This window comes from Nitratireductor sp. ZSWI3, from assembly GCF_024655565.1.
Lineage (GTDB): Bacteria > Pseudomonadota > Alphaproteobacteria > Rhizobiales > Rhizobiaceae > Nitratireductor.
In genome coordinates this window covers 1-53,396 of record NZ_JANKOF010000026.1, presented here as the reverse complement: position 1 = coordinate 53,396, position 53,396 = coordinate 1, and the positions used below count along the sequence as shown (strand labels likewise).

General features: G+C 63.2%; 56 protein-coding genes, 1 tRNA gene and 2 pseudogenes. 24 read left to right on the top strand and 35 right to left on the bottom strand.

The genetic code is table 11. From position 1 onward, the window contains the following. From NUU27_RS10765 to NUU27_RS10755, 3 genes are all read left to right on the top strand, one after another. On the top strand, window positions 1-503 hold a 503-nt coding region (locus NUU27_RS10765; protein ID WP_257762096.1), incomplete at its 5' end, for a TrbG/VirB9 family P-type conjugative transfer protein. 35 nt (window positions 504-538) lie between these two features. Continuing rightward, window positions 539-1,642 (top strand): TrbI/VirB10 family protein, encoded by a 1,104-nt coding sequence (locus tag NUU27_RS10760; protein ID WP_257762101.1) that lies wholly within the window; start codon window positions 539-541, stop codon window positions 1,640-1,642. 2 nt (window positions 1,643-1,644) lie between these two features. Next, a complete protein-coding gene (locus tag NUU27_RS10755) occupies window positions 1,645-1,881 on the top strand; it encodes a DUF2274 domain-containing protein (protein WP_257762095.1) in 237 nt (78 codons plus the stop codon). 285 nt (window positions 1,882-2,166) lie between these two features. On the opposite strand, the gene NUU27_RS10750 is transcribed toward NUU27_RS10755, so the two are convergent. The 6 genes from NUU27_RS10750 to NUU27_RS10725 form a co-directional block, all read right to left on the bottom strand. Next, window positions 2,167-3,225, bottom strand: coding sequence for an alpha/beta fold hydrolase (locus NUU27_RS10750; RefSeq protein ID WP_257762094.1), 1,059 nt, complete (start codon window positions 3,223-3,225; stop codon window positions 2,167-2,169). A 132-nt stretch (window positions 3,226-3,357) separates the two neighbouring features. Next, complete coding sequence (locus NUU27_RS10745; protein ID WP_257762093.1) at window positions 3,358-3,768, bottom strand: PaaI family thioesterase; 411 nt, start codon at window positions 3,766-3,768, stop codon at window positions 3,358-3,360. Between the two features lie 209 nt (window positions 3,769-3,977). Continuing rightward, complete coding sequence (locus tag NUU27_RS10740) at window positions 3,978-4,451, bottom strand: DUF1772 domain-containing protein (RefSeq protein WP_257762092.1); 474 nt, start codon at window positions 4,449-4,451, stop codon at window positions 3,978-3,980. Beyond that, a complete protein-coding gene (locus NUU27_RS10735) occupies window positions 4,451-5,281 on the bottom strand; it encodes an NmrA family transcriptional regulator (RefSeq protein ID WP_257762091.1) in 831 nt (276 codons plus the stop codon). The genes NUU27_RS10740 and NUU27_RS10735 overlap by 1 nt, the downstream gene beginning before the upstream one ends. Window positions 5,282-5,426: 145 nt before the next feature. Continuing rightward, window positions 5,427-6,116, bottom strand: coding sequence for a flavin reductase family protein (locus NUU27_RS10730; RefSeq protein WP_257762090.1), 690 nt, complete (start codon window positions 6,114-6,116; stop codon window positions 5,427-5,429). Window positions 6,117-6,135: 19 nt separating this feature from the next. Then, window positions 6,136-6,522: a nuclear transport factor 2 family protein gene (locus NUU27_RS10725; RefSeq protein WP_257762089.1), complete on the bottom strand. Its 387-nt coding sequence runs from the start codon at window positions 6,520-6,522 to the stop codon at window positions 6,136-6,138. A 66-nt stretch (window positions 6,523-6,588) separates the two neighbouring features. Between NUU27_RS10725 and NUU27_RS10720 the strand changes: the two genes are divergently transcribed. Both NUU27_RS10720 and NUU27_RS10715 read left to right on the top strand, forming a co-directional pair. Further along, entirely contained in the window at window positions 6,589-7,581 is a 993-nt protein-coding gene (locus tag NUU27_RS10720; protein WP_257762088.1) for a GlxA family transcriptional regulator, read from the top strand. 443 nt (window positions 7,582-8,024) lie between these two features. Further along, window positions 8,025-9,239 (top strand): MFS transporter, encoded by a 1,215-nt coding sequence (locus NUU27_RS10715; RefSeq protein WP_257762087.1) that lies wholly within the window; start codon window positions 8,025-8,027, stop codon window positions 9,237-9,239. Between the two features lie 121 nt (window positions 9,240-9,360). Here NUU27_RS10715 and NUU27_RS10710 read toward each other — a convergent pair. From NUU27_RS10710 to NUU27_RS10660, 11 genes and pseudogenes are all read right to left on the bottom strand, one after another. Continuing rightward, window positions 9,361-9,444: pseudogene (locus NUU27_RS10710) on the bottom strand (ATP-binding protein); the annotation flags it as partial. A 49-nt stretch (window positions 9,445-9,493) separates the two neighbouring features. After that, window positions 9,494-9,958, bottom strand: a complete 465-nt coding sequence (locus tag NUU27_RS10705) for a DUF3830 family protein (RefSeq protein ID WP_257762086.1) — start codon at window positions 9,956-9,958, stop codon at window positions 9,494-9,496. Window positions 9,959-9,991: 33 nt separating this feature from the next. Beyond that, window positions 9,992-10,309, bottom strand: coding sequence for a DUF4286 family protein (locus tag NUU27_RS10700; protein ID WP_257762085.1), 318 nt, complete (start codon window positions 10,307-10,309; stop codon window positions 9,992-9,994). Window positions 10,310-10,330: 21 nt separating this feature from the next. Then, window positions 10,331-11,032: an ABC transporter ATP-binding protein gene (locus NUU27_RS10695; RefSeq protein WP_257762084.1), complete on the bottom strand. Its 702-nt coding sequence runs from the start codon at window positions 11,030-11,032 to the stop codon at window positions 10,331-10,333. Then, window positions 11,029-11,835, bottom strand: a complete 807-nt coding sequence (locus NUU27_RS10690; protein ID WP_257762083.1) for an ABC transporter ATP-binding protein — start codon at window positions 11,833-11,835, stop codon at window positions 11,029-11,031. The genes NUU27_RS10695 and NUU27_RS10690 overlap by 4 nt, the downstream gene beginning before the upstream one ends. Then, on the bottom strand, window positions 11,832-12,776 hold the full coding sequence (locus tag NUU27_RS10685) for a branched-chain amino acid ABC transporter permease (RefSeq protein ID WP_257762082.1): 945 nt from the start codon (window positions 12,774-12,776) through the stop codon (window positions 11,832-11,834). The genes NUU27_RS10690 and NUU27_RS10685 overlap by 4 nt, the downstream gene beginning before the upstream one ends. After that, window positions 12,776-13,648, bottom strand: coding sequence for a branched-chain amino acid ABC transporter permease (locus NUU27_RS10680; RefSeq protein ID WP_257762099.1), 873 nt, complete (start codon window positions 13,646-13,648; stop codon window positions 12,776-12,778). The genes NUU27_RS10685 and NUU27_RS10680 overlap by 1 nt, the downstream gene beginning before the upstream one ends. A 66-nt stretch (window positions 13,649-13,714) precedes the next feature. Continuing rightward, window positions 13,715-14,863, bottom strand: a complete 1,149-nt coding sequence (locus NUU27_RS10675; RefSeq protein ID WP_257762081.1) for an ABC transporter substrate-binding protein — start codon at window positions 14,861-14,863, stop codon at window positions 13,715-13,717. A 20-nt stretch (window positions 14,864-14,883) separates the two neighbouring features. Then, complete coding sequence (locus NUU27_RS10670) at window positions 14,884-15,417, bottom strand: flavin reductase family protein (protein WP_257762080.1); 534 nt, start codon at window positions 15,415-15,417, stop codon at window positions 14,884-14,886. 15 nt (window positions 15,418-15,432) lie between these two features. Then, window positions 15,433-16,911 carry a 4-hydroxyphenylacetate 3-hydroxylase family protein gene (locus NUU27_RS10665; protein WP_257762079.1) on the bottom strand — a complete coding sequence of 493 codons (1,479 nt, stop codon included), beginning with the start codon at window positions 16,909-16,911 and terminating at the stop codon, window positions 15,433-15,435. A gap of 252 nt (window positions 16,912-17,163) precedes the next feature. Beyond that, window positions 17,164-18,516: an amidase gene (locus tag NUU27_RS10660; protein ID WP_257762078.1), complete on the bottom strand. Its 1,353-nt coding sequence runs from the start codon at window positions 18,514-18,516 to the stop codon at window positions 17,164-17,166. 144 nt (window positions 18,517-18,660) lie between these two features. Here NUU27_RS10660 and NUU27_RS10655 point away from each other — a divergent pair, with 144 nt between their 5' ends. The 3 genes from NUU27_RS10655 (at window position 18,661) to NUU27_RS10645 (ending at window position 21,545) form a co-directional block, all read left to right on the top strand. Beyond that, complete coding sequence (locus NUU27_RS10655) at window positions 18,661-19,200, top strand: MarR family winged helix-turn-helix transcriptional regulator (protein ID WP_257762077.1); 540 nt, start codon at window positions 18,661-18,663, stop codon at window positions 19,198-19,200. Between the two features lie 279 nt (window positions 19,201-19,479). Next, window positions 19,480-20,331: an aminoglycoside 3-N-acetyltransferase gene (gene aac(3) / locus NUU27_RS10650; RefSeq protein ID WP_257762076.1), complete on the top strand. Its 852-nt coding sequence runs from the start codon at window positions 19,480-19,482 to the stop codon at window positions 20,329-20,331. Further along, entirely contained in the window at window positions 20,328-21,545 is a 1,218-nt protein-coding gene (locus NUU27_RS10645) for a serine hydrolase (protein WP_257762075.1), read from the top strand. The genes aac(3) and NUU27_RS10645 overlap by 4 nt, the downstream gene beginning before the upstream one ends. 78 nt (window positions 21,546-21,623) lie before the next feature. On the opposite strand, the gene NUU27_RS10640 is transcribed toward NUU27_RS10645, so the two are convergent. Further along, window positions 21,624-22,274, bottom strand: a complete 651-nt coding sequence (locus tag NUU27_RS10640; RefSeq protein ID WP_257762074.1) for a LysE family translocator — start codon at window positions 22,272-22,274, stop codon at window positions 21,624-21,626. Between the two features lie 224 nt (window positions 22,275-22,498). Beyond that, complete coding sequence (locus NUU27_RS10635) at window positions 22,499-22,951, bottom strand: helix-turn-helix transcriptional regulator (protein WP_257762073.1); 453 nt, start codon at window positions 22,949-22,951, stop codon at window positions 22,499-22,501. Window positions 22,952-23,343: 392 nt separating this feature from the next. Between NUU27_RS10635 and NUU27_RS10630 the strand changes: the two genes are divergently transcribed. Continuing rightward, window positions 23,344-23,808, top strand: a complete 465-nt coding sequence (locus tag NUU27_RS10630; protein ID WP_257762072.1) for a DUF1579 domain-containing protein — start codon at window positions 23,344-23,346, stop codon at window positions 23,806-23,808. 114 nt (window positions 23,809-23,922) lie between these two features. Here NUU27_RS10630 and NUU27_RS10625 read toward each other — a convergent pair whose 3' ends face one another. Both NUU27_RS10625 and NUU27_RS10620 read right to left on the bottom strand, forming a co-directional pair. After that, window positions 23,923-24,396 (bottom strand): OsmC family protein, encoded by a 474-nt coding sequence (locus NUU27_RS10625; protein ID WP_257762071.1) that lies wholly within the window; start codon window positions 24,394-24,396, stop codon window positions 23,923-23,925. Window positions 24,397-24,653: 257 nt separating this feature from the next. Further along, window positions 24,654-26,207, bottom strand: a complete 1,554-nt coding sequence (locus NUU27_RS10620; RefSeq protein ID WP_257762070.1) for an amidase — start codon at window positions 26,205-26,207, stop codon at window positions 24,654-24,656. On the opposite strand from NUU27_RS10620, the gene NUU27_RS10615 reads away from it, so the two are divergent. From NUU27_RS10615 to NUU27_RS25495, 4 genes and pseudogenes are all read left to right on the top strand, one after another. Then, window positions 26,176-27,015: an AraC family transcriptional regulator gene (locus NUU27_RS10615; RefSeq protein ID WP_257762069.1), complete on the top strand. Its 840-nt coding sequence runs from the start codon at window positions 26,176-26,178 to the stop codon at window positions 27,013-27,015. The genes NUU27_RS10620 and NUU27_RS10615 overlap by 32 nt on opposite strands. A 44-nt stretch (window positions 27,016-27,059) precedes the next feature. Beyond that, window positions 27,060-27,980, top strand: a complete 921-nt coding sequence (locus NUU27_RS10610; protein ID WP_257762068.1) for a LysR family transcriptional regulator — start codon at window positions 27,060-27,062, stop codon at window positions 27,978-27,980. A 263-nt stretch (window positions 27,981-28,243) separates the two neighbouring features. Continuing rightward, window positions 28,244-28,558 (top strand): hypothetical protein, encoded by a 315-nt coding sequence (locus NUU27_RS10605; protein WP_257762067.1) that lies wholly within the window; start codon window positions 28,244-28,246, stop codon window positions 28,556-28,558. Beyond that, window positions 28,476-29,564 (top strand): annotated as a pseudogene (locus NUU27_RS25495) (recombinase family protein); the annotation flags it as partial. The gene NUU27_RS10605 and the pseudogene NUU27_RS25495, both read left to right, overlap by 83 nt. A 78-nt stretch (window positions 29,565-29,642) precedes the next feature. Here NUU27_RS25495 and NUU27_RS25490 read toward each other — a convergent pair. After that, complete coding sequence (locus tag NUU27_RS25490; RefSeq protein WP_308219962.1) at window positions 29,643-29,855, bottom strand: hypothetical protein; 213 nt, start codon at window positions 29,853-29,855, stop codon at window positions 29,643-29,645. A gap of 238 nt (window positions 29,856-30,093) precedes the next feature. After that, window positions 30,094-30,170: transfer RNA gene (locus NUU27_RS10595), tRNA-Met, on the bottom strand. A 214-nt stretch (window positions 30,171-30,384) separates the two neighbouring features. Between NUU27_RS10595 and NUU27_RS10590 the strand changes: the two genes are divergently transcribed. Further along, window positions 30,385-31,338: a Gfo/Idh/MocA family protein gene (locus NUU27_RS10590; protein ID WP_257762066.1), complete on the top strand. Its 954-nt coding sequence runs from the start codon at window positions 30,385-30,387 to the stop codon at window positions 31,336-31,338. Between the two features lie 49 nt (window positions 31,339-31,387). On the opposite strand, the gene mnmA is transcribed toward NUU27_RS10590, so the two are convergent. Then, window positions 31,388-32,572: a tRNA 2-thiouridine(34) synthase MnmA gene (gene mnmA / locus NUU27_RS10585; protein WP_257762065.1), complete on the bottom strand. Its 1,185-nt coding sequence runs from the start codon at window positions 32,570-32,572 to the stop codon at window positions 31,388-31,390. A gap of 288 nt (window positions 32,573-32,860) precedes the next feature. On the opposite strand from mnmA, the gene NUU27_RS10580 reads away from it, so the two are divergent. Then, complete coding sequence (locus tag NUU27_RS10580; protein ID WP_007009631.1) at window positions 32,861-33,136, top strand: DUF1153 domain-containing protein; 276 nt, start codon at window positions 32,861-32,863, stop codon at window positions 33,134-33,136. 199 nt (window positions 33,137-33,335) lie between these two features. Here NUU27_RS10580 and NUU27_RS10575 read toward each other — a convergent pair whose 3' ends face one another. Further along, window positions 33,336-33,710 carry a flagellar export protein FliJ gene (locus NUU27_RS10575; protein WP_257762064.1) on the bottom strand — a complete coding sequence of 125 codons (375 nt, stop codon included), beginning with the start codon at window positions 33,708-33,710 and terminating at the stop codon, window positions 33,336-33,338. 444 nt (window positions 33,711-34,154) lie between these two features. Here NUU27_RS10575 and ctrA point away from each other — a divergent pair, with 444 nt between their 5' ends. Then, entirely contained in the window at window positions 34,155-34,850 is a 696-nt protein-coding gene (gene ctrA, locus NUU27_RS10570) for a response regulator transcription factor CtrA (RefSeq protein ID WP_008598602.1), read from the top strand. Between the two features lie 91 nt (window positions 34,851-34,941). On the opposite strand, the gene NUU27_RS10565 is transcribed toward ctrA, so the two are convergent. Together NUU27_RS10565 and chpT are read right to left on the bottom strand one after the other, a co-directional pair. Then, window positions 34,942-35,310: a PleD family two-component system response regulator gene (locus tag NUU27_RS10565; protein ID WP_257762063.1), complete on the bottom strand. Its 369-nt coding sequence runs from the start codon at window positions 35,308-35,310 to the stop codon at window positions 34,942-34,944. Between the two features lie 190 nt (window positions 35,311-35,500). After that, on the bottom strand, window positions 35,501-36,133 hold the full coding sequence (gene chpT / locus NUU27_RS10560) for a histidine phosphotransferase ChpT (protein WP_257762062.1): 633 nt from the start codon (window positions 36,131-36,133) through the stop codon (window positions 35,501-35,503). Window positions 36,134-36,516: 383 nt separating this feature from the next. On the opposite strand from chpT, the gene NUU27_RS10555 reads away from it, so the two are divergent. Beyond that, entirely contained in the window at window positions 36,517-37,101 is a 585-nt protein-coding gene (locus NUU27_RS10555; RefSeq protein ID WP_374566388.1) for a DUF1134 domain-containing protein, read from the top strand. Window positions 37,102-37,242: 141 nt separating this feature from the next. Continuing rightward, complete coding sequence (locus NUU27_RS10550) at window positions 37,243-38,484, top strand: hypothetical protein (protein WP_257762061.1); 1,242 nt, start codon at window positions 37,243-37,245, stop codon at window positions 38,482-38,484. A 98-nt stretch (window positions 38,485-38,582) separates the two neighbouring features. On the opposite strand, the gene NUU27_RS10545 is transcribed toward NUU27_RS10550, so the two are convergent. The 7 genes from NUU27_RS10545 to NUU27_RS10515 all read right to left on the bottom strand — a co-directional run bounded on the left by NUU27_RS10545 (window position 38,583) and on the right by NUU27_RS10515 (window position 45,462). Next, window positions 38,583-39,419, bottom strand: coding sequence for an RNA methyltransferase (locus NUU27_RS10545; protein ID WP_257762060.1), 837 nt, complete (start codon window positions 39,417-39,419; stop codon window positions 38,583-38,585). Then, a complete protein-coding gene (locus NUU27_RS10540; RefSeq protein WP_257762059.1) occupies window positions 39,416-40,183 on the bottom strand; it encodes a HugZ family protein in 768 nt (255 codons plus the stop codon). Before NUU27_RS10540 ends, NUU27_RS10545 begins: the two co-directional genes overlap by 4 nt. Window positions 40,184-40,190: 7 nt before the next feature. Then, window positions 40,191-41,354, bottom strand: coding sequence for a CaiB/BaiF CoA-transferase family protein (locus tag NUU27_RS10535; protein WP_257762058.1), 1,164 nt, complete (start codon window positions 41,352-41,354; stop codon window positions 40,191-40,193). A gap of 6 nt (window positions 41,355-41,360) precedes the next feature. Then, the gene (locus tag NUU27_RS10530; protein WP_257762057.1) at window positions 41,361-42,122 is read right to left on the bottom strand and encodes a 3-hydroxyacyl-CoA dehydrogenase; all 762 of its coding nucleotides are present in this window, start codon (window positions 42,120-42,122) and stop codon (window positions 41,361-41,363) included. A gap of 193 nt (window positions 42,123-42,315) precedes the next feature. Then, window positions 42,316-43,503 carry a choline ABC transporter ATP-binding protein gene (gene choV, locus NUU27_RS10525; protein ID WP_257762056.1) on the bottom strand — a complete coding sequence of 396 codons (1,188 nt, stop codon included), beginning with the start codon at window positions 43,501-43,503 and terminating at the stop codon, window positions 42,316-42,318. Beyond that, window positions 43,500-44,354 carry a choline ABC transporter permease subunit gene (choW, locus tag NUU27_RS10520; RefSeq protein WP_257762055.1) on the bottom strand — a complete coding sequence of 285 codons (855 nt, stop codon included), beginning with the start codon at window positions 44,352-44,354 and terminating at the stop codon, window positions 43,500-43,502. Before choW ends, choV begins: the two co-directional genes overlap by 4 nt. A gap of 160 nt (window positions 44,355-44,514) precedes the next feature. Continuing rightward, the gene (locus NUU27_RS10515) at window positions 44,515-45,462 is read right to left on the bottom strand and encodes a choline ABC transporter substrate-binding protein (RefSeq protein WP_257762054.1); all 948 of its coding nucleotides are present in this window, start codon (window positions 45,460-45,462) and stop codon (window positions 44,515-44,517) included. 227 nt (window positions 45,463-45,689) lie between these two features. Between NUU27_RS10515 and NUU27_RS10510 the strand changes: the two genes are divergently transcribed. Continuing rightward, window positions 45,690-46,316, top strand: a complete 627-nt coding sequence (locus NUU27_RS10510) for a thymidine kinase (protein ID WP_257762053.1) — start codon at window positions 45,690-45,692, stop codon at window positions 46,314-46,316. Between the two features lie 6 nt (window positions 46,317-46,322). Here the strand turns inward: NUU27_RS10510 and NUU27_RS10505 are convergent, their stop codons facing one another. Then, the gene (locus tag NUU27_RS10505; protein WP_257762052.1) at window positions 46,323-47,333 is read right to left on the bottom strand and encodes a YeiH family protein; all 1,011 of its coding nucleotides are present in this window, start codon (window positions 47,331-47,333) and stop codon (window positions 46,323-46,325) included. Window positions 47,334-47,433: 100 nt separating this feature from the next. Between NUU27_RS10505 and NUU27_RS10500 the strand changes: the two genes are divergently transcribed. The 5 genes from NUU27_RS10500 (at window position 47,434) to NUU27_RS10480 (ending at window position 53,228) form a co-directional block, all read left to right on the top strand. Continuing rightward, on the top strand, window positions 47,434-48,366 hold the full coding sequence (locus NUU27_RS10500; RefSeq protein ID WP_257762051.1) for a LysR substrate-binding domain-containing protein: 933 nt from the start codon (window positions 47,434-47,436) through the stop codon (window positions 48,364-48,366). A 20-nt stretch (window positions 48,367-48,386) separates the two neighbouring features. Next, window positions 48,387-49,475: a hypothetical protein gene (locus tag NUU27_RS10495; RefSeq protein WP_257762050.1), complete on the top strand. Its 1,089-nt coding sequence runs from the start codon at window positions 48,387-48,389 to the stop codon at window positions 49,473-49,475. Window positions 49,476-49,649: 174 nt separating this feature from the next. Next, on the top strand, window positions 49,650-50,798 hold the full coding sequence (locus NUU27_RS10490; protein WP_257762049.1) for a hypothetical protein: 1,149 nt from the start codon (window positions 49,650-49,652) through the stop codon (window positions 50,796-50,798). A gap of 57 nt (window positions 50,799-50,855) precedes the next feature. After that, window positions 50,856-52,790, top strand: a complete 1,935-nt coding sequence (locus NUU27_RS10485; RefSeq protein ID WP_257762048.1) for an AAA family ATPase — start codon at window positions 50,856-50,858, stop codon at window positions 52,788-52,790. A gap of 18 nt (window positions 52,791-52,808) precedes the next feature. Next, the gene (locus NUU27_RS10480; protein WP_257762047.1) at window positions 52,809-53,228 is read left to right on the top strand and encodes an endonuclease domain-containing protein; all 420 of its coding nucleotides are present in this window, start codon (window positions 52,809-52,811) and stop codon (window positions 53,226-53,228) included. The last annotated feature ends 168 nt before the right edge of the window (window positions 53,229-53,396 follow it).

The following is a 53,396-nucleotide window of genomic DNA, read 5'->3' as shown; positions in this document are numbered from 1 at the left end:
GACCGGACATCTCGACCAATCTCATCATCACCACCGACCGCCGCATCTACATGATCGAGCTGCGCGCGCGGGAAATGCTCTACATGCCGGCCGTGGCCTGGGCCTATCCCGCGCCGCCTGCCGGTCAGCGCCAGACCGCTCCGGCCGCGCCGATCATCCCGGCCCAGGCGGTACGGAACTATCGCTATGGCCTTACCGGCGACAGCCCGCCCTGGCGGCCCATCTCCGTCTTCGACGATGGCCGCCGCGTCTATGTCGTCTTCCCGCGCGGCATCGTGCAGGGCGAGATGCCGCCGATCTTCGTGCTCGGATCGGACGGCGAGCCGCAGATCGTCAACAGCCGCATTCACCAGAACATCCTGATCGTGGACCGCCTGTTCGGCGCCGCAGAGCTGCGCCTTGGCAGCGGCGACCGACAGCAGACCGTCAGGATTGTCCGTGTCGAGCAGAGGCAGGCGGCCGACGCGCGGCCTGCCAGCGCCACCGGAGGATCGCCGTCTTGACAGGCACCAGCACCACCACGGACACCGCGGCCCCGATGCGGCTGCGCGCCGACCCGCCGCGCGTCACGCGGCTGTCCCGCAAGATGATCGCCGGCGTCGGCGCGATCGCGCTGCTCGGCATCGGCGGCGCGCTGATCTACGCCCTCCAGACCCGAGACGCGGAAACGGAAGGAGAGGAACTCTATTCGACGGAGAACCGGCCCACGGCGGACGGGCTTGCGGGCCTGCCGTCCGACTATACCGGACCGGTTCTCGGCCCGGCGCTGCCGGGTGACCTCGGCCGCCCGATCCTCGACGCGCAGAACCGGGGCCAGCCGGTGGCCGCGCCTGCGATCAGGACACCAGCTGTCGATCCGGAAGAAGAGCGCCGCCGCGCCGAGGAAGAGGCTGCGCGGCTCAGCAATGTGTTCTTCCAGTCCGGCGCACGTCCCAGCGCGACGCAGGTATCGGCCATGCCCGGCCTGGACGGTCTCGGCGGACAGCAGCAGGACGCGGCCGGCCAGAATCGGCACACGGCGTTTCTCAATGGTCCGGTGGATCGGCAGACGGTCGCGCCCGATCGCGTCACGCCCCCTGCCTCGCCCTATATTCTTCAGGCCGGGTCGGTGATTCCGGCAGCACTCATCACCGGCGTCCGATCGGACCTTCCCGGGCAGATTACCGCGCAGGTGACGGAGAACGTATATGACAGCCCGACCGGCTCGCTGCTCCTGATCCCCCAGGGCACCCGCATCATCGGCCAATATGATGACGGCGTGACCTTCGGGCAGCGCAGGGTGCTTCTGGTGTGGAACCGCCTGATCCTGCCGGGCGGCCGTTCCATCGTTCTGGAGCGCCTGCCAGGTGCCGATATGTCGGGCTATGCCGGACTCGAGGATGGCGTTGACTATCACTGGTGGGATCTGCTGAAGGCAGCGGGTCTCTCGACCCTGCTTGCGGTCGGCACAGAGTTGGCGATCAGCGATGAAGACCGTCTGATCCGCGCCATCCGCGACGGCGCGCAGGACACCGTCAACCAGGCCGGCCAGCAGATCGTCGAGCGCCAGTTGCAGGTCGCGCCCACGTTGACCATCCGGCCCGGCTTCCCGGTCAGGATCATCGTGACGCGGGATCTCGTATTCGAAAATGGCGGAGGTTAATGATGACGAAGCTCAAGCTCGGTCCCATCGTCGAGGACAAGCCCGTGAAAGTGACGGTGGAATTGCCCGCACCGCTTCACCGCGATCTGGTCGCCTATGCCGAGGTGCTGGGCCGCGAGAGCGGCCAGCCCGCCGTCGATCCGGTCAGGCTGATCGTGCCCATGCTCGAACGCTTCATCGCCACGGATCGTGGATTTGCGAAGGTTAGGAGAGATCTTGGTCAAACGAATCTCGCCTGATCGGCCGCCGCATTTTAATGCCGCTCTGGCATTTGAGCCCAAGTATGTGCCGGATGTGCAGCCTCGAAAGAGGATAATCTGGCACCAAGGATGTACACGGGCCGTTCGGGCCCGTGTTCGCATAAGAACTCTAGATAAAGCCCAGAGATGAGAGCCCGCTTTCAATACAGGATTCGGCCCGCGAGCTCGCGGGTTCATCTTCAAGACTACCAAGACTGGTCCCATCAAGTTTGCGCTTGAGGGCCCGGATCTTTTAACAATGCCGAAGCCGCCCCTCCTTAAGTTTCAACTGCCCATCCCGTTCAGCACGGACCGGAGTTCCCAGATGAATCGTTCCGGTTCCTCAAAGGGAATATTGTGCGCCGATTTCTCGAACCAGATCAGCTGCTTCGCCGGCGCCGAAAGTGTCTCGAAGTAGTCTGCAGCCTGTCTGGCATCGAGTTGCCGATCATAGCGACCGAGCATCATGACAACTGGCACCTTGACCGATCGTACCGTCTTGCCGAGGTCAAGTGCGTTGATTTCCCTTTCCATGGCGGCAAGCGAAACCCTATTTGCACGGATGTAGGCAGGGATCTGCCAAGGTGCCACGTAGCCGCGCAACGTGCCCGCGATCATGGCCCAGGTGAAGCTCGGCCGCTGGTGGAACAGCCCGCCATAACGGTCTACCAACGTCTGAAGCTGCAACTCGTTCGCAGAGGAAAGGGGCGGCGGCCCGATTTCTTTCAATCGCTGAAGTGGCCTATTGTGTCCGAATGCTTCGGCCCTTGAGCGGACAAAATCGTATTGACCCCGCTGCGCGCCGAGACCTGAGACAAACTGATTCACGCCAACGACGACCGAGACGTCGCCGGGATGTCTTTGAGCGTATAGCAGTCCCAAGGCTGAACCCCAGGAATGACCAACGAGAGCAACCTTGCGCTTGCCGTATCGGGTGCGTAGATGATCGATGATACTCTTTAGATCTTCGACATGACGTTCGACGGTTAGCTTCGAAGTATCCGCGCCGGGGTCATAGGAACGACCCGACCCACGCTGATCCCAATACCCAACTAAGAATGAATCCTCCAGGTGGCGGTCATAGAGCCGAAACAGTGGCGTTTCGGCGCCACCTGGACCGCCATGGAGCCACAGCAGCAATGGAGCATTGCAATGTCTACCTCGAACCCGCAGATGCAAGCTAACATCATCGGCTGCGACCCATCTTTCATCGTGGACGGCGTCGTGCGAGCAAGCCGATGCAACCTGTTCGGCGGCTTGTCCCAGAGGACATGCAAACAGCAGAATGGACACCAGAATCAAGCCCATGCTCACGAGCCGATTTGCGGGCAGGTAGAGTCTCATCAGAGTTTCCAATTTGCATTGGTCTCGATCGGATTTGCCTTGGACACACGCTGGATGAAGTCGAGCGAACAGTCCATGCTCTCTGTAAGCAAGCGACGGTAATGCGCTTTGATCGATTTTGTGGAAGTCGGCTTATTCGGTCTCCACTTTACAGATGGTTCCCTGGGCGACCGCTACAGTGGTCGGCACACCATCATGAAGGGCGGTTATCCGGCATTCGCAAACTGCCATTCGCCTGCCAGATGACAGAAGCGATGCACTTGCCAACAATCGTTCGCCGAGTGCTGGGCGCATGTAATTTATCTTGAATTCCAGCGTCACCGAATTACCCAGCACCGAGCCCCCGGCAAAGGTGAGTGCGTTGTCAGCAAGGTAACTCACCAGTCCACCATGCGCAAAGCCATGCTGCTGCTTGTGGTGATCTCGCAGATCCACGCCCAGTTCGGCCTTTCCGTGCTCCAACAGAATCAGTTCGGCCCCTAGCAGCTTGCTGAAAGGCTGGTTTTCCAGCACCTTTATTCCGCGTTCAAGAAGTTCGCTCACCTGTTCGCCTCCAACCCAGCAATCCGGTCGTGATTGTTCCAATAAAGTAGAAGAAGAAGCAGCGGCACAAGCCGGTGCGGTCTCCAGTCCCTATCCCCCAAAACGCATTCCATCCTCCCGGGTCATTGTCTAACAACTCTTTCGAAATTCCTGGAAACCAAGAGTTGTGCCTGCGCTTCCATGTTTCTGGACTGGAGCCTTCACGGTGTTCATTTCCAAGCAAGCGCGGCGACGAAAAGCGCCGCCGCAATCGCGGAGGCACATGTGCGCACATGGTTCCAATAGGTCCAGTCTTTCAAATAGCGTGCCCATACGTCCGCCACCCCACGTCCAGCAGTTGCCAACTCATTGTTGAGGGGGACATTGCAGATAACGGTCACCACGAACATGCCGAGGACATAGACAAGTCCTCCCGCGAGCATGACGGAAGCACCGGGCTGTCCCCAGCGAAAAACGGCAAGTATCGCTAGCGCAGTACTGGCGATGGTGGTTCCGAAAAAGAGCGGCATGAACAGCGAATTGAGGATTGTCGAGTTGATCGCATTCATGGCTGCAATGCCATGTATGTGATCGATGCGGCCGAGCGCCGCCATGATGAAGGAGGAGAAGGCGAAATAGAGCCCGGCAACAAGGCCACAGCCAAGGGCGGAAAACCACAACAGAAAAGTGATGATCGCCTGCATCAGCTTCTTGCCTTCCAGATCCGGGTGACGGCAGTCCGGCGGGCATAGTCGGCAAAGTCCACGGGCGTGCGACCAAGTGCATCTTCTACACCGTGCATTACTTCGACATTGCGGCCGTCGAGTACGACGGTGAAAAGTTCCACCAAGAGGCTCAAGATGGCTTGGGGCACATAAGGCTGCATCTGTGCGACAAATGCCTCCGTGGAGATCTGTCGATAGTGGATCGGCCGGCCCGCCGCACTTCCGATCTCGTCCATGGCCTCCGCAAATGTGATGGCACGTGGTCCGGTCACCTCGTAAAGCCGGTTTGCATGGCGCTCATCCGTCAGCGCGGCGACGACCACGTCGGCGATGTCATCAGCATCGATGAAGGGCTCAGGGACCGGCCCCGCAGGCAGCGCAAGTTCGCCGGCGAGGATGCCATCGAGGAACGGCCCTTCCGAGAAATTCTGGTTGAACCAGCTTGCACGCACATTCGTCCAGGTGATCCCCGAACTCTGCAGCGCAGCTTCGGCGCGTTGTGCACCCGGCTCGCCGCGGCCGGACAAAAGCACGATTTGCTCCATTCCCTGTTCGCGGGCGAGACGGGAGAGTTCGACGATATCTTCATCAGCGCCATCCACGGCAAGGTCGGGTTGATAGGCGACATAGGCCTTGGATGCACCTTCGAGCGCCGGGGCCCAGGTTTCACGCCTGGTCCAATCGAAGGGGATGGGGCTGGAGCGTGACACGGGGCGCGTGGCGATGCCGCGTGCCTGCAGCAATTTATCGACACGGGCGCCGGTCTTGCCTGTGCCGCCGACGATGACGATGGGCCGTGTCTCATTCATGCGTTCATCTCATTTAGATCCGGGCCTGCCGTGAAATTCCTATGGGCGCGGCACCATGGTGGTGGTTGGAGGAGTTGGTTTATGCAGCGCTCCAATCGGGATAAGAGCTTGCCGCCGCGCCCAGCCCGACACGTGGTGTCTGCTTTCATCGTGGTTCCTCCTCGCGGTTGTCTGTCAGCCGTACAGGCCGCCGCGCTCCGAATGCCTCTTCGTTCAAACGCCGAAGTGCCAACGGTTTGAGCCTCTCACCCTTGGAGTAGAATTCGAGAAAGCTCATGAAGAGCGGATTCCATTTCCGGGGATCGATGCGATTGTCGAACTCGGTCGAAAGAACCTCGGCGGAGGCATGCACGCGGACTATGCGGACCTCGATCGCGATCGCCGGTATCATCATCCTTGGATCATCCACGGCGATTTCGCTTGATCGCACAACCTCCGCCTCGAGCTGAATCGGGCATTCCAATACGCGCGGAGGAGAAACCAGATCGGATTTGTGCGGAGTGAGCCCGGCTTCTGTGAACTTGTCGCTGACGTAGCGATATCCCATCCGCTGTTTGTGTCGCGGCATCGGATCGGAGCCGGTCGTGCGCACCAGCCTGTCGACATTCAACGCCAGATCGTCGGATGGCAGATTGAGAACGCACTGCCCGTTGAGCAGCATGTTCTCCACCGTCTTCGAACTTGCGTCGAATCCCAGCACGCAGGTCCAACCCAACCACCAGGCCGACGACATCGGCGAAAGGTTGGGCAGACCAGCCTGGCTGACGGTACTCACAAGAACGACCGGCGTTCCGAGGTATAGAATGGCAGGTTCGACTGTGCGATGACGTTTCATGGCGATTGATCCTGACAGGTCAGTCAGGTGTGACTGGATGCCAGGCTGTCGCGGAGTCGTAGAAAAACTGTTCCGCCTGAATCCTGTCATCACGCCAATTCTGGAGCGCAACTTCGATCAGTCGCTTGGTTGCGCTGTCGGTGCTCGTCACATCGAAGACCCAGCGTATTGCCACGAGATCGCCATCCACGAGGATGGCCTCAGGCAGGTGCGTATCCATCCTCTCAACCCGCGCCAAAGCCCGCCGCTCGTGGTCTACAAGGAAATCGCGTCCTTCGCGCAGGGGCGCGAGGTTCTCCTGCATGGAGGCGTCAAGATGGTAGAAGTCCTCTATCGCCTTCACATGGTCGCCCGACACTACGCAGTCGACGAAGGCCTGGACCCTGTCCCGGGTTGGCATAGACATTCCCTCTCACAGATTGACACAGCGGACAGGCTAGACATGCCCGCGTCCGGCAGATATGACAAAACCATGTCCAGTTCTGCCAATACTCGAAACATTGTATTCGTGCTGTTCGACGGCATGCTTCTGCTGGATGCCGCAGGTCCGGCTGAGGTCTTCTCGACAGCCAATATGTTCGGCTGCGACTATCGCATCCACTATGCCTCGGTGACCGGTCAGGTTACGCCGCGCGCCGGCTTGAAAGTCACGACGGGCACGATGGAACAGGCGCCGCGGCCAATCCACACCTTGTTCATTCCTGGTGGAACGCGATCGAGTATCGAGGCGGCCGCGTCTGATGAGCGACTGCTGGCTTGGCTAGAAACGGCGTCAAAGCAGGCGACCCGCGTCGTATCGATCTGCACCGGTGCTTTTCTACTCGGCAGGATCGGACTCCTGGACGGGCGTCGAGCGACCACTCATTGGGCGAGTGCAAAAACACTCGCGGCCGCATTCCCCAAGGCGCGAATCGACGGTGAGGAACTGTTCGTCGAAGACGGCAAGGTCTGGACTTCCGCCGGCGCTGCGACCGGAATAGACCTTTCATTGACGCTGGTGGCCCGCGATGCAGGGCCTGACGTCGCGCTTAAGGTGGCACGTGCTCTTGTCCTTCATCTCGTCCGTCCCGGAAGCCAGTCGCAATTTTCGGCACCGCTCGCCTATCAGGCGCGAAAGGGCGGTGAACTTTCACGTCTGGTTCCTTGGCTCGAGGGACGATTGGATCAGCCGACGACCGTCGCTGACATGGCGGATGCCATGGGCATGAGCGATCGCAGTTTCTATCGCCACTGCCTGAGCGAATTCGATATGCCGCCGGCGAGATTGCTGAGCGAATTGCGTCTCGATCGGGCGCGGCTGCTTTTAGGAGACGTGAGCCTGCCGATCTCGGCCGTCGCTCATCGGACCGGATTCGCGGACGCCGCGTCCTTCACCAAAGCTTTCGGACAGCGCTACGGCATGACACCCTCTGCCTACCGCAGGGCTTTTGCAGAACCCAAAAAATCTATGGAAGCAGCAGAATAGCGGCTTCGGCTCCAGGACGGCACTACTGAGAATACATTCGGTATCCCGAGGCCTTATACTAAGAGGTCAGACGCTATTGGCTGAAAGCTCACAGCTAGCAATTTCATGACGACAACCGCGACAGCGGTTGGACCTGTATTCCATGGCTGGATGCTTAAGCGCTCCCGGCCCTCCGAATGTCCACACGCCACCAAGCGCTCCAAACCCTCAGCGATCTGACTGAACAAGTCACGCCGAGGAACCATTTTTCGCGACGAGCATCCGGGGCCAGTGATCGGCTCAATTGGCTCCATATAACCTGCTGGTTGAGCACTTTCCGATGCGATTGAGCACGATTGCATAAGCTCCAATTGGCAGAATAGGACACAAATTTGTCATATCCGCAGACTTCGGACCTTTCTTAAGCATGAACACCGGCAAACTTACGATAGGGATTACTGCGTATGGCACATGTGACTATTCCATGCGTGCCATGGCGGTTAACAGCTCCGGTTGCTTACGGCTTCTGTCTCACGCTGGCTTCAAGTGCCGGACAGACCTTTTTCGTATCTCTGTTTGTTCCCAGCATACTCGTTGCCGCAAAGCTGAGTTCGGCGGAACTGGCAGCGCTCTACAGCGGCGCAACTCTGGTAGCTGGAATTTTCCTCCCTCTGCTTGGCCGCTTGGTCGACCGGGTGGATATCGCCAGATGCGGGCTGTACGCCGGGTTCGGGATGGCCGCAGGTTCCATTCTGATCGCCTCGGCTACCGGCCCGATTTCGGTGTTCCTTGCCCTTTTTCTGCTCCGTCTTTTCGGACAAGGCTTGCTGCCGCACGTTGGGATGACGGGGGCTGCCCGGTATCTGGCCGAGCACCGTGGCAAGGTACTGGCACTGATCGGGCTCGGCTATACGGTAGGTGAAGGAACTCTGCCCGTGGTTCTGACTATCATGATCGCGTACATCGGCTGGCAGGCCACATATCTCGGTGCTGGATTGATAGGGGGCGTGTTTCTCATCCCGGCTGCCACCTTCTTTATTTTAGGAAACCGGAACTTCCGGCGTACGTCGCCTGCATCTTCAGAAACAGTGTTGCCGCGAAGCGCCTTCCTGTTCCGATCAACTCTGCTCTGGTGTTGCGTCCCGATGCTCATCTTTCCGTCATTTGCCATGACGGGGTTGTTATTCCTACAAACAATGATCGCACAGACAAAGGGGATCGCCGTTTCGGCGTTTGCTGTCGGGTTCTTGGGCTATGCGTTCATGCAGGTCCCCGCATCCCTGGTCACTGGCGCGGTGATTGATCGAGTTGGATCGCGGTGTGTCCTGCTTGTTCACAACGTTCCGCTTGCGGCTGGAGCGGCGCTGCTCGCGACATTTGATCTCCAACTTGCCGCATGGATCTTCCTCGCGCTTGCCGGAGCAACGGTGGCGGCGAGTTCCGTGCTGCGAACCTCGGTCGTTGCCGAGTTTGTTCCACCTTCGCGGTTAGGCGAGGCGCGAAGCACTGTCGGTTTCATGACGACAACGGCGGCAGCAGCGGGACCAGTCTTCTATGGTTGGATGCATGAACTGGGGACGGACACGGATGCTCTCCTGTGGCTCACGGCTGCGTCGGCCTGTGCGGTGGCTCTTCCGTTGGCCGTGCTGATTGCTTCCTCGTTTCGGGGACGAGAGTAGATATTTAGCTGTCAATGATGCCGAAACTTGACCCCTTTGACGGCACGATGGGAGCACCCGACCGGGTGGAGTTGGTCGAGCTTGTGCAGCCTGATTGGGTACGCCTGATTGATCTTCGGCTTTAGCTTTGAGAACGGATCTTGACGCGCCAGCTGTCGTTGCCGGTCTTGATGATTTCGCAGTGATGGGTGAGCCGATCGAGCAGCCGTCATCGGCTCGGCTCAATACCAGCCTTAGGGCGAGCGAGTACTTGGTCAATCACGCGCAAGCGTAAGCGTGCCCAGCCCTTCGAAGCGCCGTGCTCGCGCCCAGGCCACGAAGCGCTCCAGGCCGTCTTCGATCCGACCGAACACGACCAGTGTGTTCGGACCGGACGGAAGCCGCGCCTCGGCGGTGCCATAGGTGACCGTGAACTCGCCGAATTTCGGGTCGAACGCCAGGTCGCCCGGGCGAACGAGGCGGACGTGATGCTCCTGGTCGGCCACGCCGATATCGAAGGCGCGAGTGCTCATCACCATGTCGCCGCTCCAGGCGACATGGACCACCGGGATTTCGATCGGCAGGCGGGCGAGTATCGCCGCCGTCGTCACCGGCACGCCTTCGTCGAAGATCGCGACCCGCGCCTCCTGCCCCGGCCATCGAAGCACGGCGCGCGCCGTACCGCGCCGGAAGTCGCTCCAGGTCTTTTCCCAATACCAGGTATCGCTCGTCTCGCGCATGAAGTGTCTCTCAGGAACAGGGGAACGAAAAGTTCAGAAAATTGCGGGGCCCGACGCATCGGTCGCGTTGAAGAGGCGCACGCTTGCGCGCACATGCGGCGCGAACCGATACCAGCCACGCCGCCGGCCGAACTCCTCGCCCGCCATCGCCGCCGGCGAGGCAAGCCTGTAGACGGTGATATAGTCGCGGCCGTCATCCCCCTCGCTGACATAGCGGCGCGCCGTTTCGAAGCCCGGGCAGGCGAGGATCTCCGGCAGGTGCACTTCGTCATACCAGCGGTTCCAATCAGCCTCCATCGACGGATCGACCCGGACGCTGACGATCATCAGACATTGCGGCAATTCACTCATGCTACATCTCCAGATAATTTTTCAGCCGCCGAGATAGGCGGCCCTGACCGAGGGATCGTTGCGCAACTCGGCGGCATCGCCGGAACGGATGATGCTGCCGGTTTCCATCACATAGGCGCGGTGCGAGATGCGAAGTGCCGCGACCGCATTCTGCTCGACGAGGAGCACCGCCGTACCGCGCCCGTTGAGGGCCTGGACCAGATCGAAGATGTCGGCGATGATCTTCGGCGCGAGCCCGAGGCTCGGCTCGTCGAGGAGGAGGAGGCGCGGCGCCGCCATCAGCGCCCGGGCAATCGCCAGCATCTGCTGCTCGCCGCCCGAGAGGGAATTCGCCTGTGCATGGCGCCGCTCGAAAAGAACCGGGAACAGGTCGAAAGCCTTCCCCATTCGCCGCCGTCGCTCGGCAGGCGCCGCCGTAGCGCCGCCGAGGATGAGATTATCCTCGACGCTCAGCGGCCCGAAGACGCGCCGTCCCTCCGGCACCTGAACGAGGCCGCGCCCGACGCGCTCTGTCGGACGGAGCCGGGTGATCTCCTTGCCGTCGAAGCGGATGCGGCCGGCGGCCGGCGGATGAATGCCCGAAAGCGTGCGCATCAGCGTCGTCTTGCCGGCGCCGTTGGCGCCGATCAACGAGACGACCTCGCCCGCGCCGACTTCGAACGTGGCCTCGCGCACGGCGGTGACGCGGCCGTGCGAGGCGGTCAGCCCTTCGACTTCGATCATGCGCGCGCCTCCATGCGATCGGGGTCGGCGACGGCTTCCGCCCCGGTGCCAGGGCCGAGATAGGCGGCGACGACCACCGGGTCGTTGCGCACCTTACCGGGTGGTCCATCGGCGATGATCACGCCGCGGTCCATGACCAGCACGCGGTCGGAAATGCTCATGACCATTTTCATGTCGTGCTCGATCAGGAGGACGCCGAGGCCGCCATCGGCGAGGCCGCGGATGAGGGCGGCGAGATCGCCCGTCTCGTTGGGATTGCAGCCGGCTGCCGGCTCATCGAGGAGCAGGAGCCTCGGCTGGAGGGCCAGCGCCCGGGCAATTTCCAGCCGCTTCAAATGCCCGTAGGAAAGCTCGCCAGCCTCCCGGTCCGCCTGGTCCAAAAGTCCCACCCGCTCCAGGGCGACAAGCGCCGTGGCGCGAGAAAGGGTCTCGGCGCGCACGATGTGGGGCGCCTTGAGAAGCGAAGGGATGAGCCGCGGCGGCGAGGCCCCCTGCGCGGCAGCCATGACATTGTCGATGACCGACATGGTCCAGAAGATCTCGAGGTTCTGGAAGGTCCGGGCAATGCCGAGCCGCGGCAGGTGGTGTGGGGGAATGCCGTTCATCGCCCGCCCCTCCCAAACGACCTTTCCCGCACTCGGCCTGTAGGCCGCGGTGACGACGTTGACGAGGCTGGTCTTGCCGGCACCGTTCGGCCCGATCAGCGCGGTAATGCCGGACGCCTCGATCGCAAGATCGATGCCGCGGAGAACCCGAAGGCCGCCGAAACGAAGCTCGACACCCGAAAGCCCGAGACCGTTCATCGCGCCCACCTCGCGGCAAGAGTGGCGAGCGTCGGCACGATGCCGCGGCGAAGCGCCATCGCAACGAGCATCAGGAGAAGCCCGAAGACGAGCTGTTCGTAGTCGTGAAAGCCGGTGAGGAACTGCGGCAGGGCGGTGATCAGGAGTGCGCCGAGAATGGCGCCGAAGACGGAGCCGAGGCCGCCGACGACGATCATGATGACGAGTTCCACCGATTTCAGGAACCCGGCCTCACTCGGCGTGATGAAGCCGATGTGGAAAGCATAAAGACTGCCCGCAACGCTGGCGAGGACGGCCGAGAGCACGAAAATGCCGGTCTTGACGGCGGCGACGTCGATGCCCACGGCGCGGGCGCCATGCTCCGAAGCGTGAATGGCGCCCAGCGATCGGCCATAGCCGGTCTCGACCAGATTCAATGCCATCCAAGTGACGATCAGGAGAAAGATCGCGGCAATCCAATACCACTGCATTTCGCCGACGACCGCCGCGCCGAAGATCCGAAACGGCGGCACCGCCTTGCCGTCCGGCCCGCCGGTGAACCCTATCTCCTGGTTGATCGCGAGATAGACGATGATGCCGACACCGAGCGTCGCCATGGCGAGATAGTGGCCGCTGAGCCGCAGGATGGTGCGGCCGGAGGCGTGGGCGAGCAGCCCGCTGGCGACCGCGCCGGCAAGGAGAGCGACCGCGCCGTTGAACCCGTAAGTGCCGGAAAGGATGGCGGCCGCATAGGCACCGATGCCGAAGAAGGCGGCGTGGCCGAGCGATATCTGGCCGGCGGAGCCGACGAAGAGGTTAAGTCCGACGGCGACCGCGGCATTGAGGATCGCGAGGATGGCCACACCGAGCGCGAAGCTGTTGGGAAGGAGAAAGGGCGCCGCGACGAGCGCGAGCGCGAGGCCGGAAAGCGGCAGAAGCGACCTGGCTGGCACGAACTGCATCATACCCGCCCCGCCGTGCTTTTGCCCAGGATGCCGTTCGGCCTCGCTATGAGCACGATGACGATGACGAGAAAGGCGAGCGCATCCTTGTAGGCTGAGGTCAGATAGCCCGCGGTGAACGCTTCGCCGAGACCGAGGACGAGGCCACCGGCAATGGCACCGGGAAAGCTGCCGATCCCGCCGAGCATGGCCGCGGCGAAACCCTTCAGCCCGAGCATTATCCCGGATTCGAAATGGATCAGCGCGATTGGCGCGATCAGAACACCTCCGACGGCGCCCAGCGCGCCGGCAAGTGCAAAGGCGACCAGCATGGTGCGGTTGACGTCGATGCCGCACAGATAGGCGGCGTCACGGTCAGCGGCGACGGCGCGCATCGCCTTGCCGACGAGCGTGCGGGTAAAGAAGAGGTGAAGCGCCGCCACCACGACGAGGCAGACCACGATCACCCAGATGCTCTGCGGCGCGATGCTGGCACCGAATATGTCAAGCGGGGCGGTGCCCGAGAAAGCCGGCAGCGAATGATAGTTGCGATCCCAGATGATTTGCGCCACGCCGCGGAAGGTGATGGCCGCACCGATGGTGAGCACAATGAGCATGAGGATACCCGCGCCGCGGGCGATCCTGACGGCAAAAACCTCGAGCGCCATTCCGACGGCCGCTGTCACCGCTATGGCCAGAAGAGCCGCTGCCCAGAGCGGCAATCCCGCCTTGAGCAGGAACGCGGCCGACATTCCGCCGATCATCAGGAACTCGCCCTGCGCGAAATTGACGATACGAGTGGCGTTGAAGATCACAGAGAATCCGATTGCGACGAGGGTATAGACGGCGCCCACCGTCGTGCCGGCGATGATGAATTGCAGGAAATCGGCCATGAGGCGGATCGCTTTCAAGGTTTTCGCGACCATCCGTGCGGCATTCGCGCCGCACGGTGTCGTTCTTCATTCTGTCGGCACGAACCGGCCGTTCTCGACCCTTGTCAGGATCAGCGATTTCGGCCCGAGACCCATGTGGTCGGTGGCACTGAGGTGATAGACGCCATTGATGCCGGGCAAGCCATCGGTCGCCTCAATGGCATCACGCAAGGCTTTCGGCTCGGTGCCATGCGCCCGCTTTATCGCATCGACCGCGAGGACCAAGGCATCATAGGCATGGCCCGCAAAGCTCGACGGATCACTGCCGAACGCCTTGCTGTAGGAGGCGACGAAGGCGCGGGAGACGGCTGCCTGCGGGTCGTCGTCCTTGAGAAGATCGGCCACCATCACCGCCGATCCGGTGACGTAGACGCCTTCGGCCGCGCCGTCCGCGCCATCGATGAAATCCTGCGAGGCGGCGCCCACCGTCATGTAGAGCGGGATCGAGGCAATGAGCTGCTTGTGATTCTTGGCAACGATCGAGCTCGGCGCGCCGAAACCGCAATAAATCATCAGGTCGGGTGCCGCGGCGCGGATATTGGTCATCTGCGCCGTCATGTCGGTGTCGCCGGCGCCATGCTGCTCGTCGGCGACGATGCTCGCTCCGTAGTCGTCGACGAGGTCGACGAGGTTGGTGCGGCAGGACTGGTCGAAACCGCCAGGGCCGGAAAGCGCCGCAACCTTCGTCTGGCCTGCGGCCCTAGCATGGTCGAGGATGCTTTCCACCGAAATGCGATCGGTGTGCACCGTCTTGAAGACGAGCGGCTTGACCGGATCGATGACCACCGATCCGCCGGCGAGCGAGATGAAGGGAATACCCGCCTGCTCCACGAAGGGTATGACAGCCATGGTCTCGCCGGTGGTGTTGCCGCCGATGATGAGATCGACCTTATCCTGCGTGGTCAGCCGGCGTACGAAATTGACCGCCTCCTTCGCGTCGGTGCGCGAATCGTAGAAGACGAGCTCGATCTTGCGGCCCTCGACGCCTCCAGCGGCATTCGTCTCGGCGACGAAGTGTTCGAGAACCTTCCTGCTCGGATCGCCAAGGAAGGCTCCTTGACCGGTCACGGCAAGGAAAGAGCCGATGCGGATGGGTGCGTCGTCGGCTATGGCGCCGGCGAAAGGCAGTGTGCAGAAGGCGACGGCGATCGCCGCGAGTTGTTTCATTTTCGGCATGTGACAACCTCCCGTATCATCTAGTTGCCTGAAGGAGAGCGCTCCCCGCTGGGTGCGCCCGTTTGCAGCCGGGCGAACCGGCCGGCAAAGAAGGCCAGCGGCTCAGTTTCCCCGCTGGTGAATTCGTAGACCTCGCCGACAACGACGAAGTGGTCGCCCGCATCAACCCTCGACCACGGCCGGCAGAGAATGCGCGCCAGCGAATGCGGCAGGCACGGCACGTCGCCCGCCGCCTCCCAGGCGATTTCGCCCAGTCGCGATTTGCCGGCGAAGTGCCAGGCGAGGTTCTCCTGCGCGGCCGATAGAACGTTGACGGCAAAGCAGGTGCCGGAAAGGCCGGCCGCCGCTTTCGAACGCTTGTCGACGCAGATGAGGACGAGCGGTGGATCAAGCGATACGGACGCGAAGGAGTTGACGGTCAGGCCATGCGGGCGACCGTCGACCGCCAGGCTGACGACGGTGACGCCGGTGGCGAACTTGCCGAAGCAGCGGCGAAGATAGAGGGGGTCAAACGGCGCGGACACTCCGCGCGAGCCGGAACCAACGAGCGTCATGGATATGCCTCCGGTCTATACGGCGGCGGATGCCGGCCGGGTCTCGGGCAGGCCGTAGGTGTCCAGGAAGCCGTCCACCATCGCCCGGGCGCGATCCCATTCGTAAAATCGGAAGGAATGGCCGCGGGTGATGAAGGCGGGACCGGAATAGAACATCTCGTACTGGATATGGCGCGAGCCGAATTCCGATCCGACCGCATCCCAGGCGAGCTTGAAAAACTTCACCCGCTCCTCCGATCCGGCGACCGAGGAGCGCTGGGTCTTGCCGATCACCTCGGCGATCTCGGGATGGGCGAAATCGCGCATCGAGGAGGGCAGCATGATCAGCCCGCCGCCGGCAAGCGTGCGGATATGATCGATGATCTCGGGATAGAGCGTCTGCGCGATCACCTGGCTGGTCGCAAGCAGCGACCTGTTCGGCACGAAATAATCGCCGTAGCGTTCGCCGGCGGACTCCATGGCGTAGACGAGGCCCTCGACCGTCTTCGCCTTGGCGGCGATGAGGCCGAGTGTCTCGCGCACCTGCGGAATGTTGATGATACCGTTGATCTCGGCGACTTTGCGCGCGATGCCGACGAGAAAGCGCAACTTCACCATCAGCCGCACTTGGCACTGGAAATTCTGGATCACATGGGCGCGGGTCTCGTGCCATTGCGCCTGCGCCATCTGGACGTCTTGGTTGACGAGAACGCGCTCCCACGGGATCTTGACCTGGTCGAAGAAGACGACGGCGTCGTTCTCGTCGAACTGGCTGGCGAGTGGATTGTCGAAGACCGAAGGCGCGCTCGCCTCGTAGGATTTGCGCGAGAAGAGCTTCAGCCCGCGCGTCGCCATCGGCAGCATGGCCGTGAAGGCGAATTTCTCCTCGCCGGGCTGCAGGCCCATGAAGCCGGAAACCATGATCTCGTTGGCGAAGGGCGCGCCGGTGCCGAGCATCTTGGCGCCGTGGATCGTGATGCCCTCATGGTCCTCGTCGACGACGCGGGCGACGAGCTCCTCCCCCGGCTGGTCGCTGGTCGCCTTCGACCGGTCGGCCTGCGGGTTGATGATGACATAGGTGATGTAGAGGTCGGCATCGCGGGCGTAGTGGAAGTAGTCCTTCAGCGCCTTCGCCCGTTTCGGATCGTTCGCCTCGTAAACGGAGAGCCCCATGTACATGCCGGCGAGGGAGGAGCCGACATGATCGGGCGAGCGGCCCATCATGCCACATGTCAGTTCCGCCCATTCCTCCATCGCCTTGCGGCGGGCGACCAGTTCGCGGTAGTCGCGCGGCAACTGCCACAGCCGGTTGACGCGCCCGCCGCTCGTCGGCGAGACGAAGGTCATGCGGTGGAGATTAGCCGGGTCCGCCTGATGGTCGTAGAGACCGGCGGCCGATCGCGACGCATTCCTGAAAGCGGGATGCGATGTCTGGTCGGCAACACGCTCGCCGTCGATGAAGAGGGTCCGGCCGTCCTTCAGGGACGCAATATGGCTCGCGCCGGTCTTTACCATTCAGAGTTCCTCCGGAATGGAAAAGCCGGTGCCGGGCTCATCTGCCCTTCGACAACCAACTCGGGTGATTTTTTACTGCGGCCCCCGCTCCTGCACCCCCCGCTTTTCGGGGATTTGGCGCTGCGCCATCCGGCGCGCGGATCGGGTCTCGCGATGTGTTGTTCTGACGCTAGCGACAGCAGTGCCGGGATGTCAAGCTGCAGTGCAAGAAATTTTTCGGCCCCATAATGCATTGATAATATGCGCTTTTCTTCAGACACGACGAAGATACTCCTCCACCCGCGCGGCAAGGGCCAGCAGCCTTTCGTCGCTCTTGCTTGCCATTGACAGCATCAATCCCGTGGGTGCCGAACCGGGTTCGTGCATCGGCAGCGAAATCGCACAGCCATCCATGAAATTGATGAAGCCGGTGTTGCGCAGCGCGAGTGCGTTCAACCTGTCGTAGGCCTCGTCGTCTTCGAGTTCGGCAAAGGACGGCGGCGTGATCGCCACAGTCGGCCACACGAAGGCGTCGACGCCTGCCGCAAGTTCGCGAGACTCCCTGACAACTCGTTTTCGAAGCGCAACCAGTTTGGCCGCGTCCGCGCGCGAGAACTGCGCGCCCCGCCGGATGCGGGAAGCGACGCGCGGATCGATGCGGTCGGCGTTCGTCTCGACGAACGCCCCGTGGAGCCGCCAGCTCTCGAACGCGGGAAAGCCTCCGTTCCGATTGGCGGTAACGATGTCGGCGAGCACAGGCAGGCGCCGATGCACGATATGCCAGCCGCGTGCTGAAAGGCGGGCGAGCGCCCGGTCGAAATCGGCGGCGACCTTCGCGTCGAGATCATCAAGCACGACATCCTCCGGCACGATGGCGGTCGGCGCGACGGGCGGATCGGTATTCCCGTTCGGCATCGACTGCTTGGCGAGAATTCGCCAGGACGCCGCACAGCAGGCGACTGAGCGGGCGATCGGCCCGATCGAATCGAGGCTGGGCGACAAGGGCACGACGCCGTAGGCGGGAACGCTGGCAGCGGTGGGCTTGAAGCCGACGAGCCCCTGAAAAGCCGCCGGTATCCGGCACGATCCGCCGGTATCGGTGCCGAGGGCGAGGTCGGCCAAGCCCAGGCGAACAGCCGTCGCTCCACCCGAAGACGAGCCCCCGGGCGCATGATCATTCGCATCATTCCAATGGTTGGGCGGCGTACCGAAATGCGGATTGAGCCCTAGGCCGGAATAGGCGAATTCCGTCATGTTTGTGCGTCCAAGGAGCACCAGACCGGCCATACGCAGGCGATGCACCGCGAGCGCATCGGAATGGGCGGGTGGCCGGCCGGCCCGCGCGGCGGAACCTGCCCGCGTCACCTCGCCCGTGACATCGAAGAGATCCTTGGCGGTGAAAGGAATGCCGGCGAAGGGCGAGGCTTCACGCCCCTCCCGCCGCATCCGGTCCTGCTCGTCCGCATCGCGTCGGGCCCGCGCCTGATCGACGCGCGTGAAGGTCGCGGCCGCAGCCAACGGATCATCGTCGATGCGCTCGAGACAGGCCTCTAGCAGTTGGCGGCTCGTCATCAATCCTTCGGCGAGAGAATTCGCCAGCACAGGCAGGGAAGGCAGGCCTTGCATCGCGGATGATCCGATATGATGGTGCTCCACCGCCTTGACCGGCGAGACCGATGATCTAGGATGAAATCAAATCACAAAGAAAGCTTTGTAAGAAAGCTATTATTGCAAGGAATCCTTTGCCATGCAAGACGTTGGTCAATGTTCATGAATACCCGCCTTCCCGCGACTGTCGGCAGAACGGACCTGCTCCCGGACGGATCGGACGCCGATTTCCGGCGGCTGCTGCACGGACTGATGTCCTATGGCCGGATGATCGACGAGATCCGGGCCGGTTTCGGCACGCTCCTTGGCGTCTCGGGCATCCAGTACGAGATCCTGATGGCGATCCAGCGGCTGGAGGGCGAAACGGGGGTTGCGGTCAGCGATGTCGCCGCCTGGATCAGACGCTCCGGCACTTTCGTCACCAATGAGGTGCGCAGCCTCATGCACAGGCGCCTCGTCGAGAAGGGCAAGGATGCCGCCGATGGACGCAAGGTTCTGCTCGGGCTCACCAATGATGCCCGCACCCGGATCGCAGCCCTTTCGCCGACCCAGATCGAGGTCAATGATCTCCTCTTCGAGGCTATCTCGGAGGTCGAGTTCCGCGAGTTCGGCGAGATCGTCGCAAGGCTCCTGCCGTGCGGGGAAAGAGCGACGATCCGCATGGATGCGATCGTCCGCGAGCGTTTGGTGGCCGAGCCCTGAAAACCGTGTAACCAAGCCCGAGGGCTCTGGGTATCCGGTTCGTCTCGGAACATTGGCGATTCGCCTCGGCGGCATCGACTATCGCTGCGGTGCTAGGGATCGCTGCCGGAAGCGGCTCCACAGCATCGGTGTGAGGGCGCTTTGCAGACACTCACACTAATAATCGTGCTGCCATTGTCTTGGCGGGTTGTGCCAAATCGGATTTTCCAGATTGAGTAGCACGAGATTTCCAAGTGAACGTACTGTTCAACTGAAAGTAGCCTGGAGATTTACGGACATATGCATAAGCGCCATGAGCTTGAAGAGGAACTCAGAGGTTTCGGTGTCAATCAGGGCGACACTCTGATGGTCCATGCTTCCCTGAAGGCGGTCGGGCCTGTTGCCGGAGGCGCCGAGGCCATTGTGGACGCATTGCTCGGGGCGGTCGGCGACAGCGGGACGCTCATGGCCTACGTCTCCTGGGATCGGTCGCCCTACGAGGAAACGTTGAACGGTGCGGAGCTGACTCGGGACGAGCGGGACCGGTGGCCGGCCTTCGATCCGGCGACGGCTGGTGTAGAACGATCTTTCGGGCTTCTGAACGCCTTCCTGGTCCGGCGGCCCGGCGCGCGCCGCAGCGCCCATCCCGATGCTTCCATGGTCGCCATTGGCGCACATGCCGACCATCTGGTGGCTCCGCACGACATGAACTCAGCCTACGGGCCGGGCTCTCCGATCGAACGCTTTGTGGCGCTGGGCGGCAAAGTCCTTCTCCTGGGTGCGCCGCTCGATGCCGTCACCGTGCTTCACTATGCGGAAGCCATCGCCGATATTGCGAACAAGCGGTGGGTAACATGCGAGATGCCGCTCATTGACGGCGCAGGGAACAAGGTCTGGGTCAGAGGCGAGGATTTCGATTCCAACGGCATTCTCGACTGCTATGCGATCGACGACGCGCCCGATGCAGTTGAGCGCATTGCCCGCGATTATGTGGCAGCGGGGCACGCAAAAATCGGCAAGGTCGGCGATGCTAACTGCCATCTGTTCGACGCATCGGATATCGTCAAGTTCGGGGTCGAGTGGCTCGAGCACCGACATGGCGGGAGGTCGGAGGATGGCGGAAAGGCACTCTCGCAAGGGACAGAGAGATGACAACCGCCCTGAGGTGCTCAAGGGGACTGGCAGCGGCCGTAGCTGCACTCGCCGCACTGGCGGGGCTGATTTACCTTGCGGCTTGGCTCAGCCTCGATTCATCTGGCATTGCGCGATCGATAATCTGGATGGATGCGGACACCGACGATTACCGGCGATTCCCCTTGCGAACGGTCGCCTCGGGTGAAGCCCATTTCACCTTTGCGAAAGCGCCTGGCTATCCTGATGGATTGCCGGCCAACACCGCGCGTGGACATGACGATCTCGCGTCGACGCTTGAGGAAAGCGGCACGACGGCCTTCATCGTCATAATGAACGACCGGCTTGTCTATGAACGTTATTTCAACGGCCATGGACAGGATTCAGTTCAGACCTCGTTCTCCGTGGCAAAATCCTTCAACTCGGCCCTGATCGGCGCGGCGATCGCTGATCGTCTCATAGAATCCGTCGAGGATCCCGTCACCAAATACATCCCCGAACTACTGGACCGGGACGAGCGTTTCCGTGCGATCACGATCCGGCATCTGCTCTCCATGTCCTCAGGCCTGCGTTACGAGGAAACGGGCACCCCGTGGGGTGATGACACTCAGACCTATTACAATCCCGATCTCAGGCGCCTTGCTGTCGAAGAGACGGAAATCGTCGAAGCGCCCGGCCGGAGGTTTCACTACAACAATTTCAACCCAATCCTGATCGGCATGATCCTGGAGCGGGCGACAGGAATGTCCGTCTCGGACTATCTTTCCAGGAAGATATGGCAACCCATTGGTGCCGAGGTCGCCGCGACATGGTCGCTCGATTCGGAGGCGACCGGTTTTGAGAAGATGGAGAGCGGTATCAATGCGCGGGCTATAGATTTCGCCAAGCTGGGCTCACTCTATCTCCATGGGGGCCGACGGCAGGGGAAGCAGGTACTGCCTGCAGCCTGGGTGACGGAATCCACCCGCCGCTCGGACCAAACGGATACCTCGATCGCCTATCAGTATGGTTGGTGGACGTTCAACGACGAGGTACTGGGAGACTATTTCGCCGCCATCGGCAACAAGGGCCAGTACATCTTCGTTTTTCCCAGCGGTCGGCTGGTGATCGTGAGGCATGGAACGGGTCGTGGCAATATCGAATGGCTCCGCTTTATTCCTGACATCGCGCGTCAACTGCGCGTGGATGAAATGGGACTGCTCAAATCCCTAAATATGCAGAACCCTTTCCCCTGAACCAAGGAAAGCGGTGCCCGGAGTGACAGCCAACTCAGGAGCGCCACCTATTCTGCCGCAAGAGCGTGGAGCGTCCATCTATTTCCTGTTGTGCCCGCCGAATGCGGTGGTGAGGCCGAGGCCAATGAAGAAGACACCGCTCAGATAGCGTTCGAGTTCGAGATAGCGGTGATTGCGTTTCAGCAAGTCGCCAGCCGTACCGGCGATGAACGCATAGGTGCTGTCCGTGACAAGGCCGATGAGTGTGAAAGTGAAACCGAGGAAAAAGATCTGCGTGGCAACGTGGCCTTGATCAACCTCAACGAATTGCGGCAAGAAGGCGAGGAAGAAGAGGGCAGTCTTAGGGTTCAGGAGGTTCACGACGAAACCTTCGCGGAAGAGTCTCAGGCGGTTTCTCCTTGGCCTCGTGAATACAGAGTTGGACGCCTCGAAAGAGCCGAAGATCTTCTTCAGTCCGAGCCAGATGAGATAGGCTGCGCCAGCGTATTTCACTACGCTAAAGGCGAGCGTCGATGAGGCAAGGATTGCCGAAAGCCCCAGGGCAGCCGCCGAGACGTGGACAAGAGTCGCCGTGTGAATGCCGAGGATCGAGACGAGGCCGGCGGCGCGACCCTGCTCCACAGAACGGCCGACTATGTAGAGAACGGCAGGTCCTGGCACGAGCAGCAGGGCGAGAGCCGCACAGACAAAGAGCCAGAGGTTGGCAGCACCGGGAACCACAATATCCACAGAGCCCTCTCCACAGTCCGACTTACGAAGCCTTAATGCCACAGCATGAAAATCGGTAGCGAAAAAGAGTATGGTTGCAGTACTTCGAGAGATCAAGCAAATCTGAGAACGCGGAGATGACTCTGGTCCAGGGGCCCGGCGGGTCTTCGGCGATTCAGTGCTCGGCGTTAGTGAAGGCGCCTGCCCACTCGATTGCGTAGCTAAATAAGAACAATCCGCATTGCCTATTCATACTCACGATTGCGCACGAAGTTGCGCGGGGGTGAGCCGAGCCTGGCACGAAAAAGCGCAACGAAAGCGCTGACGCTTTCATATCCAACCGCCATTGCAGTAGCGGTTACGGATTCTCCGGCCCGCAAGAGCTCTACCGCTCTCGCAAGTCTGGCCTGTTGCCGCCATTCGATGAAGGAAAGGCCAGTTTCGGCGCGAAACTGGCGGCAGAACGTCCGCCGGCTCATGCCCGCGGCCATAGACCACTGGTGGAGACCGCGAGCGTCGGCAGGATCGACCAACAGTGTCTCGGCAATGCGGCAAAGGCGCGGATCGGCGGGCCAGGGCATGGCCAGCGGCGAAGGCGACACCGCACTCAACTCGTCTTGCAGGACGGCGACCAGCCGTCCGCTGCGTGCATCACCGGTGCGATATTCCCCAATCTTGCGCAGCAGTTCCTTGAGCAACGGACTCGCCTGGAGGAGAGTCGGGTGACGGGGCATGCCCTCTCGTCGCGAATGCGGAAGCATCAGGCTCACGCCGCTGACAGGACCGTAGGTAGATATGCCGTGGAGCGTCTCCGCCGGCATCCAGCCAAGGCTCGCGGGTGGCACGATCCAGTCCTTTCCAACGCAGCGAAGGACCGCACTGCCGTGCTCCAACCAGAAAAGCTGGTCATGCGGATGACAGTGCAGCGGCGCTTCGTGGCGGTGGGTATGATGGAAACGGTGGACGTCCATGGCTGAAAAACGGTTTGGCCTGAATGAGTAAATTGTTGGCACGGGAAGAATAGCGGGACCGACTGCAACGCACTAGGCTTCGACTGTCTGGTTCAACTCTATTGCCCTGGAAGGGAACGATGCCTGCGCTGGCACTGCATTTTCAACATGAACAGTTGGCTCGCCTCGCCGGCACCTGGGAAGGCGAGGCGGATATCCACCCAAATCCTTGGGGACCCTCAGGAATTGCCCGCGGGCGCTGGGACTTCCGCCTCGACCGCAACGGCTACGCTCTGATTCACGACTTCGCCGAGGAACGTCCCGGCAAATTCCGGTTCGAAGCCCACGGTGTGTTCTCGGTCGATCCCGCGACAGAGGAGATCGTCTGGTTCTGGTTCGACAGTTACGGCTTTCCGCCGCTCGTACCTTCACGCGGCACTTGGTCGGACGGGCGGCTGGAATTATTGAAGAAGACACCGCGAGGCCAAGGTCGCAGCACCTTTGCTGTCAATGGCAGTAGCTTCGATTTCCTGATTGAGAACAAGCTCCCGGAGATGGACGATTTCGCTCCCGTTTCGGAAGGTAGGTATAGGCGAACGGGGTGAACTCAAGATGCCACACCCCGTTTCATCCCGGCTATGCTTGGACAAAGCCAGGTGGGTCCATGCAGCCGCCGAGTCGTGCCCCTTGGGGAGGAGCCGGTTGGTAATGCTCAGCAGCTATGCCGCTGGCAGGCCGCCTTCCTCCACGTTGATATCCGTCGTCACCGAGTTGGCTATGAAGCACTGCTCGTGGGCCTGGCGGTGCAGGCGCTCGCTTTCGGCCCCCGTAGGCTGGCGGCCCCTATATGCGATCTCCGGGCGCAATGTCACGCAGGTCACGGCCATGCGGCCTTCGCCGTTCTTCTCCATCACCCCCATTGCTGTGTCACGGTAGCGTGTTACCACAAATCCGGCTAATCGCGCAACGTGCAGGAAAGTCAGCATATGACAGTTCGAGATGGAGGCCACCAGCATCTCCTCCGGGTCCACCGCGCCCGGCGCGGCCCACTTGCCGACCACATGATGCGAGGCGGTTGCGGGGACCACGTGCTCTGAAAATCTCACATCGTGGCCGCGGCTGTAGTGGCCTTTCAGGAAGTCCTCCGCAGACCCATCCAGCGCCCATTCGATTGTCGCGCGATATTCGGCCATCCAAGAAGCTCCAATCTCTAACGGGACGTGGCCAACGGCTTGTACAGATAGGCGACTCCCGTTTGTGTGTGGGTCATGACCCTCCAAAAGCTCTACCCATGAGTGCATTCAGAAAAAGCGAACATCATCGCTAACCCGTTTGGTAACGGTGAATCCGCTTCCCTGCGATATGGTGCCTTCTCCCCGCAAACCAACGAGGAACAGCAACCGAGCGTCCAGATAGATGCGCTGCCTCAGCCGGTCCAAGATAGCGTGCTCTACACGAGGCTAGTCGGTTTTCTGAAGCCTCCGAATTGGGCCTCTACGAGCGCAGCGAAGCGAAGCGTCGTCAGATCGCCGTAGCGCTTTCCGACCACCTGCATACCGATAGGCATGCCACCGGCATCCGCTCCGATCGGCATCGTGGTCGACGGCAGGCCGGTCGGGTTGGTCAGAGACGACCACAGCGGCAGGATGTCATAGCCCGCCTCGCTACCATCGACCGTCAACCGCCGTTCCCCGAACGGGCGCTCATCATGCGAGAACGCGGTGACCGGGGCGGCGGGGCAGACAACGACATCGAACTGAGAAAAGAGCTGCTTCCAGCCGAGTTGAAGGCCCAAGCGGTGGCGATCGAGTTCAACCCAGTCCCGGTGGCTCATAGTCATCGCCTGGCTGTCGAAATCGTCTGCGTCTTTGGCTGTATCATAGTCGTCACGCGGCGTATCCACGCCCATCAATGACATCAGCAATGCCTGGAATGTACGGGCAATATCCGTCAGCGAGGGCAGGGTTTCCGCTTTGCGGGCGACCTTGCACCCGGCCTCTTCAAGATGTTTTGCAACCTCTGCAATCGCGCTCTGAACAGCCGAGGCCGTCGGACACAGCGGGTGCTTGTCGAGAACGAGCACACGAAAATCGCGCAGGTTCTTCTGCCCGGCAGGGGGCAGAGCAAGGCGATAGGCTTCGGCCTCCAAGCCGTCGGGGCCGGCGACCAAGCCGAGCGCCAGTTCGAGATCGAGAGCGCTGCGCGCGATCGGGCCCACAGCGGCCTGATCGACGTCAGACGCGATCGGCAGGCGCGGCGCCATCGGCGGCGCAAAGCCGCGCATCGGCACGACACCTTGGCTGGGCCGATGCGCGAACACGCCGCAAAAGGCGGCGGGAATACGCAGCGAGCCGGCGAGGTCGGATCCGAACTCCAACGCAACCATGTCCGCGGCGACCGCCGCTGCGCCTCCGCCGGAGGAGCCGCCGGGGGTCTTGTCCGGGTTCCATGGATTATTCGTCCGGCCAAAGCGGGGGTTGGCGCACTGCCAGTCGGCCAGCATCGTGGCGATGTTGGATTTTCCAAGGATGATTGCGCCGGCCGCGCGAAGCCTCCTGACCAGAACGGAGTCCTCGCCTGCCGGCGCGTGCTCTCCCGGCAGTCCCCAACTGGTCACAAGCCCTTCGACATCGAACCCTTCCTTGACGGTGACGGGAAGTCCCAGCAGCGGCTTGTCGCTTCCCGCCTTGCGCTCCTTGTCCGCCGTCGCGGCATCGGCGCGGGCACGGTCGAAATCCCGTGTGACAACGGCATTGATATGCTCGTCAAGCGCCTCGATGCGCGCGATGGCGAAATCGACCAATTCTTTGGCACTCACCTCACCTTTGTTGAGGCTATCAATGCATTGGGTCGCGTTGGCATAGTTCATTGTCCGGTCCTCCTTTAAAAGATTGACCGCAAGAATATTGAGCACGCCGCAGACCCGCTTGATCGGATTTGCGGTCGGTAACGCCGGAGGTTTCGGTAAACTCGTGTCCATCGTTAAACAGGCCTTGTGGATCATCGAACGGCATCTCGACCGCGAGCTGCGTCTCGCTGACCTCGCCGTCGCGTGTCGCGTTACTCCAACGCATCTGTCGCACGCGTTCAGTCAGAGTATCGGGCAATCTGTGACGGGTTATATCCGGGGGCGGCGCCTGTCGCGGGCGGCCGAACGCCTTGCCGCAGGTGCCGCCGACATTATGCAGGTCGCTCTCGAAGCCGGATACGGTTCGCACGAAGCCTTCACACGCGCTTTCGGAAAGGAATTCGGCACGACGCCCGAAAAGGTGCGGGAGATTGGCACAATTGCCGGTCTGCACCTTACTGCCGCAGCCGACATGATCGACGATCTGAGGCCCACAATTCGTCCCATTGGGCGCAAGCGCAGTTCCGGCTTGCGCATGGTAGGGCTTGCCGCACGATTTGGTCCCGCAACCATGCACGAGATACCAGCGCTGTGGCACAGGTTCGCGTCTCTTTATCCCCTGATCGAGAACCGGAGAGACCCTGTACCGGTCGGACTCGCCGGCCCATTCGCAGAGGATGGCGCCTTCGACTATGCCTGCGCGGTCGAAGTATCCGCCGAGGCGGAGCCGCCAACCGGTGCTGCAGTTCTAGAGATTCCGACCAGCGATTATCTCATTTTTCGCCATCAGGGGCACGTCGCAACGGTCAGCGGGACATACAAGCGAATACTCGATCAGGCGTTGCCGGAACAAGGCTGGACGCTGCCGCACCAACCGATCCTAGAACGCCACGACAATGGTTTTGATGTGGGGACCGGCGAAGGCGGTATCTCGATATGGGTGCCGATTAATTCTCCTCTCTGATGACGGCCTGACCATCTACCAATGCGCAGGAAGACGGGGGCAACATGGGTGTCGAGGCGCTGCGCCACCTGAAATACGTTTTCGCGGCGGTCGAGCTTGGCAGTATGCGCTGCGTTGCGCGAGCGTTCGGAGTGTGTGAATCGACCGTCAGCCGCAATATCGGTGCTCTTGAACAACAACTCGATATTCAGATCTTTCAGCGCGACCACAATGGCGTCCAGCTCACCAAGGAAGGGCGGGACTGGATTGAAAGCGTGCGAGGTCACTATGATGACCTTGAAGATGCCCTGATCTGCGCGGCTCGGCGAAACAGGGGGAGCGACAAGCTGCGCATCGGCCTTAGCGTACCCTTCGGCCGCGAGTTCCTGGTGCGTGTCATTGAACGCTTCGAAAGAAGCCATGCGGATATCGACGTAACCATCCAGGACGGCTCCTGTCACAAGCAAGTCTCCGCCATCCGCCGCCGTCATCTCGACATCGCCTTCATTTGCGGCGGCTGCGAAACGCGTGCCTGCCAGAGCGAGCAGATCTGGGAGGAAGGGATAGCCGCTCTGCTTCCAACGGGTCATCCGCTTGCAAGGAAGGCATCGCTGACTTGGGCCGACCTCGCCGGCGAGCGTCTGCTCGTACCGCAGGGTGCCGATGGTCCGCTGCTCGACTCCTGTTTGATGCACCAGATAAGGGCGGGCGAGCACGCACCATTCATCGAGCAATGCCAGGCCTGCCAGACGACAGTTATTCTCAAGGTACAGATCGGCAGAGGCTTCACGATCACCGGCGAGAGCTTTGCCAAGGGTGTCAATATTCAAGGGACAGCGTGGAGGCCCATAACTGACCCGGATACCACCGGGCTAGTCAAGGCTGTCTGGCTTGAGTCCAATCCCAAACGCGTCGTCCTGCGCCTTCTCGGCATAGCGAGAAATATGGCCAGGAACGGATTACGACTTCCAGAATGGAAACTCTGAGCGACCGAGACATAAGTGACGAACGGTGCCAGAGATCTTCACCTTCGGAGAACGGCCAACTGGATTGACCCCACCAATGGCGGTTCATGAGCTAAGAGGTTGGCAGATCGTTGCGCGTATCCTGCACGGTCAGCAGGACGAAACAATATTCCAGGCCGTCGCGCTGACCTGACCCGTCCGTTATGCACGCTATGCTTCGCCATGCTTCGAACGCAGACCGATAGGTATTCCATAGTTCACTGCGGCGCCTCATGGTCATCTTCATGGCCGACCGCAGCAAGAAAATCGCCAGTGTTACATCACGTTTTCCCGCTGCCGAGCACAATGCACGGCGGACTTCCGAAGTCGCACGGCTGTACGCCAAGAAAGCTCGCAGTGATGAACAGACTTGTCGGGAACATCTCCCAACTACAGGAAAAGCCTTGCCCGCAGAGATTGGTGATGCGATTCTGAAACTCGCGCGGGTTCTCGCACGCCAAGCCGCCAGAGAAGACCATGCGCGCCAACAAGCTGGGAGCGCAAGTCATGACGAAACGCGCGGCGATTTACGCGAGATTTTCCACCGACCTGCAAAATGAACGATCAATCGAGGATCAGGTCACCCTCTGCAGGAAGCATGCCGCAGAAAACAATCTCACGATTGTTGCGACCTATGAAGACAGAGCCCGTTCGGGCGCCTCGGTGTTTGGACGAGAAGGTCTCGTTCAACTCATGGATGCCGCCCGTGATGGCGCGTTCGATGTCGTGGTCATCGAAGCCCTCGACAGGCTTTCACGCGACATGGAGGACCTGGCGGGTATCCACAAGCGCCTGTCCTTTCTCAACATTGAAATCCGCGCTGTCCACGATGGTGTCGCCAATACGGTTCTCGTCGGTCTTCGGGGGCTGGTCGGTCAACTCTATCGTGAAGACAACGCGCACAAGATTCGCCGCGGCCAGGCCGGACGCGTCGGTCAGGGCCTCAACGCCGGTGGCCTGACATACGGCTATGCTCCGGTTCCTGGTGAGCCTGGGAAGCGACAGATTGTCGAAGAAGAGGCCGAGGTCATCCGTCGTATCTTCGATGAGTATGTCGCCGGGCGCACCCCGCGTGATATTGCGCGTGACCTCAACTGCGACAACGTTCCACCTCCGCGCGGTACGAAATGGAACGCTTCGACAATCAACGGCAATGTGCAACGCGGCACCGGCATCCTGCAAAACGAACTCTATGGTGGCCGGCTGGTCTGGAACAAGGTGCGCATGGTGAAGGATCCTGACACGGGCCGCCGCGTCTCGCGCCCTAATCCGAAAGAGGAGTGGCAGTCGTCCGACGTGCCAGAGCTCGCGATTGTCGATCGCGAACTGTTCGATCAGGCGCAGGCACGCAAACGTGAGCGTAGCCTTGAGCATCCTCACCACCATCGCCGACCGCGTCACATGCTTTCGGGGCTTTTGCGGTGCGGCGCGTGCGGGTCGGGCATGTCGACCAACGGCAAGGACAAGTCGGGCCGCATCCGGATCAGGTGCTCGGCCGCGACGGAAAGCGGGTCGTGTCCAGACCCGAAGACTTTCTATCTCGAAACCGTGGAAGCCGCTGTTCTGACCGGACTGCGAGCCGAGATGAAGAGCCCCAAGGTGCTCGCGGAATACGTGAAGACCTATCACGAGGAGCGCAAGCGACTATCGGCGGAGGCCGATGCCAATCGAACGCGGCTTGAGCACCGTGCCGATAAGCTCAAACGCGAGATCGACCGGCTGGTCGATCATCTCGCCAAGGGCATCGGCGATCCATATGTGATCGGTCCCCGCTCGACGGAACTCTACCACGAGCGCCAAGCGGTGCTTGCTGAGCTGGAGAAAGCTCCGCCCGCATTCGAGGTCGTCTCGCTGCATCCAGCGATCCTGAAGCGCTACGAAGAGCAACTCGAAAGCCTGCAAGATGCACTAGCGGAAGGCATGCGTTCGGGCGACCGGGAATGCGCGGAAGCCATACGGGAACTCGTCGAAACGGTGACGGTTTACCGCGACCCTTCAGAACCGGGCGCCGTCGAGATCGAGATTGCAGGACGCCTGAATTCGATCCTTGGCGAGCGCGCTTACCCCAATGGGGTCAAACGGGTGTGGGGATTGGTGGTAGCGGAGGAGGGACTCGAACCCCCGACACAAGGATTATGATTCCTCTGCTCTAACCAACTGAGCTACTCCGCCGCCGCAAGGGCCCGCTGGCGGCGCCCTTGGAGAGACGGGCGGATATAAGGTCCCGCCGTAAGGCCTGTCAAGCGCGGTTGTCGGTTTGCACTCGGAATTTGTTTTGCCCGCCTTTATCCCTTAAAGGAGTGTCGATCTGACGGGCGAAAGGGTTGAGTCGCGGGGGCGGCGCCTGTATGTGTTTGCTGCGCCAGACTTTCAGGCGAAGGATTTTATGAAACCGCGTATTGCAGTCCTGGGATGTGGCTATTGGGGCTCCAACCATATCCGAACCCTCAAGTCCCTGGGCGCACTCGCAGCCGTATCGGACGCCAACGAGGCGCGCGCGGAAGGTTTTGCCAGCGAGCACGATTGCGCGGCGATCGCCCCCGAGGCCCTTTTCGACAACAAGGACATCGACGCCCTCGTCCTTGCCCTGCCGCCGCAGTTTCATGCCGAATATGCGATCCGCGCCGTAGAGGCGGGCAAGGACGTGCTGGTCGAAAAGCCCATCGCGCTGACGGTCGCCGACGCGGAGCGGGCGGTGGCCGCCGCCCGCCAGCACAAGCGCGTCATCATGGTGGGCCATGTGCTGCGCTTCCACCCGGCCTTCGAGAAGCTCAAGGCGCTGATCGACCAGGGCGACCTCGGCGAGGTGCGCTACATCCATTCGCACCGCCTCGGGCTCGGCAAGTTCCACACCGAGAACGACGCGCTGTGGGACCTTGCCCCGCACGATTTGTCGATGATCCTCGCCATCACCGGTGCGGCGCCGGTCGAGGTGCGCGGCGAGGGGGCCGCTCTTCTCGACCATCTGAGCGATTTCGCACATCTGCACATGCTGTTTCCCGGCGGGCTGAGAAGCCACCTTTTCACCTCGCGCCTCAACCCCTACCGCGAGCGCCGCCTGACCGTCGTCGGCGACAAGGCGATGGCGGTGTTCGACGATGTGGAGCCCTGGTCGCGCAAGCTGGCCGTCTATCGCCACGCCGTCTGGCAGGACAGCGGCCACTGGGCCTTCACCACCAACGAGCCCACCTATGTGGAGGTGGAGGAGGGGATGCCCCTGACGCGCGAGCTCGAGCACTTCATCCATTGCATCGGAACGCGCGAGGCCCCGCGCACGACCGGCGAAGAAGCGATCGAGGTGCTGCGCATCCTCACCGCCGGCTCGGTCACCCACGGCTGATCGTCCGATTTGCCGAAAGATGCGGGCCGGCGCGCGAAGCGCTTGAGGATCAGGCCCTTTCGGCGGCGATCGCCGCCAGGCGCGAGAGCTGGGCTTCCGCCTCCACGCCCCGCTCGGAGCGCTCGATGAAGCCGCCGCCCAGCACGCGCGCCTCGTTGCCCTCGTCCGAATAGAGAACGCAGGCCTGGCCCGGCGCCACGCCGGCCTCGCCCTCGGTCAGCTCCACCCAGGTGGCGCCGTCCTGGTGGTGCAGCACGGCCGGCCGCGGCGGCCGGGTCGAACGCACCTTGGCGAACACCTCGAGGCCGGCGCGCGGCAGATCGGCGATCGGCCCGTCGCCCAGCCAGTTCACCTGCCGCAGATAGACCCTGTGGGTCTCCAGCGCCTCGCGCGGGCCGACGATGACGCGGGCGCGCTCGGCGTCGAGATGCACCACGTAGAGCGGCTCGCCAGTCGCCACGCCGATGCCGCGGCGCTGGCCGATCGTGTAATGCAGCACGCCCTCGTGCCGGCCGAGCAGGCGCCCGTCCAGATGCACGATGTCGCCCGGTGTCGCCGCCTCCGGCTTCAGCTTGCCGATGATGTCGGAGTATTTTCCGCGCGGCACGAAGCAGATGTCCTGGCTGTCCTGCTTGGCGGCGACGCTGAGGCCCATCTGCTCGGCGATGGCGCGCACCTGCGGCTTCGAAAGCCCGCCGAGCGGGAAGCGCAGATAGTCGATCTGCTCCTGCGTGGTGGCAAACAGGAAATAGCTCTGGTCGCGGTCGGCATCCACCGGGCGCAGCAGGGCGCGGTGGGCGCCGTTGGCGCGGCTGCGGATGTAGTGGCCGGTGGCGAGCGCGTCGGCGCCCAGTTCGCGCGCCGTCTCCAGGAGATCGGCGAACTTGACGGTCTGGTTGCAGGAGACGCACGGGATCGGCGTCTCGCCCGCCACATAGCTCTGCGCGAAGGGGTCGATCACCGCCTCGCGGAAGCGCTGCTCGTAGTTCAGCACGTAATGGGGGATGCCGAGCGTTTCGGCCACGCGGCGCGCATCGTCGATGTCCTGGCCCGCGCAGCAGGAGCCCGGCCGGTGCGCCGCCTCGCCGTGATCGTAAAGCTGCAGCGTGACACCGACCACGTCATAGCCCTCCTTCGCCAGGATGCCGGCGACCACGGAGGAATCGACGCCGCCCGACATCGCCACCACGATGCGGCAATCCTGCGGGCGTCCGGGCAGGTCAAGGCTGTTCATGAGTTCTGTCTTCTTTGTCTGTGCGATGGTCGGTCACATGCCAATGCGGCGAATATAGGTCAAGGCAGGAGCAATCGCCACCATTCCCCGCGCGCCGGCGTTAACGTTTCCGGAGGCCTTGCTGCGCTTGGCTTTGCAATGGAAATTGTTCTGTTTTGAAGCAAATGCGCGGCAAATCCCTAACGCGGGATTCATGTCCGTTACTTTATGCTTACCATGTGCTTAGGCAAATTTTAAAGCCGGCACACTACTTTGTTCCACGGGTCTTGGTTTCAGGTAGAGAGTACGATGACCGAAATGGTTCGACCGCGCGTAAAATATGTCATCGGGCCGGATGGGAGCCCGTTGACGATAGCGGATTTGCCGCCGTCAAACACGCGCCGGTGGGTGATCCGCCGCAAGGCGGAGGTGGTGGCGGCCGTTCGCGGTGGTCTCCTCAGTCTCGAGGAAGCGTGTCAGCGCTACAGGCTGACGGTCGAGGAATTCCTGTCCTGGCAGGCTTCGATCGACGATCACGGCCTCGCCGGCCTGCGCACCACGCGCATTCAGCAATATCGTCACTGACGGCTCGCGTTCCGGCCCCGGCGCCGGCACGACCGACGCATAAACGAGAAGAGGCCCGGACGGTTTCCGCCGGGCCTCTTCTCGTTGTCCCCGCTGCTCCATGGCCGGTTTCTTCGATGGACAAAGAAAAAGGCCACAGATCCTTCAGGATCCGCGGCCCGGTCGTCTCCGGTCGTGGTGCAGGGTAGGGCCGATGCGCTCAGCCGGTCATCGCGCGGGTGGCGACGGTGTCCGTGCGGTTCCGGCCGTCGCGGTTTTCCAGGGCCTCCGCCTTGGCCAGTTCGGCTTCCGCCTCGGTAAGTTCGGCCTGCGCGCTTTCGCGCTGTTGCGTGAGCTCGGCCTGCGAGTTGCGCAGGTTGTCGCGGCGCAGCCGGGCCGCCTTGGCGAAGGTCGGATAGGCGAAATGATTGAGATCGGTGATGCCGGCCTTGGCCTCCTCCGACATGATCTGCGCCTCCAACTCGCCGGCCATACGGTCGAATTCGGCGACCATCGCGTCCAACTGGGCCATGCGCCGGCGTTTCTCATTGACCTGAAACTGCTTCAGCCGAACGAGATTTTCACGCGGTTTCATCATCGATACTCCCAGAATACGCAGACCAACGCCGACCGGCGTTTGCACAACCCCTTCAACGCTCGACCCGCTTTCCGCCTGCCGGACCGCTTTTGGAAAACAAATTCCTAAGATTCGGCGGCCTCGGTAACCATTCGTTTACGGGCATTGTTAATCATACGGGCGATCGCTTAAGGCACGGTAAAGATTGTGCTTCGAAAAGCGTCGAATTGGTTTGTTCAGGAGTCGCTTAGCGCTGATTGCTCATGCGGACGGACATTTATGCTGGTGAATGATTCATTATTGGATTCAACTGGGTGGGCAAAGAATCTAAAAGGTGTAGGTGGTGCTTGCCAGGGGGAATTAGATTTTGTTAACCATTAGCTGGCAGCCTCCGATTCAGGCAATCACTGCTCCGGTGCCGGATGCCTGCCAGGCCGGTTCGGCGGCGGAAAGGGGAATGACATGCGCGTTTTGCTGATTGAAGACGACAGTGCGACCGCACAGAGCATCGAGCTGATGCTCAAATCGGAGAGCTTCAACGTCTATACGACGGACCTCGGAGAGGAGGGCGTCGATCTCGGCAAGCTCTACGACTACGATATCATCCTGCTCGATCTCAACCTGCCCGACATGTCGGGCTACGAGGTCTTGAGGACGCTGCGCCTCTCCAAGGTCAAGACGCCGATCCTCATCCTGTCCGGCATGGCCGGCATCGAGGACAAGGTACGCGGCCTCGGCTTCGGCGCCGACGACTATATGACCAAGCCTTTCCACAAGGACGAGCTGGTTGCCCGCATCCACGCCATCGTGCGCCGCTCGAAGGGGCATGCCCAGTCGGTGATCACCACCGGTGAGCTGATCGTCAATCTCGACGCCAAGACGGTCGAGGTCGCCGGCCAGCGCGTGCATCTGACGGGCAAGGAATACCAGATGCTCGAGCTGCTCTCGCTGCGCAAGGGCACCACGCTCACCAAGGAGATGTTCCTCAACCATCTCTATGGCGGCATGGATGAGCCGGAACTGAAGATCATCGACGTGTTCATCTGCAAGCTTCGCAAGAAGCTGGATGCCGCATCGGGCGGACAGAATTTCATCGAAACCGTCTGGGGCCGCGGCTATGTGCTGCGCGAACCCGAGGAAATCCGCGAAAGCGCCTGATCGGATTCCACCTCTTTCCGCCGATCCAGACCCGGCCTTGCGGCCGGGTTTTTCGTGTCCGGAAGCGGCGTGTCCGGCTGTCGCCGGCGCCTCAGGCGGCGAAGCGGAACTCGCGGAAATGCTCCAGAAGCTGCGTGCGCGTGAACGGTTTGAGCATGTAGCCCTTCGCGCCGGCCCGCTTGGCGCGCATGATGGCGCCGAGGTCCAGCGCGCTGAGGCACAGGAGGATGTGCGGCTTGAAATCGGCCGGCAGCGCCATCAGCTCGCGCACCAGGGCGCTGGATTCCATGTCCGGCAGGGAGCTGTCGAGGATGATGATGTCGGCCATCTCGTGGGCCGACAGGGCGATCGCTTCCTCACCCGTGGCGGCCTCGGTCACCATCATGCCGGCGCTCGACAGGATGCGCTTTGCGACTTTGCGGATCACGCTCGAATCATCGATGATGAGGCAACGAGCCATCTTCACTCCCCTTCGACCGCTGCGGTGCCGCGCAATTCACTGAACCGGCGCACCCGCCTTTTTCGAAAGCAGCCGATGCACCATGCCTCACCGGCTTTCCGGCCGATAGTCGGGACTATGGCGCGGCGCTGGTAAATTCACCGAAAAGACTTTTGGTAAAATTTGCCTTACCTGCGGTTTCTTCCGCGGATCACTGGGCAGCGCTCAGGATGATCTCGTCCGCCGTCGCCCTGATGTTGATCTTCATGCCCGTCTCCCTGGCCAGGAGCAGCGTGTAGTAGAACTGCACGCTGTGGGCGTCGATCGGCTCTTCCGGGCGGTTGCCGGAATGCAGTTCGAGGAATTTCGGCGGCACGCGCAGCATCGGCCCCTGGGCGGTGATCGTGAAGACCGGATTGGTCTCGAGCGCTTCCAGCAAGACGCGCAGCCGGCCGCCGCGCGGGATCGCCGCATTGGCGACGAGCAGCAGGTTGAGCAGCAGCTTGACCTGGTTCTTCGGTAGCAGCGCGCGCCCGCCGATCCATTCGAGCTCGGGTTTCTCGTTGTTGATGAAGGCGGTGGCCACCGACTGCGCATCGCCCGTATCGATCTGCATCCCGGCGGAGCCGGCGGCGCCGAAGGCGATGCGGGCGAACTGCAGCCGCGCGGAGGCGTTCACCGCGCTGGCGCGGATGAGGTTCATCGCGTCCTCGTCGGCTCCCCCTTCGTCGAGCAGCTCCAGCCCGTTGTTGATGGCGCCGACCGGCGAGATGATGTCGTGACACACGCGGCTGCACAGGAGAGCGGCAAGATCCGGCGCGCTCAGGGAAAGAAGTTCCGGCATGTCGTCTGTCCTCCAGATGTTGAAGCCTGTGAGACCCTGATCCCGACTGAGGCGGCGATCCCGGCCGTGCTGCCGGTCTTGTGATCCCGGTCCGACGAACCGGTTCCCACTCTCCGGGCGAATCAGATCCTGGAACGCACCGTTTCTGGTTACACAGGCCGGACAGGTGCGGCAACAGCCTGTCGCGCCCGCGGCTTTTCCGGCGATTTGCCGGTGGGAAACGGCAGCCACGCAACCTGCCGCCATCGACAGGCCATCTTTGCTGTCGAGGTTAATATTTGGAAAAGATTCGCGGCCTATTTTTAGCTGAACGTGGCTTGTTGCGGCGCGGCGGAAGCGATGTCGGCGACTGCCGGAATGCCACCCACGACGGAGTTTGATTGATGTCTTCCAGAGTTTCCCACAGCGCACGGCTCGTCCAGGCTCTTTTCGCGATGATGATCGTTCTTGGCGGTCTGTTGTCCGCTCCGGCGGCGCGGGCCAACACCGGCTACACTGCGCAGGAGATCGTCGATGCCGGGCACAATTTCTTCGGCGCGACGACCGGCGGCCTGGCAACGGTCGTCGAGAAGATCTTTTCGTCCTACGGGCTGCCGAACGGTTATGTCCTCGGCGAAGAGGGCTCGGGCGCCTTCATCGGCGGCCTGACCTATGGCGAGGGCATGCTTTACACGAAGAATGCCGGCGACCACAAAGTCTTCTGGCAGGGGCCGTCCTTCGGCTGGGACTATGGCGGGCAGGGCTCGCGCGTGATGATCCTGGTCTACAACCTGAACTCGGTCGACGGTCTCTACAGACGCTTCGCCGGTGTCGCGGGCTCGGCCTATCTGGTGGCCGGCCTCGGCTTCAACGCGCTGAAGAACGGCGATATGGTCCTGGTGCCGATCCGCACCGGCGTCGGCGCGCGCCTCGGCGTCAATATCGGCTATCTCAAGCTGACGCCCCAGGCGACCTGGAACCCGTTCTGACCGCCGGAGCAGGGGGCGCAACCGGCCCCTGCTCGACAGGCCGCGCCGGCGATCGCTTGACGGACGCGTTTTTTTGCGTGACGCAGGGGTGGGCACGGATGCGCCGGCCCTGACTGGTTTGCGCTGGAACAGGTTTTCGCGGTGATCGAGACGGTACTCGTTTTTCTGTTCGGTTTTTTCACGGCAGGCTTCCTGGCGCTTCTGGCCGCGCCGGTGCTGTGGCGTCGTGCGGTCTTTCTGACCACCCGGCGCATCGAGGCCTCGATGCCGCTGTCCATCAACGAGCTGGAAGCCGAGAAAGACCGCTTGCGGGCCGGTCACGCGATGGCGGCGCGGCGGCTGGAGATGAACATCGAGGCGCTCAACCGGAAGGCATCCAGGCAGCTTGCCGAGATCGGGCGGCTCAGCAACGAGGCCGCCGATCTTGCGCAGGGGCGGGCCGATCAGGACGAGGCGATCGCCCGCCTGCAGCAGGAAACCGCCGGCCAGGAAGCGGAACTCGCGGAAGCGGCCAAGGCCATTGGAGATCTTTCCGACCGGCTTCAGGCCGCCCAGGCCGAGCTCGACACGCGGGCGGCTGCGATCGCGCAGCTCGAGGAGATGCACGAGGAGGAGCGCATTTCGGCGAGCAGCCGGCAGGTCGAGCTCGCGGCGCGTGAAACCGACGTGCGCAAGCTGGAAGACGACCTGAGCGTTCTGCGCGACCAACGCAAGGAAGCGGTGAGCGGGATGCGTGGTGCAGTCGCCGCGCACAGGCAGACCGAGACCGCCCTGAAGGAGGAGCAGAAGCGCAATGCCGATCTCAAGAGAAAGCTGGAGGCGCAGATGACCGTGCTTTCCGACCGCGAGGAAAAGCTGGAACGCCGCGAAGGCGAGATTGCCCGCCTGCGCGCCGAGATCCGCCAGGCGAGCGAGGCGAGCCTGTCGGCACAGGCCTCGCTCCGGCTGCGGGAGGCGGAGGAGGAGCGCGATCGGCTGGCGACGGAACTGGCCGACAAGTCGCTGCAGCTGCGCAGCCTCATGTCCGGCGGCGAGGGCGGGCCGTCCCCGGCCGCGGACAGCTTCGCTGCCGAGCGCGAGAAGCTGCAAACGCGCCTGTCGAAGCTCCTCAAGGAGAACAAGAAGCTGCGGGCGGAATTGTCGGCGGCCGGCAGCCGCCAGGCGGCTTCGGGCGAGGAGGCTGCCGATGCCGGTACGGATGCCCGGCTGCGCGAGCAGATCGGCACGCTGGCTGCCGAGGTGCTCAGCCTGACAGCCGCGCTCGAGGGCGAGGGCTCGCCCATCGACGCCGCGCTTTCGGGCGCACAGAGCGCCTCGGGCGACGAGCAGCCCGCCAGCCTTGCCGACCGCGTGCGGGCCTTGCGCGAGGCGGCCGCAAGATAGGCGGCGAGCGGCTTTCCCGTTCCGACCTGAACCGGTTCATCGTTTCATGAAACGTTGTTCCCGTTCCGTCTCTTTGTTTTTCTGCATCTGTGCGGTCGTCAGGTGATTCCACCTGACTGCAAAATGCTCCTATCCGGCGCGCGCCACAGCCTGTGCAGGGCGATGGCGGAGGCGGCAGCCACGTTGAGGCTGTCGAAATCCTCCATCATGGAAATCCGTGCCGTCGGCAGGCGCTGCATCAGCTCCGCTGAAAGGCCATGCCCCTCGCTGCCGAGGAACAGCGCCTGCCGGTCGGCGCGGCGCACCTCGGCAATGTCCCGCAGCCCGCGCGGGCTGAGTGCCAGCAGCGAGAAGCTCCGCGCCTCGAGCGCCTCGGCCAGCCCGTCCGCCTCGGCAAAGCGCGCGAACGGCACCTTCAGGGCCGCGCCCACCGAGACGCGGATCGCCTTGCGGTAGAGCGGATCGCAGCAGTCGCCGGTCAGCAAAACGGCGGCGGCGCCGAAGGAGGCCGCATTGCGGAAGATCGAGCCCATATTGTCGTGGTTGGCGATGCCGGACAGCGCCACCACCAGCGCCTCGCGAGGCAGGGCGTCGAGCAGGTCGCCGCCATCCGTCTGCGGCTTGCGGCCGATGGCGAGCACACCGCGATGCATCTCGAACCCGGCGATCCGGTCCATCACCGCGCCGCTTGCGACATAGATCGGAACCGCTGCAGGAACGCTGGCGAGCAGGTCGGCAAGGCCGGCAACGCGGTTCTCGCGCAGAAACACGCTTTCGGCCGTGAAGCGGCTTGTCGAGAACAGCACGTTGAGCACGACGCGCCCCTCGGCGACGAAGCGGCCCTGCCGGCCGACGAGGTCGCGCTCGCGGATGTCTCGATAGGCGGCGATGCGCGGGTCGTCGGGATCGTCGATGCGGATCAGGGCGGAGTTCATTCCGCAAGCCCGGCACGTGCTTCCTTGGCCATGGCGACGAGGGTGGGGCGCATCGCGGCCCCGTCCTTCAGCGGCTCGGCAAAGAATATGCGCCGCGTTTCGTCGCCCAGCGCCAGGTCGATGCCGTCCGGATCGATGCCGGTAAGCCGCCACTTGCCGGCGCCGGCGCGGGCAAAGTGGCGGGCATAGTTCTCCACCGCGTCGGCGTGGTCGCTGTTCATGTGCTTCAGGGCGCCGGCTTCGCTGTCCGCCAGGGCAGCGAGTGCGTCTCCTCCGCTCAGGAGCTCGGCGCGGGTCAGCCGGTAGGCGCGGGCGAAACCGCCGTTGAGGAGCGCCGCCTGCGGCTCCAGCCGGTAGAGCGCGAAGTCGGGAAAGCCGATATAGAGCTGCGCCTTGGGATGCCGGGCGAGATAGCGGCGCTCGGCGCGCGCCTGCTCGTCGCTGCCGCGCTCCAGCTTGCGGGCGGTGGCCTTCAGCGACAGGCGGGGATGCGCCAGCGGATCGCCCTTGCCGGGTTCGCCGAGCAGCAGCGAGCAGCGTCCTTCCGCCTCCAGCCCCCTGGTGTGGGCGGAAAGGCCGGAAACGAGGATCAGCGGCGCGCCGTCCAGATCCGTCGCCGTGGCGACGCGCGTCGCGAAGGGCGCCCCGTCGTCCGGATCGATGGTCGCCAGCGCGCCGAAACGCGCCGCGCGCAGCAGCGTCTTCGCCAGGCGGATCGCCTCGGCGTCGGTTTCCAGGAGGACGTCTTTCTTTTTCTCGCTCATATCCGCCTCAATCTTTCGAAGCGTCTCCATCGCCGATGATGCCGGCCGCCGCAAGTCTGCGTCGTTCGTCGTCGTCGATGCCGAAGCGGGCGAGCGATCCTGCCGGCCGCGCCGGGGCGGCCCTTTCGCCCGGCGTGCGGGAAAAGCGCGGCGCGGGTTCCGGGCGCAGGAAGCCGGCTTTGGTGGAGTGGGTGCCGCGTGCCCGGTTGTGCGGGTGCCCTGCCGCCTCATCGGGCGAAAGGACCGGGGCGACGCAGGCATCGGTCTCCTCGAACAGCGCCGCCCATGCATCGCGTGGCTTCTGCCTGATGCGCGCGGCGATGGCCTTGCGCATCTCGGGCCAGCGGGCCTCATCATACTGCGCCCCGGCGAGCGACGCATCGAGCGGCAGGAGGCGGGCGAATTCGGCGAAGAACTGCGGCTCCAGGCAGGCGATGGCGACGTGGCCCCCGTCGGCCGCCTCATAGGCGTCGTAGAAGGGGGCGCCGCCGTCGAGCAGGTTCGCGCCGCGTTCCTGGCGCCAGAAGCCGGTGGCGGAGAAGCCGAAGAAGGGCGCTGCGAGCATTGAGGCGCCATCGACCATCGCCGCATCCACCACCTGCCCCTTGCCCGACCCAGCCCGCTCGACAAGGGCGGCCAGCACGCCGGCGACCAGGAACATCGTGCCGCCGCCGTAGTCGCCGACGAGGTTGAGCGGCGGTACGGGCGGCTCGCCCTTGCGACCGATCATCGACAGGATGCCGCTATAAGCGAGATAGGTGAGGTCGTGGCCGGCGCGGGCGGCAAGCGGGCCGTCCTGACCGAAGCCGGTCATGCGCCCGTAGACGAGGCGCGGGTTGCGCGCCAGCGCAACCTCAGGCCCGGCGCCCAGCCGCTCCATCACGCCGGGGCGGAAGCCCTCGATCAGCACGTCGGCGCCCTCGACCAGCCTCAGAAGCGCAGCGCACCCCTCCTCGTGCTTGAGGTCGAGCTTGAGGATGTTCCGGCCATGCCGGTCGAGATCGTATTGCGGCGGCACGTTCAGGAAGGCGCGGCGCGCATCCTTGCGTTCGATGCGCAGCACCTCGGCGCCCATTTCGCCGAGCATGAGGCCGGCGAGCGGTACCGGCCCGAGCCCCGCCATCTCGATGACGGCGAGGCCGCTCAGCGGTCCTTTGCGCGCGCCGTTCATCGAGGCCTATTTCGGCGCCATGCGGATGGCGCCGTCGAGGCGGATCGTCTCGCCGTTCAGCATCTGGTTCTCGACGATGTGGCAGGCAAGGCTCGCATATTCCGACGGCTCGCCGAGCCGGGGCGGGAAGGGCACCTGCTGGCCGAGCGAGGCCTGCGCCTCTTCCGGCAGGCCGGCCATCATCGGCGTCTTGAAGATACCGGGCGCGATGGTGCAGACGCGGATGCCGGCGCGCGACAGGTCGCGGGCGATGGGCAGCGTCATGCCGACGATGCCGCCTTTCGACGAGGAGTAGGCGGCCTGGCCGATCTGGCCGTCGAAAGCGGCGACGGACGCCGTATTGATGATCACGCCGCGCTCGCCGCCGTCGAGCGGCTCCAGCTCCTGTGCCTGCGCGGCGAAGAGGCGGATCATGTTGAAGGAGCCGATCAGGTTGATCTCGATCACCTTGCGGTAGAGGTCGAGCGGATGCGGCCCGTCCTTGCCAACCGTCTTCATGGCGATGGCGATGCCGGCGCAGTTGACGAGGATGCGCGGAGCACCGAGCTTGGCCGTAGTCGTGGCGACGGCGTTCTCGCCGTCCTCGGCGCTGGTGACGTCGCATCTGACGGCGATACCGCCAATCTCCGTGCCCACCTTCTCGGCCCGTTCCATGCCGACATCGGCAAGCGCCACCTTCGCGCCTCTGGCCGCAAGCGCACGCGCCGTGGCTTCCCCGAGCCCCGAGCCGCCACCGGTGACGATCGCAACAATGCCGGATGGATTCATGGATACATCTCCTCAGGTTTTATCGCCGGCACAGTAGCGACGGATTTTGGGCGGGGGAAGGTGGGGGTGGAACTCGCCCCTCACCCTCTCCCCGCTTGCGGGGAGAGGGAGTCTTCGACGTCGCAACCATCCTCCTTCTCCCCGCAGGCGGGGAGAAGGTGCCGGCAGGCGGATGAGGAGCGCTCGCTCCCGCCTACCGCCTGATCACCGCCCGCAGCACGTCGCGGATGCCGATCGATCCGACGAAGCGCGAGGCCTCGTCGAACAGCGCCACCGGCGCCGTCTTCGACTGGTGCATCGCCTGCATCACTGTCTTCAGTGGTGTGCCGGCGCTTGCCCAATAGACCTTGGGCCGGTCCTCCGGCAGGCGCTCAATGTTGTCGCAGGAGACCCAGATCGCAGGCTCGCCGTTGCGTTCGGCGTCCACCACCAGCATGTTCTCGTCGAACTTGAAGCGCGTCGTCTGCCGGCGGTCGAGCCACAGCCAGCCTTCGCCGGCGGCTTCAAGGTCGCGCACGTCGCGCATCACGTTCCAGGCCGTCAGCACCGAGAGCGGATTCACATTGGCGATGAAGTCGCGCACATAGTCGTTTTCCGGTCTCAGGACGATGTCCTCCGGAGCGCCGGTCTGCACGATGCGCCCGCCCTCCATGATGGAGATGCGGTTGCCGATCTTCAGCGCTTCCTCGAGGTCGTGGCTGACGAACAGGATGGTTTTCTTCAGGCGCTCCTGAAGTTCGAGGAGCTCATCCTGCAGTTTGGTGCGGATCAGGGGATCGAGCGCCGAGAAGGGCTCGTCCATCAGCAGGATCGGCGCTTGCGTCGCGAAGGCACGGGCAAGGCCGACGCGCTGCTGCATGCCGCCGGAAAGCTCGTGGGCATATTTGCCGGCCCAGTCCGTCAGGTGCACCAGCTCGAGCTGCGCCATGACGCGTTCCTGCCGCTCCTTGGCGGGAACGCCGGCGAGCTCCAGCCCGAAGCCGACATTTTCCGCCACGGTGCGCCATGGCAGCAGAGCGAATTGCTGGAACACCATCGCCACGCATTCGCGGCGGATCTTGCGCAACTCCGTCTGCGAGCAGGTCACCACATCGGCCTGCCAGTCGCCGTCATGCACGACGACATGGCCGCGCGCCACCGTGTTGAGACGGTTGACGGCGCGCAGCAGCGTCGACTTGCCCGAGCCCGACAGACCCATCAGCACGGAGATCTCGCCGCGCTCGACGGTCAGGTCGCAGCCCGCACAGCCGAGCACGGCTCCGGTCTCGGAGAGGATCTCGGCGCGGCTTTTCCCGGCATCCACCAGGGGCAGCGCGTCGGCCTTCTGCCGCTCTGTGCCGAACAGGATGTCGACCGCCTGGAAATCGATCGCCGCCGTCATCGGTCGCTCCCTCTCTCGATGCGGGCGATGCGGTCTAGGATGATCGCCAGAACCACGATGGCAAGGCCGGCCTCCAGGCCGAGCGGTATGTTGACCGAGTTCAACGCGCGCACCACGGGCTTGCCGAGCCCGTCGGCGCCGATCAATGCGGCGATGACGACCATCGACAGCGACAGCATGATGCACTGGGTGAGCCCGGCCATGATCGAGGGGAGGGCGGCCGGCAGTTCCACCTTCCACAACAATTGCCCCTTGGTGGCGCCGAAGGCCTGGCCGGCCTCCAGCATCGGCTGCGGCACCGAGGTGATGCCGAGATAGGTGAGGCGGATCGGCGCCGGTGCGGCGAAGATCACCGTGACGATCAGGCCGGGAGCCGCTCCCAGCCCAAAGAGGATCAGCACGGGGATCAGGTAGACGAAGGTCGGCAGGGTCTGCATCAGGTCGAGGATCGGCCGCAGGAACTGGTAGACCCGCTGGTTGTGCGCCGCCCAGATGCCGACCGGCACGCCGATCGCCATCGAGACGGCGGCTGCCGCCACGACCAGCACGAGCGTTTCGATGGTCTCTTTCCAGAGCCCCTGGTTGATGATGAACAGCAGGCCGAGCGCCACGGCAAGCGCCAGCTTCCAGGAGCGCTGCAGGCCGTAGGCGATGGCGGCGACCGCCAGCACCAGCAGGATCGGCGGCACCGCCAGCAGCAGGTCAACCAGGCCGTCGAGTATGTCGGCCAGGACGGATGCGAGCGTGTCGAACAGCCAGGCGAAATTGGTGGTCAGGAAGTCGAAGAAGTCACGTCCCCATCGGCCGATGGGAATCTTCCAGTCTGCGATCCATTCGGAGAGCGGGTCCATGGGCGAGGTCGGTTCCTTGTCTGGGATTTCTTCTTATGCGGTTCGGATCGGGCCGGCAGTGCCCGGGAATTTCCGACCGGCACCGCGCCGGACGAGGAGAAGAGGAAGGCGCCGGCAGGGGCGGCCCGACCGTCGACGGCCGAGCGCCCGCGGAGGAGGGTTACAGGCCCAGATGCGCTTTCACGGCGTCGAGCCCAGGCTCGCCCGCCATGGTCGTCACGCCCTCGAGCCAGGGGCCGAGCGCATCGGGATTGGCCTTCAGCCACCCGCTTGCCGCCTTCTGCGGATCCTCGCCGTCATCGAGGATCCTGCCCATGATCTCGTTCTCCATTTGCAGGGAGAAGACCATGTTCTTGAACAGCTTGCCGAGATTGGGACAATCGGTGGAGAGGCCCGCGCGGGTGTTGGTGTGGACGGTCGCGCCGCCATAATCGGGGCCGAACACGTCATCGCCGCCTTCCAGATACGCCATGTCGATGTTGGCGTTCATCGGGTGCGGCTCCCAGCCGAGGAACACCACGTCCTTCTTCGCGCCGACGGCGCGACGCACCTGCGAGAGCATGCCGGCTTCGGAGCTTTCCACAAGCTCGAAGCCCTTCAGGTCGAACTGGTTCTGCTCGATCATGTCGAGGATCAGGCGGTTGCCGTCATTGCCGGGCTCGATCCCGTAGATCTTGCCGTCCAGCTTGTCGGCGAACTTGGCGATGTCGGCAAAGCTCTTCAGGCCCGCATCGTAGGTGTACTGGGGCACGGCGAGCGTGTATTTCGCGCCTTCCAGATTGGTCACCAGCGTCTCCACCGTGCCGTTCTCGCGATAGGGCGCGATATCGGCTTCCATGGTCGGCATCCAGTTGCCGAGGAAAACGTCGATGTCCTTGTTTTTCAGGGAGGCGTAGGTGACCGGCACGGAAAGCACCTGCGTTTCCGGCTCGTAGCCCAGCCCCTCGAGCACCACCGTGGCGGTGGCGGTGGTGGCGGTTATGTCGGTCCAACCGACGTCGGAGAAGGTCACGGATTTGCACGAATCCGGATCCGCGGCGAGGGCCGTGCCTGCCGTGCAGCTCGCGGCAAGTCCAAGAACGATTGCCGTCATGCGGCTGGGTAACATGGGTTCCTCTCCTCTGTGGTTGTTGTGCGGCGCAGCGCGGTCTTAACCGGCTTTGCTCATTTGTTCAAAGGCAAGCACCATTTCGGGGCTGCCGCAAGCGGAAAGGATTGTCCTTCTGCGCCATATGCGGCGCCATCTGCGACGCATTCCCGTGGATGACGTTTGCCGCACCGTTCCCTTGCCGGGGCGACTGTTGTTTATGGAGCGAAACGGACGGGCGACGGGCGATGGCCAAACTCTATTTCCATTACGCGACGATGAACGCCGGCAAGACGACCATGCTCCTGCAGGCTTCCTACAATTATCGTGAGCGCGGCATGACGACGATGCTGTTCGTCGCCGGCCATTACCGCAAGGAAGATGCCGGCTACATCTCCTCGCGCATCGGGCTGGAAGCGGATGCGGAGATGTTCCGCGACGGCGACGACCTTTATGCCCGCATCGCCGAGCACCATGCGCACACCACCATTCACTGCGTGTTCGTCGACGAGGCGCAGTTTCTGGAGGAGGAGCAGGTCTGGCAGTTGGCGCGCGTTGCCGACCGGCTCGGCATTCCGGTCATGTGCTACGGCCTCAGGACCGATTTCCAGGGCAATCTGTTTTCCGGCTCGCAGGCGCTCCTCGCCCTTGCCGACGAATTGCGCGAGGTGCGCACCATCTGCCGCTGCGGCCGCAAGGCGACGATGGTCGTCCGTCTCGGTCCCGACGGCAAGGTGGCCAGAACCGGCGCGCAGGTCGCGATCGGCAAGGAAGTCTATGTATCCCTCTGCCGGAGGCACTGGGAGGAAGAAATGGGCCGCTGGCGGGCCGAAGATCTGGTCGGTTTCGCCGGGAGCTCGCGCGGCGCCGAGTGAGCGGCTTCACGCAACGCCGAGCATGGCGATCAGTCCAAAGCTGACGAGGCTGAGCACGCCGAGCGAGAGCAGGGCGGCGAGCACGATGCGGACGCCGCTCTTCATCACGCTGCGCATGTCCACCGTCAGGCCGAGGGCGGCCATGGCGACGATGGTCAGAAGGCCGGATGCCGTTTCCACGGCCGGCAGGACCGTCTGCGGGATCAGGGCGAGGGAGCGCAGCGCCATCATCGCGACGAAACCGGCAATGAACCACGGGATCATCTGGCGCAGCGGCATGCGGCTGCCCGCGCGGCGGCCGTGCACCAGGCCGAGCAGGAAGATCACCGGTCCGAGCATCAGCACGCGCACCAGCTTGACCAGCGTGCCGATCTGGATGCCGACAGGGCCGGCCGGCGCCGCCGCGGCGAGCACCTGCGGGACCGCGTAGACGGTGAGGCCGGCGAAGATCCCGGACTGAACGGCGCTCATGCCGAAGGCCGCATAGAGGACGGGCAGCAGAAGCACGGCCAGAATGCTGAGGAAGGCTGTGAAGGAGAGGGAGGCGGCGATCTCGGACGATTCCGCCTTGATCACCGGGGCCGCCGCGGCGATCGCCGAGTTGCCGCAGATCGAGTTGCCGCAGGCCACCAGAGTCGCAAGGCGTGGCGACAGGCCGAGCGCGCGGCTGATCGCATAGCCGGATGCCAGCGAGATCGCCACGACGGCGACGATGCCTCCGACGAGCGCCAGGCCGGCCTGTCCGAGCGCACTGATGCTGATCGAGGCGCCGAGCAGGACGATGGCGATCTCCAGCACGGTCCTGGCGCAGAAGTCGACGCCGGCTGCGAATGCCGGCACCTTTCGTGCGAAGGCGCTCGCCGCCGCGCCGAGGAGGATCGCCAGCACCAGCCCTTCGAGCCAGGCTTCCCCGAGCCAGGCGCGCTCGACCCAGGCGAAGGCCAGCGCCAGCGCCGCAACGGCCGCGGAGAGGAGAACGCCCGGAAGAAGCGAGAGAGGGTGGCGAAGCGACTGCATGATCCTGCCGAAACGGTGAGGCTTCACTGGTCGCATGCGGATTTGTCGACTTCAATCGAATATTATGGCATGGATCGTTAGATCAAATCGAACGAATGCTATGACTTTCGAACAATTGCAGATCTTCGTCGCCGTCGCCGAACGCGAACATCTGACCCGCGCCGCCGCCGCGGTGGGCCGCACGCCGTCGGCGGTCAGCTCGGCCATCCGGGCGCTGGAAAGCTATTACGGCGTCGAGCTTTTCCACCGTGTCGGCCGCCGCATCGAGCTGACGGCGGTCGGCAGGGTCTTTCTCGGCGAGGCTCGGGCGACGCTGTCGCGCGTGCGCTCGGCGGAGACGATGCTGTCGGAACTCGGTGGCCTGAGGCGCGGCGCGCTGAGCATCCATGCCAGCCAGACCATCGCCAGCTACTGGCTGCCGCCGGTGATGATGCGCTTTCACGAGCGCTTTCCCGGCATCGCGCTGACGCTCACCGTCGGCAACACGCGCATGGTGGCCGAGGCCATGCTGGAAGGCGTCGCGGAGGTCGGCCTGGTGGAGGGCGAGGTGGACGAGCCGGCACTGTCGGTTCGCCGAGTGGACCGCGACGTGCTGTCGGTGGTTGTCGCGCCCGGCCATCCCTGGGCCGACGGGCGCTGGCTCGCCCCGCATGAGCTTGCCGAGGGCACGGCCTGGGTCATGCGCGAAGAGGGTTCCGGCACGCGCACGGCGTTCGAAGCTGCGCTGAGGGGGCTGGGCGTCGAGCCGGAGCGGCTCGTCGTCGCGATGGCCTTTCCTTCCAACGAGGCGGTTCTGTCGGCCGTGCGGGAGGGGTCCTGCGCCGCCGCCGTCTCCATGGCCGCCGCCGGGCCGCTCATCGAGCAGGGGTTTCTCAAGGTGGCGGGAATCAGGCTCGCAGGGCGTGATTTCAGCCTCTTGCGCCATAAGGAACGACGCCAGAGCGGCGCTTCGACAGCTTTCGAGGAATTGTGCGTCGAAGCCGGTAACGTCTTTCAATCGGCAGCCGGCCCACATATATTTTCGCGACCCTGACACCCGCGGAGCGTATCGCCATGGCCACGTTGCAGAATTTCGACACCGAGATCGCCAGGACCCGCGAGGTGGTCGAGGAGATGCGCGGCAAGATCGAGCAGTCGGGCACCGTTCTCGACAAGCTCGCCCGCACCGACGAGAAGATCGGCCAGGCCGATTTCGACATCGAGAATGCCCGCATCTCCGACGTGCTGCAGCAGCAGAAGGTGATGGAGGCCAACATCGCCGACCTGATCATCGGCCTGGAGGACGCGACCAACGTCTTCGGCTCGGAGTTCGAGAGCATGAAGTCCTATACGGGCTGGGAGAATTTCATCGGCGTCTTCTCCAAGCAGCGGAAGCAGCGCATGCGCACCGAACGCGTGCGCAACATGTCGCTGGCAGGCAACCTGCAGGAACTGCTGGCCAAATCCGACACCATCACCGGCATCCTGAAGGATCAGAGGCAGGTGCTCGAGGAGCGCTATAAGACCTCCGAGGCAAGCCTTGCCAAGGTGATCGAGCGACGCAAGGCGGCCATGGGCAATCTCGAGGCGACGCAGAAGCGGATCGAGGAACTGAACCCGATGCTGCTCGACGTCGAGAACCGGATCGCGGCCTCCACCAGCCAGAAGGAGCGGACGCAACTCGAGGGCGAGCGCTCGAAGCTCGCCACCGATTACAACGAGGCGCAGGCGAAGGAGCAGGAACTTCTCGCCGAAAGCCAGACGCTCGAACGCTACACCTCGATGTTCCAGACCTTCGTCGATTCGCTCAACAACCAGATCGCCGCCCAGTCGACGCTCATCAACAAGCTTACCATCGACACCGAGCAGCGCATCGTTCTCTACAAGGCGCTGGAGGATTCATTGAAGACGGCGGCGCAGCAGGATGTCGCCCATCGCATCAACACGCTGGGTTCCAAGGTCGACAACACCGCCGAGGAGACCATGGCCGGCATCGGTGCGGCCGCTCAGCGCCACATCGGGGACCTGCTCGAACTGCACGAGAAGAACATGGTCACCACCGCCGATATCCAGCGTCGCAAGAAGCTGGCCGACGATGCCTTCGCCCGCCGCTTCGAAGAGGTGATGAAGAAGCACGACGCGGCCAACTACGTGCGGGCGTGATGGCGTGCCGGTGCACAGACTCTCAATGCCGGGCCTCGCCCCGCACCCTTTCCCCGCATGCGGGGAGAGGGGGACTTCCACGTTGCCACCATCCTCCTTCTCCCCGTTCACGGGGAGAAGGTGCCGGCAGGCGGATGAGGGGCGGGCGCCAGGGTCCCAGAACAGGTCTTTTGCATGACCGCCGCCACTGACGCCGCCGCGCGCTATTTCGAGGCCATCGCCGCCGCGCTCGAAGGGTTGGGCGTCTATTTCGGCGACCGCTCCGCCTCGCCCTTCCAGACCCACGGGCTCGTCGCCGAGGTGGTGGCGCCCTATATCGGCCGGCTCGAGCGCTCCTTCGCCTGCTGGCGCAACCGGCTGGGCTTCATGGACAAGTTCCGCATCCAGCGCGCCGAGAGCGGCTATCCCGTGTTCCAAAGCGTCCTCGAACTGGAGAACGACAAGCGCCAGGCCGACCAGCGGCTTGCAGGCATCTCCGCGCCGGATGAATTGCGCGCCGAGATGGTCGACTTCATCTTGCGGCACCGCGCCTTTCCCGCCGAGCTCCAGCGGTCCATGGCAGAGCGTCTCTATCTGGAGGAGGTCAAGCAGGGAAAGATCTTCTCCCCCTTCATCCTGCCCGAAACGGTTCGCGTCTCGGTCAACCCGAAGACGAAGCGGCCCTACTACCTCGTCCATTGGGGCGCGTTCGACGGGTCTTCGAACCTGCCCATGGTCTACATGGCGGCGGTCGAGGATTCCTCGCCGGCGATGATCAAGGCCCTTGTGACCGGTGACGGCAAGCTCAACGACAAGGTCGAGATCGGCTTGCCGGTGGGCGGCCTGCTCAATCCGGAGCTGGCCCACCAGTTCGATGATTTCACCGAGAAGAACTCCGCCTATGCCCTGTCGCCGGCGACCATCGCCAGCAATCTCGACAAGGATTTCGACACGCTGCACCCCAAGCAGTTGCGCCGTGTCGTGCTCGGCCCGTTCTACACGTCGGGTATCACCGAGAACAATTCCACGGTCTCGGAGGTTCTTTCCAAGGTGCGCCGCCAGGACAACGCCTGGCTCCTCACCTGGACCGTGCAGGAGGTCTATTCCAAGGCGGAGCGCCCGGCCCGCCGCGGCCTGTGGTCGAGCGAGCCGGCGCGTGACGAATTCTTCATCGACACCGACGATCTGGAGGCGGCGCGCATGGGCGTCAGCGCCTACGAGCAGCACGCCCTGGTGCCCCATGAGGCCTATCAGGCGCTTTACGCCGCCGGCGAGGCGCAGAAGATCTTCGACGGCTACGACGTGCATGTGATCTCGGGCGGGAAGGTGATCACCGATGTGTAGCGCCGCGCCCGGCACCACCGAGGGGCAGTCTCGAGCTTTGCATCACGAGGAGCTTTCATGGACACCGGCCTGACCTCCATCGACGAGAAGGACATCGAGAAGCACCGCGCCACCGCGCAGAGCCTCGTTACGCGCTTCGTGGTGATGGAAGCCGATGGCGGGCGCTCGAAGACCGAGCTTGCCGGCACCGGCCGCCGCTTCGTCTCCACCGTGTCCACCGGAGCCTTGCGCCGGACGCGCGAGGTGGAACTCGCCAAGACCATTGCGGCGGTGCGCCAGGGCGACCCGATGCTCTCCATCGCCCAGCATGCGTTGCTCTATCGCGCGCGGCGCGGCGTGGCCGTCGCACTGGCCGTCGCCGACGTTTTCGCCCGGTCGACCGAGCTCGAGAGCCTGCAGGAAAGGAACGCCCGCAGCCCGCTCGAGGGCGATGCGGCGCATCTTTATCACGGGCTGCTGCAGGCATCGGCCTATGTCGCCGCCTTCACGCTTTCCTCCTATCTTCTGCAGATGCTCGACGCCGAAGCGGAGCCGGCCAACGACACGCCGGAGCCGGACTTCGCCTTCGACACGCCGCAGGACGCTCTCAAGAGCGTGGTCGCGGCGCTCGACGGCACCGTGGCCGGCGCCCAGGACGAGGCGGCGATGACGGTCCGCGCCCGCGCCCTGGCGCGGGTGGCGATCGAGGGGCTGTTGCAGCGCAGGAGCCGCTTCTCCGGTCTCGGCGCGTTCGAGAATGCCCATATGCGCCTCGACGCCGACGATTTCACGCTCGACGGTTTCGACGTCGCACCCGGGCAGAAGCGCAAGCCCCTGGTGATGACGTTCAAGAAGCCGGACGAGATCATCGGCAACCACATCGCCAAGTTCCAGGCCATGAAGCTTGCCAAGATGCTGATGGCCTATGATTTCGACCGCCAGCTCAACCCCTTCGTAGAACTGGGCGGCTTTCTGTTCACCTTCATCGGCGACGGGGCCCCGGGGACCGGCAAAACCATCCTCATCCAGATGACGGCGGGCCTTCTGAACGACTACTGCCAGGTGGCGGGCGTGCCTTTCCACTACGAGAATTTCGGCGTCGACCAGATTTCTTCCTACCAGGGCAAATCCGGCCAGAACTGCAAGCAGTTCGTCGAGAACGTCATGAGCCCGAGGGCGATCGGCTTCGGCACCATCGACGATATCGACCAGGTGGCGGCCAAGCGCTCGGACGACCGGGCCTCGGCCGGCCAGCAGGAGGTGACGGGCGTCCTGATGGAAAGTTTTGCCGGCGCCGGCACCGTGATCCGCGGCAACTGCTCGTTCGGCATGTTCTCCAACTATCCCGAAAACGTCGACGATGCGCTGCGCCAGAGGGCCGGGGCACGCTGGCTGGTCGATGGGCCGCAGACGCTCGAGGATTACGTCGACATCTTCGTGCTGCTCGCGGGCAAGAACCATTCCATCCCGCTCGGCAAGCACCAGCTCTACGCCACGCAGGAGATCAAGCGCGCGGTGGAGACGGCCTATGAGGCGCACTCGAAGCCGCAGGAAGAGGGCTTGCAGAAAGTATACGAGCGCTTCCTGGATTCGCGCGGCGAGCCGAAGACGCTCGCCGACATCGGTGCCTATCTGCATGAGATCAAGCTGGCCGAGCCGCGCTTTACCGGCCGGGCGATCAAGAACATCACCGACGCGATCAAGATGCGGGCGATGGACATCGAACTGCCGGACGCATGGTTCGAGACGCCCGAGGCCTTCATGCGCAAGGGCTATGACGACAAGAAGGCGATGATCGCCGAGCTCCGCAAGCCCTTCACCATGGCCATGGTGATGCAGGAGATCAACCGTTACGCCGATTCTGAATTCCGCTACTCCGACCGTTCCGACGACGCGGCCGTCGCCGCCCTGGTGCGCGACCAGCGCCTACGCGAACGCGCCGTGCGCGAGATCGAGGAGATGAAGGGCGCCAACCCAAATGTCTCCCTCTCCCCGCCTGCGGGGAGAGGGTAAGGGTGAGGGGCGGGCACCATGCGCAATGCCGATCGCCACAAGACCGGGAAGGCGCGCAGCCTGCGGCAGGCCGACAACGACGCCGAAGAAGCGATGTGGTCGGAATTGAGAAATCGCCGCTTGAACGGATACAAGTTCGTCCGGCAGCTTCCGGTGGGGCCGTATTTCGCCGATTTCGCCTGCCGGGAGCGGCGGCTTGTGGTCGAGGTCGATGGCAGCCAACATGCCGGGAGCTATGCGGATCGGCATCGCGACAGCTTCATGAACGAAAGAGGATGGTCCGTGCTGCGTTTCTGGAATGTCGATGTGCTGAAGGAGCGGGAGCAGGTGCTTGAAACCGTTCTGGCGGTGCTCGATGCGCGTCTTGTCGATCCGGTGGACACATCGGAGATGCGCTTCGTGCCAAGCAGTTCGAATGATGAAGAGAACATGCGCTGATGGTGATACGGATCAAGGGCGGCGCTCGCCCCTCACCCTTACCCTCTCCCCGCACGCGGGGAGAGGGGGGCGCTCACGCAAGGTTTTCGTGTTTTCCAGGCTTGGTTCCGACGCTGACGGCCCCCTCTCCCCGCGAGCGGGGAGAGGGTAAGGGTGAGGGGCGAGCGC

Bases quoted from the DNA above. Each gene is read 5' to 3' on its own strand.
- NUU27_RS10760 (WP_257762101.1), top strand. From the start codon at position 539: ATGCGGCTGCGCGCCGACCCGCCGCGCGTCACGCGGCTGTCCCGCAAG.
- NUU27_RS10755 (WP_257762095.1), top strand. From the start codon at position 1,645: ATGACGAAGCTCAAGCTCGGTCCCATCGTCGAGGACAAGCCCGTGAAA.
- NUU27_RS10750 (WP_257762094.1), bottom strand. From the start codon at position 3,225: ATGAGACTCTACCTGCCCGCAAATCGGCTCGTGAGCATGGGCTTGATT.
- NUU27_RS10740 (WP_257762092.1), bottom strand. From the start codon at position 4,451: ATGCAGGCGATCATCACTTTTCTGTTGTGGTTTTCCGCCCTTGGCTGT.
- NUU27_RS10735 (WP_257762091.1), bottom strand. From the start codon at position 5,281: ATGAATGAGACACGGCCCATCGTCATCGTCGGCGGCACAGGCAAGACC.
- NUU27_RS10730 (WP_257762090.1), bottom strand. From the start codon at position 6,116: ATGAAACGTCATCGCACAGTCGAACCTGCCATTCTATACCTCGGAACG.
- NUU27_RS10725 (WP_257762089.1), bottom strand. From the start codon at position 6,522: ATGTCTATGCCAACCCGGGACAGGGTCCAGGCCTTCGTCGACTGCGTA.
- NUU27_RS10720 (WP_257762088.1), top strand. From the start codon at position 6,589: ATGTCCAGTTCTGCCAATACTCGAAACATTGTATTCGTGCTGTTCGAC.
- NUU27_RS10715 (WP_257762087.1), top strand. From the start codon at position 8,025: ATGGCACATGTGACTATTCCATGCGTGCCATGGCGGTTAACAGCTCCG.
- NUU27_RS10705 (WP_257762086.1), bottom strand. From the start codon at position 9,958: ATGCGCGAGACGAGCGATACCTGGTATTGGGAAAAGACCTGGAGCGAC.
- NUU27_RS10700 (WP_257762085.1), bottom strand. From the start codon at position 10,309: ATGAGTGAATTGCCGCAATGTCTGATGATCGTCAGCGTCCGGGTCGAT.
- NUU27_RS10695 (WP_257762084.1), bottom strand. From the start codon at position 11,032: ATGATCGAAGTCGAAGGGCTGACCGCCTCGCACGGCCGCGTCACCGCC.
- NUU27_RS10690 (WP_257762083.1), bottom strand. From the start codon at position 11,835: ATGAACGGTCTCGGGCTTTCGGGTGTCGAGCTTCGTTTCGGCGGCCTT.
- NUU27_RS10685 (WP_257762082.1), bottom strand. From the start codon at position 12,776: ATGCAGTTCGTGCCAGCCAGGTCGCTTCTGCCGCTTTCCGGCCTCGCG.
- NUU27_RS10680 (WP_257762099.1), bottom strand. From the start codon at position 13,648: ATGGCCGATTTCCTGCAATTCATCATCGCCGGCACGACGGTGGGCGCC.
- NUU27_RS10675 (WP_257762081.1), bottom strand. From the start codon at position 14,863: ATGCCGAAAATGAAACAACTCGCGGCGATCGCCGTCGCCTTCTGCACA.
- NUU27_RS10670 (WP_257762080.1), bottom strand. From the start codon at position 15,417: ATGACGCTCGTTGGTTCCGGCTCGCGCGGAGTGTCCGCGCCGTTTGAC.
- NUU27_RS10665 (WP_257762079.1), bottom strand. From the start codon at position 16,911: ATGGTAAAGACCGGCGCGAGCCATATTGCGTCCCTGAAGGACGGCCGG.
- NUU27_RS10660 (WP_257762078.1), bottom strand. From the start codon at position 18,516: ATGCAAGGCCTGCCTTCCCTGCCTGTGCTGGCGAATTCTCTCGCCGAA.
- NUU27_RS10655 (WP_257762077.1), top strand. From the start codon at position 18,661: ATGAATACCCGCCTTCCCGCGACTGTCGGCAGAACGGACCTGCTCCCG.
- NUU27_RS10645 (WP_257762075.1), top strand. From the start codon at position 20,328: ATGACAACCGCCCTGAGGTGCTCAAGGGGACTGGCAGCGGCCGTAGCT.
- NUU27_RS10630 (WP_257762072.1), top strand. From the start codon at position 23,344: ATGCCTGCGCTGGCACTGCATTTTCAACATGAACAGTTGGCTCGCCTC.
- NUU27_RS10625 (WP_257762071.1), bottom strand. From the start codon at position 24,396: ATGGCCGAATATCGCGCGACAATCGAATGGGCGCTGGATGGGTCTGCG.
- NUU27_RS10620 (WP_257762070.1), bottom strand. From the start codon at position 26,207: ATGATCCACAAGGCCTGTTTAACGATGGACACGAGTTTACCGAAACCT.
- NUU27_RS10610 (WP_257762068.1), top strand. From the start codon at position 27,060: ATGGGTGTCGAGGCGCTGCGCCACCTGAAATACGTTTTCGCGGCGGTC.
- NUU27_RS10605 (WP_257762067.1), top strand. From the start codon at position 28,244: ATGGCCGACCGCAGCAAGAAAATCGCCAGTGTTACATCACGTTTTCCC.
- NUU27_RS25490 (WP_308219962.1), bottom strand. From the start codon at position 29,855: ATGCAGCGAGACGACCTCGAATGCGGGCGGAGCTTTCTCCAGCTCAGC.
- NUU27_RS10590 (WP_257762066.1), top strand. From the start codon at position 30,385: ATGAAACCGCGTATTGCAGTCCTGGGATGTGGCTATTGGGGCTCCAAC.
- mnmA (WP_257762065.1), bottom strand. From the start codon at position 32,572: ATGAACAGCCTTGACCTGCCCGGACGCCCGCAGGATTGCCGCATCGTG.
- NUU27_RS10580 (WP_007009631.1), top strand. From the start codon at position 32,861: ATGACCGAAATGGTTCGACCGCGCGTAAAATATGTCATCGGGCCGGAT.
- NUU27_RS10575 (WP_257762064.1), bottom strand. From the start codon at position 33,710: ATGAAACCGCGTGAAAATCTCGTTCGGCTGAAGCAGTTTCAGGTCAAT.
- ctrA (WP_008598602.1), top strand. From the start codon at position 34,155: ATGCGCGTTTTGCTGATTGAAGACGACAGTGCGACCGCACAGAGCATC.
- NUU27_RS10565 (WP_257762063.1), bottom strand. From the start codon at position 35,310: ATGGCTCGTTGCCTCATCATCGATGATTCGAGCGTGATCCGCAAAGTC.
- chpT (WP_257762062.1), bottom strand. From the start codon at position 36,133: ATGCCGGAACTTCTTTCCCTGAGCGCGCCGGATCTTGCCGCTCTCCTG.
- NUU27_RS10555 (WP_374566388.1), top strand. From the start codon at position 36,517: ATGTCTTCCAGAGTTTCCCACAGCGCACGGCTCGTCCAGGCTCTTTTC.
- NUU27_RS10545 (WP_257762060.1), bottom strand. From the start codon at position 39,419: ATGAACTCCGCCCTGATCCGCATCGACGATCCCGACGACCCGCGCATC.
- NUU27_RS10540 (WP_257762059.1), bottom strand. From the start codon at position 40,183: ATGAGCGAGAAAAAGAAAGACGTCCTCCTGGAAACCGACGCCGAGGCG.
- NUU27_RS10535 (WP_257762058.1), bottom strand. From the start codon at position 41,354: ATGAACGGCGCGCGCAAAGGACCGCTGAGCGGCCTCGCCGTCATCGAG.
- NUU27_RS10530 (WP_257762057.1), bottom strand. From the start codon at position 42,122: ATGAATCCATCCGGCATTGTTGCGATCGTCACCGGTGGCGGCTCGGGG.
- choV (WP_257762056.1), bottom strand. From the start codon at position 43,503: ATGACGGCGGCGATCGATTTCCAGGCGGTCGACATCCTGTTCGGCACA.
- choW (WP_257762055.1), bottom strand. From the start codon at position 44,354: ATGGACCCGCTCTCCGAATGGATCGCAGACTGGAAGATTCCCATCGGC.
- NUU27_RS10515 (WP_257762054.1), bottom strand. From the start codon at position 45,462: ATGTTACCCAGCCGCATGACGGCAATCGTTCTTGGACTTGCCGCGAGC.
- NUU27_RS10510 (WP_257762053.1), top strand. From the start codon at position 45,690: ATGGCCAAACTCTATTTCCATTACGCGACGATGAACGCCGGCAAGACG.
- NUU27_RS10505 (WP_257762052.1), bottom strand. From the start codon at position 47,333: ATGCAGTCGCTTCGCCACCCTCTCTCGCTTCTTCCGGGCGTTCTCCTC.
- NUU27_RS10500 (WP_257762051.1), top strand. From the start codon at position 47,434: ATGACTTTCGAACAATTGCAGATCTTCGTCGCCGTCGCCGAACGCGAA.
- NUU27_RS10495 (WP_257762050.1), top strand. From the start codon at position 48,387: ATGGCCACGTTGCAGAATTTCGACACCGAGATCGCCAGGACCCGCGAG.
- NUU27_RS10490 (WP_257762049.1), top strand. From the start codon at position 49,650: ATGACCGCCGCCACTGACGCCGCCGCGCGCTATTTCGAGGCCATCGCC.
- NUU27_RS10485 (WP_257762048.1), top strand. From the start codon at position 50,856: ATGGACACCGGCCTGACCTCCATCGACGAGAAGGACATCGAGAAGCAC.
- NUU27_RS10480 (WP_257762047.1), top strand. From the start codon at position 52,809: ATGCGCAATGCCGATCGCCACAAGACCGGGAAGGCGCGCAGCCTGCGG.